Below are 57671 nucleotides of genomic sequence, written 5' to 3' on the forward strand. Positions count from 1 at the left end.
CGCAAAACCAGTGCCCACGGAAGCCACGCGTCCGGACTCCCGCAGGCCCCGGTGGGGGAAGTTATGCATAGTGTCGTTGCCGGTAAGACGGGACGCGAGAAGCCGCCGTTGGTCGCTTAACCGGTTTTTCTATAGAGGAGGCTTCCCGTGGGTTTGTGCCCCTGCGATTATTCCGGTATTCCTACTTTAGCCGGCGTGCGGGGCTCCACCGTGCCGTCTTTCATATTACGGCTGAAGCAAGGCTTATCCGCCGCTGGAGGGGCAGGGGGGGGGCGCGCTCCGGCCGACACGAGGCCGGGTTATTGGTGAACCGGGAAAGTATTGGGTATGATCAAATTCTTGTTGACCACCTTCGGTGCGTGGCTGTTCGGTACGACGGTAGTCGCGGCGCAGAATCCCGCTATTCAGGTACTGTATACGGCGGATCCCGCGCCGGTAGTATACCGGGATACCGTGTTCCTGTACGTGGGCCACGACGAGCCGGACGCGCCGGAGGATAAATTCCTGATGCGGGAGTACCGGTTGTTCACTAGCGTGGACATGGTGAACTGGACGGCCCATCCCGCCCCACTGAAGACGAGCGATTTTGCTTGGTCGGCCGGGGATGCCAGTGCCGCCCAGTGCATCGAGCGCAACGGAAAATGGTACTTCTACGTCTCCACCCTTAACCGGGACCATCCCGGCGTCAGTGTGGGCGTGGCGGTGGCCGATAGTCCCTACGGCCCGTTTCGGGATGCGCTCGGGGAAGCATTGGTCACCAACGATATGACCACCTTCGGCGAGCATGCCTGGGATGATCTCGACCCAACGGTTTTCGTTGAGGAGGGACAGGCTTACCTCTACTGGGGCAACAATGCCTGCTACCGGGCCCGGCTCAACGACGATATGGTTTCCTTGGCTGGTGAGATTACCGCGCTCGACATTCACGATCCCCAAATCTTCGGCCCCGATTTTGAAGAGGCGCCCTGGGTGTACCGGCACGGAAATCGCTTTTACCTCATCTATGCCTCGGACCCGAACGAGTCGCTGCACTACGCCGTGGCCGCCGAACCCGAAGGGCCGTGGCGCTACGGCGGTAAGCTGATGGACCGCACCGGCAGCAGCGGATCGAATCACCCGGCGATCATCGAGTTTCGGGGGCACTCCTACCTCTTCTACCATACCGGTGAACTGCCCGGCGGGGGTGACTTCCACCGGGCGGTATGCATCGAACCCTTTAGCTACCGGGCTGACGGCTCCATTCCCCCCATTCCGAAGACGCGGCGGGGCGTGACCGAAGCGGTAGCCAGGTTGGACCCCTATCGACGCACCGAGGCGGAAACGATAGCCTGGTCGGAGGGCCTCACCGTGGCCGACGGCGATTCCGCAGGGGTTTACGTCGGCGGCATCCACGACGGCGACTACCTGAGCGTGCGCAACGTCGACTTCGGCGGGGGAGGATCCGGGGCGTTCGAGGCCGCCGTGTCCAGCCGCTACCTCGGTGGCAGCATGGAGATCCGGCTGGATGCGGTGGACGGTGATTCCCTGGGGGTGCTGCGGGTACCCTACCTCGGTGACTGGGAGGATTGGCAGACCCTCCGTACGGAAGTAAAGGAGATCCGGGGGGTACACGACCTGTACTTCGTGTTTCGCGGCGGCGCGCCCCAGGAACTATTCCGTTTCAATTCCTGGCGGTTTCGGTGACGCAGGGCGAGCCAGCGGCACCGTAAAATCCTGGATCGCCCCGCCACCGTGGACGGGCGTGCGCGTTAAGGCCGGACCGTAGGACTTAGATCATAGTGTCGCCTGCATTTCCATTGGTATAAGATTTCCGGAATTTAGTCTATTACCGTGCAGCCTTGCTTATTTTGTTACAGTCCTTTAATGCCTAACCAAACTGTTACGATGCGCAACTTTACCTACCTAAGCCTGGTCTGCCTCTGCCTGGGGCTGCCGCTGACGGTGCTGCACGCCCAGGAGGCGAGTGGCGAACCCAAAATGATAACCTCCGTGGAGGGGGTGACCGAATACGAGCTCGATAACGGCCTCACGGTACTTCTCTTCCCGGATCAGTCCGTGCCTACCACCACGGTCAACGTGACCTACAAAGTGGGTTCCCGCCACGAGGCCTACGGCGAGACCGGTATGGCTCACCTGCTGGAGCACCTCGTTTTCAAGGGGACCCCCGACCACCCGAATATTCCCCAGGAGCTTACCGAGCACGGCGCCCGACCGAACGGCACCACCTGGTACGACCGCACCAATTACTTCGAAACCTTCTCCGCCTCGGACGAAAACCTGGAATGGGCACTCGACATGGAAGCCGACCGGATGGTCAATTCCTTCATCGCCGCCGATGACCTCGAAAGCGAAATGACGGTAGTCCGTAATGAATACGAGAGCGGCGAAAACGACCCCACCGGCGTGCTGATGGAGCGGGTGTTGAGCACCGCTTACCTCTGGCACAACTACGGTAAGTCCACCATCGGCTCCAAGGCAGACCTCGAAAACGTACCGATCGAGCGGCTGCAGGGTTTTTACAAAAAGTATTACCAACCGGATAATGCCGTCCTGGTGGTTGCCGGTAAGTTCGACCCCGAACGCACCCTCGAATTGGTCGAGGAGAAGTTCGGTAGTATTCCCCGTCCCGACCGCGAACTGTACGAGACCTACACCCGCGAGCCCGTCCAGGACGGCGAGCGCTTCGTGGAACTCAAGCGGGTGGGCGACGTACAGGTAGTGCAGGCCGCCTACCACCTGCCGGCCGGGCCCCATCCCGATTACCCCGCCCTGGCCGTGCTGGTCAATACGCTGGTCGACGAGCCCGGTGGTATTCTGTACAAGGCGCTCGTTGAGAACGGAGACGCCAGCAGCATGTGGGGCTTTGCTCCCGCGCTTGCCGAACCCGGCTTCGCCCTCTTCAACGCCAACGTGCTGAAGGAAAACGATCTCGCGGCCGTGGAAACCGCCCTGAAGAACACCCTCGACAGCCTGGCGCAGAATCCGCCCACTGAGGAGCAGGTCAAGCGGGCCAAGGACGGTATCCTGAAAAACTTCGAGCTCAACCAGCGCGATGCCAACCGCGTGGGCCTCCTCATGAGTGCTTATATCGCCCAGGGTGACTGGCGGCTAGGCTACATTTACCGTGACCGGGTAGAGCAGGTGACCGTAGCCGACGTCGTCCGGGTGGCGGAGAAGTACTTCAAGCCGGAGAACCGCACCATCGGCCGCTTTTATCCCGTTGAAAAGCCCGAGCGCTCGGAAATCCCCGAAGTCAACGACCTCAATGCCATGACCGAAGGCTACACGGGGCGGGAGGCGATCGCCGAAGGGGAGGAATTCGACCCCTCGTACGACAACATCGATAGCCGTACCGTCACCGGTACCCTGGGCGAGAATGACAACATCGAATACATGCTCCTGCCCAAGGAAACCCGCGGCAACAGCGTAAACGCCCAACTGGTATTCCGTTTTGGCAATCTTGCCGTCCAGGAAGGGCGGTCCGAGGCTGGCGATAAGGTTGGCCAAATGCTGATGATGGGCTCGGAGAAGTACAGCCGGCAGGAAATCCAGGACAAGCTCGACGAACTGAAAGCCCGGGTCAACGCCTACGGAAGCGACGGCGTACTGGTCTTTAGTATCGAAGCCGAAAACGAACGGCTCCCCGAGGTGATCGACCTGATCGGAGAAGTGGCACGCCACCCCGCCTTCCCCCAGGTTGAGTTTGATAAGATGGTGAAGGAAGAACTGGCCTCCATCGACGAGCAGCGCAGCGATCCCCAGTCCATCGTCTTCCAGGAGATGCAGCGCCGCACCAACGATTACCCCGAGGGGCACCCCTACTACGTGCCCACCTTCGACGAGCGCCAGGAGCAACTGAAGCGCCTGACCGTGGAGGAGGTCAAGACGTTCTACGAGGAGGTCTTCGGTGGTGGCAACACCACCTTTGCGGCCAGTGGCGACCTGGATGTCGAGGCCGTCAAGGAAGCCCTCACCCGTAACTTCGGCGACTGGAGCAGCCCCGTGCCCTTCGAGCGCATTCCCCGCAGCTATGCCGCCGTCGATCCGGAAATGGTGAAAATCGAGACGCCCGATAAGGCCAACGCCTGGTTCGTGGCCACCCAGACCCTCCCGATCAACGATGCTCATCCCGACTACCCGGCCCTGGTGCTGGGCAACTACATGCTCGGTGGTGGTTTCCTCAATAGCCGACTGGCCACGCGTATCCGGCAGCAGGACGGACTGAGCTACGGCGTTGGCAGCCAGTTCAGTGCCAGCTCCATCGACGACCGCAGCGTTTTCTTGTCCTACGCCATTTACAATCCGGAGAACCGCGAGGCCCTGGAAAAAGCCTTCCGGGAAGAGATCGACAAAGTGCGGACCGAAGGCTTTACCCAGGAAGAGCTCGCCGCCGCAAAAAGCGGTTGGAAGCAGAACGCCGCCGTCAGCCGCGCTCAGGACGACAGCATGGCCGGGCAGCTGGAAGACAACGCGTACCTCGACCGGACCATGCAGTGGGACAAAGAGTTGGAGGAAAAGATGATGAGCCTCACCCCCGAGCAGGTGAACGCCGCCGTCAGCAAGTACATCGACGTCGATAAAATGGTGCTCCTGCGCGCCGGCGACTTCGCCAAGACCGAGTCGGTAAAGAAACCGTAACCCTTTCTCCGGACATACGTTATTTTGCGCGGGGCCGCGGGTGCAATGACACCCGCGGCCCCGCTTGCTATTTCATATCCCAATTACATGCGCTACCTCTACCTGTTCCTGCTAACCGCTACCCTCGCCGCCTGCGATCCCGGTGCGACAACCCCTGAAGAAACGACCCCCGCCGCTCCGGACCGCGAAGCCGACGGCGAAGAGCCGATGATGCTGACCGCAGCCGGCGTGGAATCGGAAACGGTTTTCGACTTCGAAGACATCATCTGGGGCTTCACCTGGCTACCCGACGGGCGTATATTGGCTACCGTCAAGGACGGCCGGTTTCTACTGATCGACGGCGACGGCCATACGGAGATCGCCGGTGCCCCGGAAGTACGCGACGCGGGCCAGGGTGGGCTGCTGGACGTCCTGCTCGACCAGGATTTCGAGAATAACCGCTACGTCTACCTGACGTATAGCCGCCCCGAACAGGGCGGTGAACTGGGCTTTACCTCCGTGGGCCGCGGCACGCTAAGCCAAGACGCTACCCGGCTGGAAAACTTCACCTCCCTCTACGACGGTGGGCCCGCTACCGATAAGGGGCAGCACTACGGAAGCCGTATGGTCTGGGGTCCAGAGAACGGACACCTTTACTTTACCATCGGTGACCGCGGTAATCGCGACGAAAATCCCCAGGATACGACCCGCGACGGAGGCAAAGTGTACCGCATCACCGCCGACGGGGCAATACCGCAGGATAATCCCTTCGCCGGTGTTCCCGGCGCGAAGGAGGCGATCTATTCCTACGGCCACCGCAATCTCCAGGGTCTGGCCGTTCATCCCGAAACGGGCGCAATCTGGGAGCACGAGCACGGTCCGCGCGGGGGCGACGAAGTAAACGTTATCGAAGCGGGAAAGAATTACGGCTGGCCGGTCATCACCTACGGCATCAACTACGACGGCACCCAAATCACCCAGGAAGTGGGAATGGAAGGCATGGAGCAGCCGGTGCACTACTGGGTACCGAGCATCGCGCCGAGCGGAATGGCCTTCGTAACCGGTGACCGCTATCCGGGCTGGAAAAACGACTTACTGGTGGGCAGCTTACGGTTCAGCTTCCTGAAACTCGTTCACCTGGACGGTACCGAGGTGACCGGCGAACAGGACCTGATCAAGAATATCGGCCGCCTGCGGGACGTCCGCATGGGCCCCGACGACTACATCTACGCCAGTATCGAGGGCACCGGTATCGTAAGGGTAGTACCGCGTAGCGACGAACTCAGTCGGTAAGCTGCTAGCCAGCAGCAATCAAGATTTCTGGCGTCCAGCTGCCAACACCGCCGACGAAGCTACGTCCGCCCGGCGACCACCCACGAAACGATTCGGCGGCTCTTGCCCCCCGGCCCTCGCAGGGGGAGGGAGCCGCCGATGGTGCTATCGAGATTCAGTTCGTCCTTGGTGATGGGGGCCCAGGAACCATGCGATGATTACGCAACCGGTACGCGTACGGCCCGGTCCTAAAGGGGACGGCACGAAGCTAGGGAGGTCTGGAATGCGCAAAGCGAGCGAAGGGCCGCGCGTACTAAGCGATCGCGCTACCGATCAGGAAAAACATCACCAGCAACACGACGCATCCCGCGACGACCATGCGGGTCCGCTCCATGCGGGTCTGACTATCGCGGTGTGATTTCCTGAACTGATTCAGCGGAGTTTCGGCTTCGCGGTTGATGCGGCAGGAGTAATCGTAATGATTGCCGCCCGTGTGGTCGATACTGACTTCGCAGAGTTCCTGATCGAGGAAAACGGTATAGGTTTTGGACTCACGGACGTCGAAGTCGATTTGAACAACCCGGTCGTTGCAGTGCAGTACCACGTGTTGCGTCTTGTCTCCATGAAAGAGACCAAGCGTATAGTGTGCACCTTGGTAGCCGGTTATGTTCCAGGAGAATTGTGGCATAGGGTGGACCGCAAATGCGGCATTAAGTTTCGAAAAGAAGGTACCGCCAAAATTTCACAAAAGCGAAATTTTAACTTCTTAAAGGCAATAACGTCGGCGGGAGCGCGGGGGTTTACTTAAGCTTGCCGGAGTCGAAGTCGGGCCATTTCCCGTCGATGCCTAGCAGCCGGAAGCGGGCGAACATTTCCTCCTTGTACCAACCCCGCTGGCGAGTGAGGCGAACGACCTCCTGGTGGTGCTCGCCGGCATAGGCGTAATCGGTCATGGCCCGCCCGGTCGCCCACACGCTGAAGGTGGCCTGCATGAAGACGGGATACTCCCCGATACCCAGACTCAGCAAGCGTGCCGGGTGATCGTACACCGAAGCACTGGTGCGGGGGACGTAGCGCCAGAAGTCAGGCAGTTTGGTCGGGTGGATGGTCGCCCGGGTGATAACGGCGACCGGTCCTTCGGCATCGTAGCTTCGGGGGTCGGGCAGGAAGGGCATCGTTCCGCCCCATTCCCCGTGCGCCATCGTGGGTTGCATCCGGAAGGTGATCCGGTGATCGGTGTGCTCCCGCACTTCGGCGAACCAGTCGTTTTCGGCGAAGAAGCGGTCAGCCGCCCCTTCATCCGACCACTGCCCCAGCCAGGCGTATACCTTCCAGTTAGGACGCAGGCTAAAACCGTTTCCGCCACCGGAACCCATGAGGCGATAAAATTCCAGGCCCGGTACGTCCGTTAACCGTTGGTGTGCCCGTTGCATCTGAGTGAGCGCCCAAAAGCGGTCTGACAGGGCGGGGTAGTGCAATAGCGATAGGGTAGTGATGCCGGTTCGATTTAATAGACAAACTATACACCTGCCCTTACCGTTCAAAAATAGTACCCGGAAGAGTGCCACCTAAATTGTAATTTTCCCCTCATGGATTTGAAGATGAAAAAAGAGGGCAAGTTCGACTACCTGGAAACGGGGGGCTCGGGCGAACCCATGCTTTTGTTACACGGACTGTTCGGGGGGCTCAGCAACTTCGGTGCCCAGATCGAGGCCTTCCGTGGCCGGTACAACGTCGTCATTCCTACCCTCCCCATCTTCTCCCTCCCGCTGCGCAAGGTTTCCCTGGCGGGGCTGGTTACGCATTTGGCGGACTTCGTAGAACACAAGAACTTCGATCGCGTCCACCTGATGGGCAACAGCCTGGGTGGCCACGTCGGCATCCTTTTCGCCATCGACCACCCGGAATCCATCGCCAGCATCACGCTGACGGGTAGCAGCGGGCTCTTCGAAAGTGCCATGGGCAACAGCTTTCCCCCGCGGAATAACTACGAATTCATCAAGAAAAAGACCGAGAGCACCTTTTACGATCCCGCTACCTCCTCGAAGGAGTTAGTGGACGAGGTCTACAATACGGTCAACGACCGGAACAAGGGGATCCGGATCGTTATGACCGCCAAATCCGCCGTACGCCATAATCTAGCGCACAAACTCGATGCCATCACGGCACCCACCTTGCTCGTCTGGGGGAACCAGGACACTATCACGCCCCCCTTCGTCGGCCAGCAGTTTCACGAGCTCATCGCCGATAGCGAACTCCACTTCATCGACAAATGCGCCCACGCCCCGATGATGGAACGCCCCCTGGAGTTCAACCGGATCATGAATAATTTCCTGCAACGGGTGATGGAGCGGCAGCCCTCGGCGGCTTAGATCGCTAGTCGTCCGCCGACGGGTCCTGCCATTCTATTTCCGGATCGGTTCGGCAGACGAACTTAGCGGGTGGCCAGGTCCGCGTTGACGATACCCCAACCGAAATCACCGGAGCGGCCGGGATACAGGCTGGAAGCCGCTTTCATCCGTTGCAGGACTTGCTCGCGGGTCTGACCGGGATTCGTTGCCCACACCAGAGCGGCAATTCCGGCCGTGGTGGCCGTGGCCGCACTGGAACCGCCTACGTAGCCCGGGGTGGCACCGTTGCGGCTCAGGGTGATGGTGGACCGGCCATTGTCCTCGCGGCGCTGCATGACGGCAACGAAATCCACCTCGCTACCGTCGTGACAGGTGTTGCAGCGAAGGTAGGGCGTACCGGTTTGGATGCCCGTCACTGCGACGGTTTCGTTCATGCTGGCGGGGAAGATGACGCCGTACCAGCTCGTCCAGCTGAGACTGGTGCCGGCGGCGGCCAGGATCATTTTTCCGCGATTGTGGGCATAGTAGACGCCATCCTTAACGGTACCGCTGCTGAATACGTCCCCGATCGACATACTGACGATCTGGGTGCCCGCATCCTGACCGGCAATAACCAGGGCGTCCTTCACCCCGCGTTTTTCCTTGCTGGCGTTGATGATGACGTCGCTGGTAGCCCGGATCGCCAGCAGGTCGCTTTTGTACGCTACGCCGACGGAACTCCCGGTGCCGGTGAGGGGAGCGGCCGCCAGTCCGGCCATCTGAGTGCCGTGGCCGCACTGGTCGTCGGGCCCGTCGGTGCGGCTGCTCCACCAGCTGGGTTGGTATACCCCCAGTCGGGTAAGCTCGCGGCCGTTCCCGAAGTTTCCGTTCAGCCGGTCCTGCTCCGGGTAAGTTCCGGAATCGATGATGCAGATACCGATGTTGTCGCCCTGGCTCCGGGTCCAGGCCTGGGGAATCCCCATGGGCTCGTAGGTCCAGGAGACTTTTGCTCCCGGTGCTACGGTGTAGTAGTCTTCGCCGTCGAGGTTTGCGGCGGGAGCTCCGCTACAGCCGGAGTCCGAGCGGAACTCAATCTCTTCCGGGCTGTAGTTGCTCGGTTCCAGGTAGCGTACCTCCGGCCGGCGGCGGAATTCCGCCAGGACTCCCGGATGGAGGATTCGAACTTCCAGGATCGGTAGGACGCCATCTTCGGGTGCCACGAAGAGCTCCTCGTCCGTCGGGGCTTCCCCGGTCAGGCGTTCGGTGGCGGCGCGGAGGTCGGCGACCAGCCGATCGCGGGTCGTTTTCCACTCCCCGGCGGTCACCTCGATTTCGTGGATGCGGTCCGGCAGGTTTTCGAAGTCGGCGGGCTGGTAGCCCAGCACGGCTTCCCGGTCGCTCAGCGTCAGGGCCGACCACACCACCTGGTCGCTGGCATCATTCCAGTCGAAGACCCGGTCGGTCGTTTGAAGGTGGTCTTCCACCAGGGCGTTCAGCGCACTGCGGGTGAGGGGCTCGGTGGGGGCAGCCGTCGTTTCGATCCGGTCTTTTTCGCAACCGGTGACGGATAGCGCGAGTAGAAGCGCCAGAAGTAGTATTCGCTGCATAGTGGAAGGTTGGTGTCTCTCTTGCGGCGGAGCGCAGGAGGATCGTATTTGTCCGAATTCGGTGGATGTTTGGATATTTGGTTTGAATGTAGGCTTTTGTTTTGGTTTTTTGATTTTGGATCTATTTTTATTCTTTTGGGAGGGATGTGTATCTCCTGACGTTTCACGTCGGTTTATGGGGTTTGACTGCGCGGTAGTCTGGTAAGGAGACCGCAGCGCGGTCTAACGTACATTGCCTGCAGTGCAACTGCGGGCAAAAGGTGCTCACCCCATCCCCGACCGCAGCGCGGTCGAACCCCCTCGGCAAGTACCGCACCACCGTCCGTAGTGGGGCCGGAGGACGGAGGGGAGCCGGGAGATGCCAGGGATTAATGGTTTGCTAAAATCCGTACCACGATTAGACGGTAAGGCCCGGGGGTGCGTTATTTGCGTATGGCTCGATTCCAACTCTGTTTACTGCTCGCAATTTTCGTCTGCACCTGCGCTTCGGCGCAAAACGCCGTATTGCCCCGCCCGAGTCGGGATTATTTCGCTTATCGCACTTTTACCCAGGCCGACAGCCTGCGCGGCACCCTGGGGCCCGCCCGCGCCAACTACGACGTAACCTACTACGAACTCCACCTCGACGTGGACCCCGTGGAGCAAATGATCGACGGCTACGTAGACATGGACTACCGCGTCACCGGGCCGTTGCCGTTGCTGCAACTCGACCTTTACGAAAATCTCGACATCGACCGGATCGAGCAGGGCGGCAATACCCTTCGCTATACCCGTAAGGGGAATGCCGTTTTCATCCAGCTACCGGCGGGTACGGAACCGGACACCATGACCCACCGGATGCGCATCCATTACGGCGGCAAACCCACCGAAGCGAAGAATGCCCCCTGGGACGGCGGATTCGTGTGGGGGCTCGACCAGCGCAACCGCTACTGGGTAGGAGTGGCCTGCGAGGGCGACGGCGCCAGTCTCTGGTGGCCCAACAAGGATCACTTAAGCGACGAGCCCGATAGTATGCTCATCAGCATCACCGTACCCGATCGGCTGTTCGTGGCCAGCAACGGCAACCTGCGGGAAGAAGTGGAGCTGGAAAACGAGCGGAAGAAGCGCTACGACTGGTTCGTCAGCTACCCGATTAACAACTACAACGTCTCGATCGGCATCGGCCACTACACCCACTTCTCCGATACCTACCGGGCGTTCGACGGGGAAGAGCTCGAGCTCGATTATTACGTCATCGACTACAACCTCGCCAAAGCGCGCAAGCAGTTCAAGCAAGTGCACCCCATGCTGGAGGCGTATGAGCACTACTTCGGCAAATACCCATTCTGGGAGGACGGCTTCGCCCTCATCGAAACCCCCTACCTGGGCATGGAACACCAGAGCGGAATCGCCTACGGCAACCAGTACATGCGGGGCTACCTGGGCGGGTTGATTCCGGACGATATGGACTGGGACTACATCATCGTCCACGAAGCCGGCCACGAGTATTTCGGTAATTCCGTCAGCGTGGCCGACCATGCCGAAATGTGGGTGCACGAGAGCTTCACCACCTATATGGAAGCCCTCTACGTGGAATTTCACTACGGCGCCGATGCCGCCCGTAACTACCTGGAAACCCAGCGGCGGTTCGTAGCCAACGAGGAGCCGATGCTCGGTCCGCTAGGGGTCAACTTCACCGATTTCAAAAGCTCGGACCACTATTACAAAGGCGCCTGGATGCTACACACCCTACGGGCGGTCATCAACGACGACCCACTTTTCTTCGGCATGTTGCGCAGCTTCTATCAGGATCATACGCGGAGCATTGTCGGCACGCAGGACGTGATCGATTATTTTAGCAGCTATAGCGGGATGGATCTGCAGTCCTTTTTTACCCAGTACCTGATGCATCCTACCGTTCCCGTGCTGGAGATCCGGCAGACCGGCGAGGAGGTGGAATTCCGGCTGAGCGCCGACGTCCCCGGGCTGGCCATGCCCGTAGGCGTATACATCAAGGACGAGCCGGTGCGGCTGCTGACTACGGAAATCTGGCAGCCGATGGGTAATGGCTTCGGGTTGGACGACGTACGGATCGACGAATCGCGCTACCTAGTTGACCTCTCCCGCCAGCAACCGAAGCGGTAATCAGGGCCGATCCACGGCGGCGGCCAGTTCGTCGTACCATTCCGCCCCGTATTTCCGGATAAGCGCCGGGCGGGCAAATTCGAAGATGCGAATGCGTTCTCGGGCCCCGCGGCTGCAGGCGGCGCTGCAGATGTCCCACACGTCGTAGTTAAGGGCTTCGAAACCCGTCTGGGGATTCTTTTTCACCCGAATGGGGTAGAGGTGGCAACTGATCGGCTTTTTCCAGGCGATGGCCCCATCGTTGTAAGCCTGCTCGATACCGCACTGGGCGGTACCGGTGGCGTCGAGGGTCATATAGGCGCAGGCGGCACCGTCCACGAGGGGGGTATCGGTACTTTGCCCGTTGCGGACGTACTTGCCCTGCTCGTCGATGGCGGCTCGCCCCGCGTCGGTGAGGTAGGGGGAGACGGCGGCGTAGATTTCCTCCAGTATCGGTAGTTCTTCCGCTTCCAACGGAGCGCCGTAGTCACCCTCCCAACAACAGGCGCCCTTACAGGCGGTCAGATTGCAGGCAAAGTGCTCGTCGGTGACGTCGTCGCTGACCAGGATGGAGCCGATGATGTACATACGGGTAGTAATTTCGGAGGACAAAGGTACGCAACCCCGGTACCAAGCCGGGGGCGACCATCGTTGAATTGCGTCCTACCTTGCAGCGTGTCGTTAAAGAAACTTTCCGGTGAAACCCTCGTCTACGGGTTAAGCAGCATCCTCGGTCGGCTGCTCACCTTCGTATTGGTCACCCCGTTCATCACCCGCGTACTGTCGGAGGGAGAGGTCGGTGAGGTCGGCAATCTGATGTTTTGGACCGCCTTTCTCATCGCGCTGCTGGTGTTCCGGATGGACACGGCCGTCTTCCGTTTTGCCAGTCGCGGCGATTACGATCCTCGGGAGGTCTTCCGGCAGAGCCAGCGCGTCGTGATGCTGATGACGGGCCTGATCATCGGGCCGCTGTTGCTCTTTTCCGATGGCGTAGCGGAACTGCTGGATGCGCCCCGGGCCACTGTCTACGTTCGCCTGGTCCTGCTTACCGTGGCCTTCGACGCGCTCAGTGCCGTTCCCCTGGCGCGCCTGCGGTTGCAGCAGCGGTCCTGGTTTTTCGTGGGGGTGAACCTCGGCAACGTAGTCATTAACATTGCGCTGATTTATTACCTGCTGGCTTATTTGCCCGCTTCCGCCCCGGAACGTTTCATCGGTTCCTTCAAAGTCGGCTACTACCTGATCGCGATCGCGGTAGCCGCCGGCTTGCGGTACCTGGTCCTTTTGTTGGACGGACTGTTCGGGTCCGGCAGCCGGGCGGAGCCGGAACCCGACGTCCTGGATCGGATTCCCGAGCCGACGCCCCCCCCGGGCGCTCCGCCGCTCGGGCGGTTGTTTAGCTACAGTCTCCCGCTGACGGTGGTTTCCATTGCCGGCATTGCCAACAGCCTGGTCGGTCCCACCCTCCTCTCGGGCCAGCCGGTCGGGGCCGGCTACTTCACCGCCGCCCTGCGGATGGCGGTGTTTCTCAATCTGTTCATTACGGCTTACCAGTACGCGGCCGAACCCTTTTTCTTCCGGCAGTCGGGCCGCGACCTGGAGACCGCCGACCGAACCATCTACGCCGACGCCATGCGCGCCTACGGGATCGTCGGGACCCTGGCCAGCGTGGGAATTTTGCTTGGCCTGCCCTGGTTGCAGTTCTTCATCGGGGCGGACGTACGCCCCGGACTCGAGGTGCTGCCGATCCTGCTCGCGGCCAATTTCCTGTTTGGTATCTATAGCAACCTGAGCATCGCCTACAAGCTGACCGATCAGACCTTGCTCGGTGGCCTTATCGCGGTGGCCGGGTCGCTGTTTGCCGTCGTCGGCCCGCTGCCCTTCATTGCCCGCTACGGCATTTATGCGCCGGCGGTGGGCATGCTGGCCTGCTTCCTCCTCATGTGCGTCCTGGCGTATTTCGTTTCCCGCAAATACTTCCCCGTCCGCTATCCTTTCGGTCGCATCTTACTGTACGTGGTGCTTGCGATCGCCGTCTGCCTGTTGGGTGCCCTGTCCGAGGCGATGTGGTGGCGCATCCTCCTGATGCTGGTTGCCGTGGGCGGCATCGGTCTCCTGGAGCGGCGCTGGCTCGTTCGTACATTTGGGCGCGGGGCCGCAGGTGCAACGTAAATCAAGAAAACCGATGAACCTATTCCGTTCTTTTACCGGCCTGCTGCTGGTGTTTTTCCTGGCCGGTTGCCAGCCTCCGCTCGCCAAGCGGAATATCCTGGTGATCGGAGACAGCAACGCCGCCGCCGCCGACGGTTGGGTTTTTCAGCTCCAGCGCATGCGCAACCGGGGCCCGCTGGTCAACACTGCCCTGTCCGGCAACACCTTCGGCTTCACCGACAACGGCAACCGCGACCGCAACACCCTGGAAAACCTGACGGTCTACCTCCGCCGCGGCTACGCGGAAATGGGGGGGATCGACGAAATCCTGATAGGCCTCGGCACCAACGACTGTAAAGACCAATTCAGCGACCGGGAAGCCGAGGTCGTCACCAACCTGGAGGAAGTCCTTACCCGCATCCGCCGCTTCTTCGACGAGCGGGGGCAGGATTTTCCCCGCATCGTATTACTCACTCCGCCGCCAGTGGCCGGTAACGAGGTAGTGAGTGCGGAATTTCAGGGCGCGCGGGATTGCACGGCGGCCCTGAGCGGGACACTGCGCACGATCGCCACCCGGGAGGGCTTTTGCCTCGTCGACTGGCAGGAGCGACCGGGCGATGAAATCCTGGTCCACAGCGAAGACGGGATCCACTTCAACCGGGAGGGCTATCAGTTGCTGGCCCGGCAGGTGGTGCGTAGTTGTTACTGATCGCCCGGTCCACCAAATTGCCGGGAGCAGGCATCTGAGGGGTAGTCAATACCCTTACACCATGGTCTTCAAAACTACCCGCCGGGATACCCCCGCCGTGCACGCCGGCTCCATGGCCGACATTGCCTTTTTGCTCTTGATCTTCTTCCTGGTCACTACGACGATCGATCAGGACAGCGGCATCATCATGAAACTCCCCGCCTGGGAGGCCAACCCGCCCACGACGCCGACTTCCGAGGTGCTTTCGGTGATCGTCAACGCCGACAACGCGATCATGGTGGAAGGGGAGCCCGCCGGGGTGGGGGAGTTGCCGCGGCTACTCGAGCAGTACGTCCTGGACCCGCGGCGCACCCCGCGGCAGGCCGTCGTAAGTCTGGTACATGACCGGAACACGGATTACCGCCACTACCTCGAAGTTTACGACGGTCTGCTGAGCGGTTACCGACGGCTATGGGATGCGGCCGGTCACTCGGATTACGGCGATAACTATGAAGCATTAGGGGAAGCGCAAAAGCAGCGGATTCGCCAGCAATTCCCTATGGTGATCAGCGAGGCGGAGCCCAGTGACATCAGGGATTGAGCCGCCCCCCGCAGTATTTGCAGTAAATCGCATCCGCGGCGTGCCCTTCCCGGGCGCAAAAGCGGCATACCTGGGTGCTGACTTCACTTTGTTTATTGGTGTTAATGATCTCGTTCGTGACGATGCCCGTAGGTACCGCGATGATGGCGTAGCCGAGAATCATGACGATGGCGGAAAGGAACTGTCCGATCTGGGTCTGGGGGGTAATATCGCCGTAGCCCACGGTCGTGATCGTCACGATCGCCCAGTATACGGCCCGCGGAATCGACGAGAACCCCTCGTTTCCACCCCCCTCGATCAGGTACATCAATGACCCGATAATGATCACGAGGATGGTCACGGAAAAGAGAAATACGGCGATCTTGTTTCGGCTGGCGACCAGCGCCCGCCGCAGTTGATCGCCTTCGCTGAGGTACTGGCCGAGTTTGAAAATCCGGAAGACCCGCATTAGCCGTAGAATCCGGATGATCAGGAAGTATTGGGCGTTGGGCAGCACTAGGGTGAGGTAGGAGGGGAGGATGGCCAGCACGTCCACGATACCGTAAAAGCTGAGGGCGTACTGCAACGGGCGAATCGTGACCCACAGCCGCAGCACGTATTCGATGGTAAAGATGATCGTCAGGAACCACTCAGTGTACCAAAAGAAAGCACCGTACTGCTCGTTATAGTCTTCGGAGCTCTCCAGCATCACGATGATGATGGAGAAGGTAATCAAGCCCAGCAGCACCACGTCGAAGAGCTTCCCCGCCGGCGTATCCGCCTCGAAAATGATTTCGTGGATACGTTGGCGCAGGCTCTGGTCGGACATGAAGGAAGAGGGGTTTAGGGAGTAAGGTAAGGACCGGGCCCTAAACCTTATCCAAGGTTGTTGCGTCGGGGGATCATTTCGGTAATCGGGATCGTGACCCGCACCTGGGTGCCACAGGCCACTCCGTCGCGGTCGTACAGGTCGATGATCTCTACCCAATTTTGTTCCTCGCTGGAAAGCAGTTGCAGGCGCGACTCGGTAATTTCGGTGCCCCGGCTCTTGTGATCGACCCGAGTGGCATCCTTCGCCTGCCGTTCCCGGACTTTTTCCCGGCCGACGCCGTTGTCCGTGACAATCCCCAAAAGGTGATGGTCGTCTTCGTCGATCACGCGGAATTCCACCTCGATGTGTCCTTCCGACTGCCCCCGGAGGCCGTGCTCGATGGCGTTCTCCACGTAGGGTTGTAGGATCATCGTGGGGACGCCGATCACGTCCTCTTCCAGCTCCCGGTCCATCACGATGTGGAAGGTCAGGTTGCCCTCGTAACGGAGGTGCTGATTGATTTCGAGGTAGTCGGTCAGGAATCGGCGCTCCTCCTCGAGCGTAATGAATTCCCGATTGGCGTTTTCCAGGCTCTGCCGCATCAGCATGGCAAACTTAGCCAGGTGCTTACTGGCCGTGGCCGCGTTGTTGCCCGAGATGAACATTTGGATGCTGTTCAGGGCGTTGTACATAAAGTGCGGATTCATCTGAGCCCGCAGCGCCCGTAGCTTCAGCTGGCTGGCCTTGAGTTTGAGCTGGCGGTTTTCCTGTTCGCGCTCCTCCGCCCGGAACTGGGCGGCGAACTGATGCTGGCGGAGGATGGCTACCTGTTGGTGGAAGCGGTGATTGTAACTGTCGTAGGTACAGTGGTAATTGTAGGCGGCCTCGTAGTACTTCAGTTTGGCGTGGCAAATGGACAGGTGCAGATAGGCATCGGCGACGAGGCTGAGCAGGTCGGGGTCGTTGGTATCCTCGTCGACTTCCGCGAGCGTTAGGATGCGGTTCAACTGATTGATGGACATCTCCCATTCCGCTGAATCCATCAGCAAGGTAGCCCGCATGAACTCCAGCTTGGCCAGTTCCTTTCGGTCGGGCTCGTCGTCACCGCTGTAGAGCGCTTCGGCCCGGTCGACGTATTCGTTGGCTAAGTCCGGACTATCCAGGTAGTGATAACAGAAACCGAGATTGGCGTAGGCGGCCGCCAAGGCGTTCACCGAACCGTTGGCCTTGGTGTCGACTACCGCCCGGAAGTAGGTCACGGCCTCCTCGTACTTGTTTAGGTACATGAGCTCTTTGCCGAGGTTAAGCTGATGCCAGGGTAGCCGGGAGCGCAGGCCGATCAGCTCACAGCGGTCGATGGCCCGCTGAAAGGCGGCCAGGGCTAGTTCGTTCTCGCCGCTATTCTGGTAAACGGAGCCGAGTCCGGACTGGGTAAGGCTGTAGTAGTAGTGGTCCTGGGGCGTTAGTTCGAAGGAGCCCCCTTCGAGCAGCCGTTCGGCTTCGAGGAATTTGAGGGTAGCCTTCGGGTAGCTGAAGATCAGGAGGTAAAGGTAACCGTGGCGGCAGGCCGTGCGGGCGACGTATTGGTCGCTGGGATAGCTCTCCAGAAGGCGCTGGCAACGGTCGAGGTAGTCGATCGCCTGTTCGGTAAGCCCCTGGTTGCCGAGGTAGGCGATATACGTAAGGTATGCCTCTAGTTTGTCGGCCGCATCGCCACGTTCTTCGACGATAGACAGGGCGGTGGCAAAAGGTGCCGCGGCGTGCTCGAGGCGGTATTCCTGGTTCTCTAGAGTAGCGAGCGTGAGAAAATAATGCAGCCGGTAGTCATTTCCGGTAATGTCTTCCAGTTGCAGCAGGTCTTTTGCGTGTTTCTGCAGCAGTTGTGCCTGCTTCGCGAGCAACACCCGGGCCCGATCGGGGCGGGTATAGACGTAGTGATGTAGCAGCGAGTGAATGATCTCGATTACTTCGAGGCCATCCGACGCCTTCTCAAGGGATAATTCCAGTTTGCCCAGCGCCGAGCTGTGTCCGTATCGGTCTACCATGAAAGGGCGGGCTGTAACCGGTTCGCTGGATTATTGGGGCATTATGCCTCCGCAAACCCGACGCGAATAGGGGCCTCGACGCTTTCCTCCGGTAACCTGATCCATGGTGTCGCGATCCAGTTGCTTAAGCTGGTTGTCCTTCAGAAGTTCCTCGATGGTTTTTTTCCCGGTCTGAGCCATGGATGGAATACTTGACGTGAATAGTTGTTGCTGATTTCCGGTGGTATGGTACAGGTCACCAACGTTTCAAATGTAAGAATTATATCGGTGGCTTCCCTTTTTTTTGATTTTCGTGCCGGGTTGCCGTTGATTGCCCCATCAGGGTGGTTCGGACGCACGACCGAAGGCGTCATAATTCTTGCATGAAACGCAGCTGGCTCATGAAGGCCGACCTTCGCCGGCGGCTTACCTCGATCCGCATACCATCGTCCATGATCAGATAACCGCCCTCGCCCTTCACGAATTTCTTCATGTAATTCATGTTGATGACATGCCGCTTGTGTACCCGGTAGAAGTTGTGGGGCGCCAGCATGTCTTCGTACATTTTGATGGTTTTGGAGGCAGTGATGCGCTGCCCGTCCGCCATGTAGATATGGGTATAATTGTCTTCGGCCTCGAAGCGGATGATGTCCGGTATCCGGATAAAGTGGTAGCCATCTACGGCCCCGATTGGCATGCGGTCGTACACATTAGGCTGTTTCTGGTATAGCTGGAAGGCGTCGAGGCGCTCCTGGGTGCGGGCCTGGCCGCGGGGCCGGATCCGAGCTACGGCATCGACGAGCCGGTCGGGGTCAATTGGTTTCAGGATGTAGCCGATGGCCGAATAGTCGAATGCCCGCATGGCAAACTGATCGTAGGCCGTCACGAAAACGATGTCGAAATTGATCGGTTTGATCCGATCGAGCATCTGGAAGACTTTGCCGTCGCCGAGGTTGATATCCAGGAAGGCAATGTCAGGCCGGATGTCGTCGCGGCCGAAGAGCGCACACCCGGATTCGACCCCGTCAGCTTCGCCGATCACTTCCACGTCGGGGCAGTGCAGGTTCAGCATTTGTTTCAGGTTGACGAGGCCCTTGCGTTCGTCTTCTACGATAACGGCATTTAGTAGCATAGCTGAGGATCAGTTGACCAAATTTACGAAATCACGCTTAGGGATAAGGCCATCCGCCCGTGAATTTCCCAATAATTTCGGTCGGTATCCGGGCTACCGTTCCTCCACGGGGCGGTTGACCGGGATTCGCCCGTCTACCTCCAGTACCCGTGCATTGGTGAAGGAGGGGTCGCTTTCCAGTCCGTACCCGGTAATGATGTAGTCGGGCTGGGTAAGCACGACGAACTTATTGGTATAGATCAATTCCCGCGACTCATCCCAGTTGAGCTCTTCCGTTTCCAGCCGCTGTTGGTCCTTGGATTCCCAGACAACACTGTCGCGAACCGTAATAACATTGCTCCTGCGGCGGTACACGCCCTGCTTAGCGGTCAGGGTGCTGGTGGTATCCTGCAGTTCATCGAGAAAAAAAGCAACGATTCCGTCCGGGAACTCCTGCCGGGGATCGCTCGGCGACAGGTAATTGTACATGGCCGGCGCCTCTAGGATCAGCCGGACGCGGGCGGAGTCGCTCCAGAGCACCTGGACGCCCGTCGCCAGTTCCACCTCGTCGTCGAGCGCCGCCTCCAGCCGGGCTACTTCGGCGGGGTCATTGACGCAACCGGTAGTCAGGGCCGCGATGCAAAGCAGGAAAAGTAGGTGCCTCAGCCCCACAGGCCCCGCATGCCGTTGATCAGGGTGCCGTACAGCTCCGGGTCCTCGGGTACGAAAGCCTGGTTGGCTTTGTAGAGATAAATAACGAGGACTACGAAGAGCAGAAAGGCGACAACGCCACCCATGATCACGTATCCCTTTATTCCCGCGTGTTTGATTTCGTCAGACATCAATAATTTATTTAGATACTAAACGGGCGTTTAGCGTAAAGTACTACACTCGGTGCTGATCCGCTGATCTTCGATCTCTATTTCGGTGCGTAAGCCCGTGATCAACTGCTGCGCGACGCGGCTGCGATTGGTCGCGTTCATCGCTTGCCGAGCGGCGGGTACGCTGCCGCTGCTTCCGGACGGAGCGTCCGACAACGGTTTGACGAGGTATACCCCCCGCTCGCCCACGATAGGTTCGCTTACCGTTCCGGTAGACAGGGTCGAGGCCACGGCAATGACCTTGGGCTCGGCACCGATGCCCTGGGCGAGAGACTGCTGGGTAAAGGTGACTCCGTTGAGGGTGTCCACGACTACATCATATTGGGATGCAGCGGCCGCCAGGTCCAGTCCACTCATAGCCTCCGCCAACTGACGCCCCTTAAGTTGGTTGCGGACGTCAGGCAGAATGCTCTCCCGCACCGCTTCTACCGGTGCTACGCCTTCCGGGATGATGTTCTCCACCCCGGCGATCAGGTAGCGGTTCTCGTAAAAGAAGTTGGGGTCGGTGAAGGTATAGACGAAACCACTTACGTCGCCTTCGTCGGCCCCGAAGGCCCAGCAGATCAGGTCGCGGACGTCCTGTCCGCCGCCGATACCGGGTAGCTGGAAGGTGCCAATGTCCAGGGGACGGGTAGTTTCCACCGTGAGTCCCTCGGCTTCGGCGGCTGCTTTCACTTCTTCTAGACTGCCTTTACCGGTCAGGAATTCCTCCGCCCGTTGGCGGATAGCGTCTTCGGTGTCTTTACTGGGCACCATGGGTTCGGATACGTAGGCTACTTTGGCGCGGGTCTCCGTCGCATCGCTACGGCTGGTGATCTGCAGCAGTTGTACACCGTCCTGGGTGCGTATTTTGTACCAGGTTCCCGGTTCTCCCGTCACAAAGGCGACGCGTTCCGCGGCTGGTTCTATCTGGCCCGGCGTGACGTTTTCCAGTACCCCGGCGGTAGCGATTGTGCGGCTGTCGCGATTGAATTCCTCGGCCAGTTCGCTGAAGGTGGCATCGTCTTCCCGCACTACGGTCAGCAGGCTGTCGATGAGGCGGTTGGCTTCCGAAAACTGGGCGGGGATCGTCGCATTCCGCTTAATCCGACGGATTGCCACGTTCTCCGGGTATTCCCGCCGGTCGATCAATTTTACCAGCGCCATCAGGGATCCTTCCACGAAGGGACCGTATACCTCGCCGATTTCCAGATCGTTCATGATCGTACCGGCTACCGAGGCGGGCAGCTGATCTTCGGTCACGTAGGCACCCGTAAAGGAGCCGTTGGCCGTGAGGGCGAACAAGCTGTCTCCGCGGGCGGGCGTGTTCCGCCATTCGGTTGCCAGGCCTTCCAGGGTGGAACGCACCGCGGCGGAATCTTCCGGTGTAGCGTCTACGGAGAAGCTGAGGTAAGTAAGTTGCCGGGTTTCCTCCAGGTTGTCAAAGGTGCTGCGGCGGTCGTCGATGTACTGCTGCAAGTCGGTGTCGCTGACGGTAACGGCGTCGTTGTCCAATTCGTCGAAGGGAACGCGAACGATCGCGACCCGGCGGCTGGCGGTCATCGCGTCGGCGTATTCCTGGGCCATCCACTCGGGGGCGTACATGGCCTTCGATACCAGGGCGGTAAGTTTTTCCTGCAGGCGTTGGCTGCTTACCCGACGATTCTGGTAGCGCCAGATGTCAACGAAGTTGGGGGGCAGCTCTCCAGCCTCGATGCCTTCGGTGATGCTGTTCTCCTGAATCCGGCTGCGCACGCTGTTCAACAGCTGCGCGTTCACCTGTCCGGTCTGGGGATCGCCGTAGTTCTGTTGAATAACCGGGCTGTAGCGGGGACCGTAGGTGAGCTCTTCCAGCTCCGGTTGGGTCACTTCCAGTCCAAGCCGTTCGGTCTCGTTACGAATGAGGCCCTCGGTGAGGTAATAATTCCACAGGTTGCTGCGGCTCTCGTAAGCGTCGGCCGAAGTGTTGGTCACGGCCAGGGTACGCTCGAAGTCGTTGCGCTCGATCTCAATTTCGCCGACGCGGGCCATCATGGCCTCCACCGGACCGATCGGGCCGCTGCTGCCGCTGTTCATGATGTCGGAAAGGACGAAAAGGGCGATACCGCCGCCGATAAAGAGCAGTACGACGAGCGGGTTGTTTCTAATTTTGCCAATGAGTGCCATAGGGAACTTCTAAGTTTTACCGTCTGCATGTGGAACGGGGCGCGAAGATACTAATTATTGTTCGGTCAAAAAGGTCCGCTCTCCGGCGAAGGCGGTAGGAAGGATATCGGTCAGAAGTCGAGTAATCGCTCGTATACCATATCCACCGGCAGGCCCATGATCGTCGGATAGGTGCCTTCGATCCGCCGGATCTTCGCCAGTCCGATCCATTCCTGAATGGCGTAGGCCCCCGCTTTGTCGTAGGGCCGGTACCGGTCTACGTAAGCCACGATTTCTTCCGGGCGAACGGTATTCATGTAGACGTAGGCCGTACTACTGAAGACGAGCTGTTTCCGGGTGGATTGCAGGCAACACCCCGTAACGACGGTGTGCCGGTTGCCGGACAAACGGCTTAGGATTTCGATGGCATGCGCGCGGTCACGCGGTTTGCCTAAAATTTCGTCACCCAGAATGACCACGCTGTCGGCCGTGAGCAGCACTTCGTTGTCCGCCCGGAGCAGGTGCCGGGCTCCTTCCGCTTTGAGGCGAGCGAGATAGGGGGCGACTTCCAGCACCGGCGTCTCCGGCGGATACACTTCTTCAACCTCAGCGGTTCGGATGGTGAACGGGATGCCTGCCTGCTCGAGCAGGTAGCTGCGGCGGGGTGATTTGCTGGCCAGGACCAGCGATACGTCAGGGGGCAAAAGCATCAGGACGGGGTTTGGCCAAAAAGGATGCGCTCCACGTCTTCACAAAGAATGTGACCCAAGAGCAGGTGCCCTTCCTGGATCCGTGGCGTATCCGTGCTGGGAATATTGATGAGGATATCGACCAGGTGGCCCAGTTCGCCTCCTCCGGCGCCGGTCATTCCCACCAGCGTACATCCGGCCCGTTTGCCGGCCACTGCGGCTGCCAGTACATTCCGGCTGTTTCCACTGGTGCTGATGAGGAAAAGGACGTCTCCGGAGCGGCCCATGGCCGTAGTGAGCCGGGAAAAAGCGTGATCGTAGCCGTAGTCGTTGGCTACAGCGGTGAGGAAGCTGGTATTGACGTGCATGGCCTCCGCAAAGAGGGGCGGGCGGTCCAGGTAGAAGCGGCCACTCAGTTCGGCGGCCAGGTGTTGGGCGTCGGCCGCCGAGCCACCGTTCCCACAGAAAAGCACTTTCCCCCCCCGTTGGAAGGTGGCCACGCAGGCTTCCGTAGCGGTTTGTAAGCGGCGTAGTAGCGCTTCGTCCGCAAGGATCCGTTGCTTGACGACAATGGCGGCCCGAATTCTTTCGTATGGCATGCGATGAGGTAAAATGATCAGGGCCACGCCGGGGAGGCGTGGCCCTGAAGGTCACAAAGCTACGAATTGCCTGAGCGATTACATCTTCACGAAGGCCCGCACGGATTCGCGATCGCCTTCGATCACTTGTACCCGGTACATGCCCCGCGGCAGATCGATAACGTCAACGCGGGCGTGCAGGAGATTGGCATCCTTGTTGAACTGGAGTTCGCGGATCTGCCGTCCGTTCATATCCAATAGCCGCAAGTTCACCTCTCCCACGAAGGCACTAGTTACATCGAGGCTGAAGGCGTCGACCGTCGGGTTGGGGTAAACCTCCACGATGGATTCCGCGTCCATCTCCAGGGTGGCTTCCGGGCTGGAATCGCCGGTACTGCTCTTCGGTAATTTCATCATCATCGTCATGTCGGTGCTGCTGCTACAGTTCTCGGACACCGGACCGTTGCCGGAAGGAAGGCGGTCGTTAAGCGACAGCAGGAGCTTATCGAAGCCGGTTCGGGTTTCCCGATTCGCGATGGTAATGGTGTGCTTACCGGTAGACAGGTTGAAATCGATGTCCTTGCCGTCGTGGTTCACCTTACGCCATTCGAATCCGCGGGTGAGGAGGGGGGCGCCGCCGATTTCCTCCCACATTTTTACCCAGTTGCCATTATCGATGCGTACCCAGACGGAATTACTTCCTACGTCCGGTGCATTCAAGCGCAAAAAGAGATGGTACGTTCCGGGGGTGGAAACGGAGACTTCGTACCGGAGCATTTGGGAAGCGTCATTGGCCGGAGCAGAGCCGATGTAGGCATTGCTCGTATTAATCAGGTAGCTACCGTTGGATGCATCGGAATCCGTGGCTCTTTCCCACTTGTCGCCGATCGATCCGCATTCCGCTTCCTGTACCAGGTCGGTATAGGTCGGCGTCGTACGCTCACCGCAATTAATCGCCGACTCACCCTTCCCGGAGGGTAGCTTGCCGTCCATGTTCAGGTGAATGCGATCCAGGCGCGCGCCGTCTTCGCGGAAGGTAAAGTCGATGGTATTGGTCCCTTTATTCAAGGTGAGGTTCAGCCCCTTGGCTTCGTTCCACTTGAAGCCAACTTTGGCCTGGATATTTTCGTACCAGCGGAACCAATTTCCGCCGTTCACCCGTACCCAGAATGAATCGTCTCCGTAGGTATCGGCCGAGATCCGCCCGAAAAGGTGGTACTTGCCGGCTTCGGTGATGTCGAAGGTAAAGCGCAGGTGATTGTCAGGGTTTTCGTGGGGTGGGCCGTTCAGGGCTTCCCGTCCGTAGAGTACCGCGTACTTTCCGTTGACCGCATCCGAAGAATTTTCGATCGTCCAGCGACCGCCTACCGTGGCACATTCGGCCTCCATCCAGAAACTAGCCGGATCGGAAGAGTTCGTCGGTGGTGGGCTGGATTCTTCATTGTCATCCTCTGCCACGGGCTCGTCGGTCGTACCGCTACCACAGTTACTGGCCGTTTCCCCCATACCGGACGGAGAGGTGCCGATGCCGGAAAGGAAGATTTTATCCAGTTTTGCGTCCGCTTCCCGGAAAGCGAAGTCGATGGTGTTCACCCCGTCTTTCAGAATCAGCTGATCCGGGTATTGGTTCCAGGCGAATTTGCCGTAGTCCGTGAGTACGCCGGCCCACCGCAACCATTTTCCGTCGTTCAGGCGGATCCAGTAGGAGTCGCTCGTCCAGTCAAGCCCGGAAATGCGTGCATAGAGCGTAAAGAGTTTGCTGCCGTCGCTGTTCAGCTTGAACCGGACCCGGTTCGCTGCTACGTCGTTCGGAGCGCTCTTCATCGAGTTGTTGGCGGATACGACGTAGGAGCCGTTCGAGGCGCTTTTGTTGGTGTATGTTTTCCAGCGGTCGCCTACAACGGCGCATTCGGCTTCCAGCCACACTTCGTTCGCTTCTTTCGAAACGGAGGTGTTGTTGTCGCAGTTGATGCCCGCCAGGCCTTTGTTGCTGGGCCGGTCGGTAGTGGAAGTCAGAAAGATTTTGTCCAAGCGTGCATCCGCTTCGCGGTAGGCGAAGTCGAGGATGTTCTCTCCTTCCTTCAGTCGAATCTTATTGTCGAACTTGTTCCATTCGAACTTTCCGTTTGACTTGATACCGGTAAACCACTCCATCCAGGTTCCGCCGTTGACCCGCACCCAGTACGAATCGCTGGCCAGGCTGGCGGAGGAAATACGGGCGAAGACATTCACGAGCTGGGAGTTCGGGCTATCGAACTTGAACCGGATGCGGTTGGCGGCATTATCCGCCGGCGTCCGCTCGGAAGAATTCTCCGTGGGAACCACGTAGTACCCTCCGGCCGCGTCGTCGTCGCTCACCAGGCTCCACTTCGTGCCGATCTCGGCACATTCCGGTTCGAACCAGAAGGCGTCGATACCGTGGCCGGTGGGGGGCTCCACTACCATGGTGTAGCGGTCGGTGGACTTCGCACCGAAATCATCGGTAACCGTAAGCAACACGTTGTAAGTGCCTTCTTTTTCAAAGGTTATGGCCGGGGTTGGCCCGGAAGCCGCACCGCCTTCCCAGCTCCAGTTGTAATCGACGATCTCGCCGTCGACGTCGTAGGATTTCAGGGCGTCGAACTCCACCGTCAGGGGAGCGTGACCGCTTTCCACGCTGTTGGTGAAATTGCCTACCGGGATTTCATTGTTGTAGGCATAGGTGGCGCAGTCGAACAGGTTCGGGCGTACCTCGACGATGCTCTGCCGCGAGCACTTGCTGCCACCCGACAGCACGTAAATACCGGGGGTGCTTACCACCGGGTTCTGCTCGTTGGACGTGAAGCCTTTGGGCCCCTTCCACCGGTAGACACCGGTCGAGGTCTCTCCCCGTAGCATCACCTTTCCGCTGGCACAACCCAGGATACGGGCTAGGTAATCCGCGGAAGCCTGTGCAGAACAGATCAGCGAGGTATCGTCGATGTGCAGGGTGAAGTCGACCGTCGATTCCTTGCCGTTTTCGTCCGTGCCGGTTACCCGGATCTCGTAGGTCTTGGACGCCTCCTCGGAGGGAGCATTGATCCGAAAGGTCCCGGAGTTGTTATCCAGGGTTATCCAGGAGGGTAAGGCACTCCCATTGGAAAGCCGCGCCTCGTAATCCAGTGCCGGGCCCTTCGCGAAGGATCCGTTGATTACGAAGGTGGTAGCAATGTTGGCCGGGGCCGTAAGCGGATGAACCGGCGATACATCGGCGGGAGCTGCGGTGAGAGCGGTAGCTGAAAGCGTGAGGCATACCAGAAGCCAAGCGGTAAGTAGCCGCGTTAAGCGTAGAGCCATAATGTTGGTTTATTTAAAAGCAAATTCCAGGAAAAGCGCTGCGAATATAGAAGCATTAACGGCGGGACCGGGGCCCGGAGTACCGCCGGCAACGTTAAACTTTGCCAGCTACGTACTATCGAGGCCGCCCCAGCGGGGATCACCCTCCGCGGGGAAGGTGATTTGCGGGCCTCGGTAGCGGTTAGATGTTTCAGAGCGCTTATAATTTAACTTGGTGATTCAAGGTTGATATACAGGGGGTGGGCGGCGAGCGCGGGTGCCATGCCGCCGGAAAAAGGATTGCGGTTATCGTTTAATAAAGGGCAGTACGGTCGGCAGTCCGCTACCCACGACCCGTACGTGATACATTCCGGGGGCCAGATGCCCGACGTCGATCGGGACATTCAGCTGCTGGCCGGGTTTTTCCCTTTGGAGCTTCGCTACCGTTCGGCCGTTCACGTCGAAAATGGTCAGGTCGACCCACCCGACATAGGGGGCCGCGTAACGGAGATTCAGCTCATCTCCGACCGGGTTAGGAAACACTTCCAACGACCCGGGCGTCTCCTGCAGCTTTTGGGCTACCGGCTCCCGATCGGGGGTAAATCGCATGAGTTGGGCGGAAGCACAATTCGTAGCGGCGGTACCCTCTCCCACCGGAAGGGTCGGAGAAAGGGATAATTTAAGCTTATCAAGCATGGTTCCCGATTCGCGGTTGGCCACTTCGATGGTATGCTGGCCAACCCCTAAGGAAAAGGTCAGGTCTACGCCATCGTCGTTGACTTTGCGCCATTCGAATCCGTTGGTGATCAGCTTCTCGTCCCCCACCTCTTTCCACATCTCGATCCAGCTGTAGTCGTCCACCTTGATCCACAGGGAATTCTTGCCAAAATCAGGAGCGCTTAACCGGAGGAACAGGTGGTAGTCTCCTGCGGTGGCAATGTCGAAGGAGTAGGCCGCCCGCTCGTCCGCCGGAGCGGTGCGGGGGTCCTCAATATTGCGCGTTCCGTTGTAAACGATGTAGGTACCATTGGATGCCCCGCCGCCAGAAACGGTGGACCATCCCGCGCCAACGTCGCCACACTCGATTTCCAGCCACTGGTCGGAACCGTCGTCCGCCACGTCTTCGCAGCTGTCGTCTACCCCACCTAAGCCCTGGGGTACCGTGGTGGCGGTGGTGAGGAAAAGCTTGTCGAGTTGGGTGCCGTCTTCCCGGTAAGCAATGTCGATGGTGTTCGTGCCCTCCCGCAGGTTTACGGTGCCCCGGGGGTATTCGCGCCAGACGAAACCGTCGTCGCCGGATAAACCGCGGCTCCAGGAATACCAGCTACCTCCGTTGACGCGGAGGTAGAAGGAGTCGTCGAGCCCGGAGGCGGCCAGCACGCGGGCAAAGAGGCGGTAGGAACCCGCCGCAGACGTATTGACCGAGAAGCGGATACGATTGGATGCGACGTCCGTAGGAGGGGAGTTGTAGGAATTTCCGGATTTCACGACGACGTAGCTACCATTGGACGCTGCACCTGCTGCCCCGACGCTCCACTTGGAACCCACGATCGCGCATTCGGCTTCCAACCAGAACTCGTTTTCGCCGGCCGCCGGCTCCGCGGTCACGGCTACGTTCACGACTTTCGAGGCCGTTGCGCCGTCGTCGTCCTTTACCGTGAGCGTGATGGCATAGTTGCCTGCCCCGAGCGTCACTACTTGCTGTTTGCCGCTACCGCTTCCACCCGACCACTTCCAGTTATAGGAAACGATGGATCCGTCCGGGTCGGTGGAGGTGCCGCCGTCGAGGGTCAGCGTCAGTGGCGCCACGCCGGAGGTGGCCGATGCGGTGGCGCGGGCTACCGGGGGCTGATTGGCAACCGTACCGCAGTTGCCGGCCGCTTCGCCCTGGCCGGTGGGCAGGGTATTTAGCCGCGAAATGAGGAGTTTGTCTAATTGGGTACCCGCCTCCCGAAAAGCGAAATCGATGGTGTTCGTTCCCTCCTTCAGCGAGGGAAAACTGTTGCCGGAGTAGAGATTCCACTGGAAACCGGTTCCCGGGTCGATATCCCTTTTCCATTCAAACCACGACTGTCCGTTTACCCGTACCCAGTAGGAATCGGAATTCACGTCCGGTGACAGCACGCGGGCGAGCAGGTAGTAAGGCCCCTGCTCTACGTCGTTGATGGTGAACCGGACGCGGTTGGCGGGCACGTCTTCCGGCCGGCTGCCGGTGGAGCTCTTCTCGGAAACGACATATTTTCCGCCGGAAGCGGCGCCACTGTTGGCGGTTATCCAGTTGCTGCCCACGCTGGCGCATTCGGCTTCCAGCCAGAAGTTTGTCGCGCGTGGAACGGGCTCCGGATTCACCGTAATGGTCACTACGTCCGTGGCGGATTTTCCCCGGTTGTCGCGTACGGTGAGGGTGATTTTGTAAGTGCCTTCGTCGAGAACCAGTTCCGGCGTCGGACCGGCGGCGGTGTTACCCGGCCAAGTCCAGGCATATTCGACGATGCTGCCGTCCGGGTCCCGGGATGCGGTAGCGTCCAGGGTTACCGTCAGGGGCGCATCGCCCGTTAACGTGCTGGCGGAGGCATCCGCTACGGGAGCGGTATTACTAGCAGTACCGCTTTCGCAGTTTGGATCGGCGAATACCTCCACGACGCTGATGCGGTCGCAGTTGCTGCCGGCGGCGAGCTTATAAATACCCGGCTTACTGACCGTCGGTTGTTGTGCCGTGCTGGTAAAGCCGTTGGGGCCGGACCAGCGGTAGGTGCCCGTGGAGGTAAATCCGCTGAGGCGAACCCGGCCATCGGTGCAATCCAGGACCTTGCCGGTGCCGGAGGTATTGGCATTGACCGAACAGGAAAGCGCGGCGTTGTCCACCACCAGGGCGAAGGTCGCACGGGCGGTCAGTCCATTGTAGTCTTTAGCCGTCACCTCGATCTCGTAGAGATTGCCTACGGCTCCGGAGGGGGCTACCATAGCGAAGGTGCCGGTCGTTTTATCAAATTTTACCCAGGTGGGTAGGGTGCCACCTCCGGCCAGGGACGCCGAGTAGGTGAAGGCGTTGCCGGGGTAGCCCCGGTCGAAAGCACCGTTGACGGTCATTTCCGCCGGCTTTCCTGCCTGTACGGTAAGGTTCGGAATTTCAAGACCGGTAGGTACGCCCTCGGGCCGCGCATTGATGATGTAGATGGCGTTATCGTTCCAGTCGCAGTTGGAAGAGCCCTCGCCACAGCCCGTCCCGATGTAATCCATCAGGGCAATGTATTCGTTCGGTACCGTACGGCCGTTGTGGTCGATGACGCGGTAGACGCGGATGGCGAGAATCTCGTCCCGGAGGGTTCCGCTCGGCGTGCCTCCGAGAGTGGTAAATCCGGCGATGTTGATCTTGAAGCGGCCATCGAGCCGGGAGGTGTACTTGCCGGCAATTTCACTGGATGCGTCCGTGGTCCGCGACAAAAGGCTTTGGTGGTAGGCGCTGCCGTGCACGAAGACCATATCGTTCAGCAGGACGTTCCTGTCACCACGGAGTTCGGTTTTCACCTGCCCCGGCCCGTGGAAGGCGGCCAACTGAAATGCTCGCATCGGTTTCTTCGGGTCGGCCTGTTCGAACCACCGCGACAGGATCAGGTCACCGTGCTTACCGGCATTGACGTCCGCTTCGGTGGGAAAGTCAGAGCTCGGGCGTACGATGTAGTTGCCGTACTGGTCTTTGCCCATCTCGGTCTGGAAGCCAAAGGAGGCGAATACTTTCTGGGCGTCTATTTCAAATCCCCCTTCCGGCTTATTCATGTAGGCGCCGCGGAAGGTCACGTTCACCTTGGCGGCATTGTCGGCGTTGCTGTCCATAACCAGCTTATCGGTGACCAGGCGCTTGGCTTGTCCGTAATCGGTCACGAAATTGACGGTTACCGTGATGTAGTTACCCGGCTCGATCAACAGCCCGCCGCTGGGGATCCTGGCGCCGGTGATGGTAAAGTTGGCGGTGTTGGTAGACGTAAGCTTCGTAATCTTAAGCGTGCCGGTACCATCGTTGTGAATGCGCATTTTGTTGCGATCCGCGGTGAGGAGTTGGGCCCCTTTGGTGTTGATCGGGTTCAGGATGCGGTGAAACGTGAAGAAGTCTTCGGCGGGGAAACCCCGATTGGTGCCGGGCACTTTCGTCATGTTCTCAACCCGAACGATGGCACCGCTGGCCGAAGCGGTTGCTCCTAGGTTGCCGGGACTAAACGGTCCGAAACACACCAGGAGCAGGAACAATGCATGGGGTAGACAGCTACCACTAAGCGTAAAGGTTGAGTGCATGTACGGTTGGTTAAGTGGTTATCCAAAAAGCAAGACACTAAAGAAAAATGGGCCGAAGCGGTCCGCAGGACTGCATGGCTTATAATTCCCGTCGATTTACTTTATGGAAGACCACCAACCTCAGCTATACTGCTCGGCCGGCATGGGTTTGATGCGCACAAATATCGTACTTATATTTTAAAACGGGTCCTTCTTACCGGGTTTTTTCCCGGCCTTCCGGGATTCGCCCGTCTAACACGAACGAAAAGGGCCGTATCTCCAGAGAGATACGGCCCTTTGATCCGGCGGGTCAGCCTAGGTTAATACACCTTTACGAAGGTGCTTACCGTGCTGCGATCCGCTTCGACGACTACACTGCGGTAGGTTCCGGCGGGTAAGTCGGTAGTATCCAGGGTCAGCTGCAGGCGCTCGTCCGTTTTGTCGAACTCCTGGTGGCTGACCGCCCGGCCGCTGCCATCGTACACCCGCAGCTCGACCCTTCCCCGGTACTCCGAACGTATGCTGACGTTCAGCAGGTTTCGGACCGGATTGGGATATAGGCTGACGAGCGACGCATCCGTAAGCGTATTCAAGCCGGTATCCTGATTCGCCGCCGGACGGAACATCGTCATCTCCGTGGACGATTCCCGGCAACTTGGTGCCTCGGGGCCGGTTCCGGACGGGAACACGTTGCTTCTAGATACAACGACTTTATCAAGTTGCGTCCCGGATTCCCGGTTAGCCACCGTTAGTACGTGCGACCCGGGGGCGAGGGATAAACGGACGGGATTTGCGTCGTCGGTAAGGGCAAACCATTCGAAGCCGTTGGTTAGGAACTGGTTGCCGGAACTGGTTTTCCAAAACTTCATCCAGGGGCCGTCGTCCACCCGTACCCAGAATGAATTTCTTCCGGGGTCGGGTGCATTCAGCCGAACGAATACGGAGTAATCCGCCGTCTCACTTACCGAGAAGGGAAATACTACCTGCTGGTCCGGATCATCGGTAGTAGGAGCATCGAAGGAAGACGGGCCGGAAAGCACGACGTAGGTCTGTCCGGAAGCTCCACTGTCCGGAATCCTCTGCCAACCCGCACCCACATCGGCGCATTCGGCCTCCAGGGCCAGGGGAGTGGAGGTCACCTGGGTAGTAGTCTGGTCCACCAGGCCGGCATCGTCGGTAACCGTAAGGGTAACCGTGTAAACCCCGGCCGGGAAGGTAACGGAGGTTACCGCTCCCTGGCTAGTGCCTCCATTCCAGGTCCATTCGTAGGTGGAAAGGCTACCGTCGGGATCGTAGGATGAACTTCCGTCCAGGGTTACGGTGAACGGGGCATCCCCAGCGAAGGGCCCACCGACGATTACCGCCACGGGCGCCTGCGGAGCGGAAGCCCCACAGTTGTCGGATGCTTCGCCGAAACCGGTTGGTAAGCGATCTACCTTATTCAGGTGCAGCTTATCCAGCTGGGTCCGACCTTCCCGGTAGGCGATTTCGATGACGTTCGAGCCGGCGGACAGGTTAATGGTTCCGGGCAGTTTATTCCAGAGGAACTCTTGACCCCGGCTGATACCCCGGCTCCATTGCACCCAGCTGCCGCCATTCACGCGTACCCAGAAACTGTCGCTGTCCGCGTCGGCGGCCAGCATTCTTCCGAAGACGTAGAAGGTTCCCGCTTCAGCGTTTGCTACCTCGAAACGGAGGTGGTTAGCTGCTTCATCCGGTGGCGCGGACGTCATGGATCGACGGTCGGGGATGTGTACGTAGGAACCCTGGGAGGCAAGCGCGTTGATCTCGACGGACCACCGGCTTCCCACCACCGCACATTCTGCTTCCAACCAATAAGCCGTACGGCCTGCCACGGTGCCCTCGCAGGCGTCACCAACGTTGTTGTTATTGGCATCTTCCTGGAGGGGGTTAAAAACGGTCGGGCAGTTGTCGGTGGCGTTGCGGACGAAGCCGGCCGGCTGGGTGCAGGCCAACTGACTGTCGGCGGGGTCCCCGAATCCGTCGCCATCGACATCGCGGTAATAGAGTTCGGCCGACTGCACGGCGGCGTCCAGCGGATTGCAATCGCTTCCGTCGGGTACCCCGTCGTTATCATCGTCCGGGTCACAAGCATCCCCCAGGCCGTCGCCGTCGAAATCCAGCTGGTCGGGGTTAGCCACGCTAATGCAGTTGTCTCCCGCTACGCGGACGAAATTCGCCGGTGCTTCACAGGCATCGATGCGGTTGTCCGGATCACCGAGCCCGTCACCGTCGAAATCGGCGTAGAAGGTACCCAGCCGCTGGTCCGGATTGTAAACGGTCGGACAGTTATCCTCCGCATCCACTATACCGTCCTCATCCAGGTCGGGCTCACCCGGCGTGCCCGAGCAGTTGTTGGCCGTCTCCCCGAATCCGGTGGGGAAGGAGGCGTCCTTATCCAGGTGGAGCTTATCCAGTTTGGTTCCGTCTTCGCGGTAGGCAAAGTCTATCGTGTGGCTACCCGCACCGAGCGCAATGGTGCCGTTCGGCTTCAGGTTCCAGGCAAAGCCGGTGGCCCGCTGGATGTTGCGCGTCCAGGCATACCAGCTACCGCCGTTTACCCGAAACCAGTAAGAGTCGTCTGCGTTGGTAGCGGCATCGATGCGCGCGAACACGTTGTAGTTGCCCGCTTCCATTTCCGGGGTAATGAACCGGATGTAATTCGCGGCAACGTCTCCGGGCGAAGTAGCGGTTGAGTTGGAACCCAGTACAACTACGTAGCGACCACCGCTGGCGGCAACATCCTCTACCGTCCTCCAGCTACTTCCGACGGTAGCACATTCGGCCTCCAGGGTGGTTGCGGTGACGTTTTCGGGGGGTGTGGAGGGACCAACAGTGATGGTCACCACGTCAGTCGCTTCCAACCCTTGGTCGTCGGTGACGGTCAGGGTAACGGCGTAGGTGCCCGCGGCGAAGGTGAAGGCGGGGCTAGCTCCGGTAAGCCGTTGGCCCGCCCAGTTCCATGCGTAGGAGGCGACGGTGCCGTCGGGATCGAAGGAATTGCTGCCATCGAAGCGTACCGCGAGGGGCGCCGTACCAGTCGTCGGGGTGGCGGCTGCCACGGCTACCGGCGGCTGATTGGTCGGCGTACCGTCGCAGTTGGTGGCGGGATCCCCAAATCCGCTCGGCGGAGTAGTGAGCTGGCTAAGCTGAATCTTATCCAGCTGGGTCCCATCTTCCCGGTAGGCAAAGTCAACGGTATTGACTCCTTCCGCGAGGGGAATACGGCCGCCGGGTTTCTGGTTCCAGTTAAATCCGCTTCCTCGTTGTACATCGCTGTTCCACGCAAACCAGTCCCCGTTGTTGACGCGTAACCAGTAGGAGTCGTCCGTATTGGAGGCCGCGCGTATTCTCGCGAAAACGGTATAGTCGCCCGCCTCCATGGTGGGGGTGATGAATCGAATCCGGTTTTCCGGGACGTCCGCGGGGGGGAGACTAGTGGCATTGCCCTGTTCCACTACCGCGTACCGACCCTCACTGGCCAACGCGTCGGTGACGATCGTCCAGCGGGATCCTACGGTGGCACATTCCGCTTCGAGGATGGCGGTCCTCTTCAAATCGCCGCTCGTAGGCTGGGTAGCCGTAATGCTGATCACGTCGGTGGCCTCGGCGCCGTCGGTGTCCGTCACCGTGAGCGTCACGTTGTAGCTGCCTTCCGTGAAGCTAAACCGGGGCGCTACGCCGGTGAGGCTTCCGGAGCCCCAGTTCCACGCATAGCTCGCAATCGTGCCGTCGCTGTCAAAAGAGCCGCTTCCGTCGAATTGTACCGCCAGCGGCGCTACCCCGGTGGTGGGGGTGGCCGTAGCCAGGGCCGAAGGCGCAACGTTCGGATCCAAGGACTCCGACAGGATTTCCAGCGCCGAGAGCTTGGGTTGGTTGGTGCCCCCTACTTCCGGGCGTGCGTCCAATTCCAGATCGATCGTTCCGTCCGTAACGGTTACCTGGAAAGGCTTGACGGTCGCGGTTTCGGATCCTACATCGGCGATGATGTCGTAATTATCCAGGACGAGGTCTCCTTCCAGGGTAACGTCAAAGATGCGGCTTCCGGTTCCTCCCGTTCCCCCGCCGCTGGCTCCGAAATAAACCTCGGCGAAGTGCAGATTGATGGTGTAGGTGCCGTTGGGCACGGGTATCGAGTAGCCGAACACCGCCGGGGGGGCGGCACTGCGTTCGCTTTGGTAGAGCGCGTCTACGGCCGCGGAAGCATTGATGTATTCCTTACCACCAATGAAGTTTACGTCGGTCACGAATTCCTTTCCTCCGTAGGTAAGGGTCGGTCCACCCGCGTTGATGCGAATGGCTACCGCTGGGGCTTCACCGCAGTCGACGGCCGGAAATACCTCCACGCTGCTGGTGCGGGGGCAGGAAGCCCGGTCACCCGTACCCGTGGATAGTTGGTAAATGCCGGCCACGGAGACGATGGGGTTGCGTTCGGTAGACGTGAAGTTTGCGGGGCCCGTCCATAAATAGGTATCCGTCGAGCTACGGCCGCTGAGTTGGACGCTTCCGGAATCGCAGTCGAGTACTTTTACCAGGCCGTCGTCGTTCGCTTCGACCTCACAAACAATCGCGTCATCTTCCACCGTAATGGTGAACGTGGAGGTTGCGGTAAGCAGGTTGTAGTCGGTCGCCGTGACCTGGATGCTGAACTGCTGCGCGAAGGCTTCGGCGGGTGCGGTCAGGCTGAAGGTGCCGGTTGCCCCGTCGAGGGTGATCCAGGCGGGGAGGGACGCACCGCCGACAAGGGTAGCCGAGTAGCGAAGGCGATTCCCGGGATATCCCTTATCGAAGGCCTGCGCCACGGCGTAGTTCTGCGGTTCGTCTACCTGGACCGTCAGATCGGCAATCGGCGCGGCGGTCGGGACACCTACCGGTCGGGCATTGATCAGATAAGCGGTATTGTCGTTCCAGTCGCAGTTGGCGGAGCCTTGACCGCAGCCCGAACCGATGTAATCCTGATTGACGATGTACTCGTTCGGGATTACGTTTCCGGATGCGTCGATGGCGCGGTAGATTCTGATCCCGAGAATCTTGTCGGGGTCGGTGCCACTACCCAGGGTGCTGTATCCGGCAATAGTGATCTGGAAGGGTTCGCTTACGACGTTTGCCCGGTCGCCGGCGATCTCGGTCGACGTATTGCTCCGTTTGGGCAACAGCGTCTGGTGGTAGAGGTCGCCGTGCTCGTAGCGCAGGGCGCTTACGATCTCGTAGTTCGCGTTTCGCAGGGAGATACCGACGCTGCTGGGTCCGTGCAGGGCCGATAACTGCATCATCTGCATCGGCTTCGACGGATCGGCCTGAACGAAGAATCCCGAAAGGATCATATCCCCTTCCGCCCCGGAATCGACTTGTTCGGCGGTCGGGAAATCCGAGCTCGGACGCACGATGATGTTGTTGTTCGCATCGCGCCCCAGTTCGGTGGAGAAGCCGAATGCGTCGAAGACCTGCTGCGCTGTGATTTCGTTCCCCCCCTCCGGACGGATCATGTAGGCACCCCGGAAGGTGGCCCGGGTGTCGGAGGCGTTGTCGGCATTGCTGACCAGAACCAGCGATTCGGTAACCAACCGCTTTCCGGAACCTCCAGTCGTCACGAAGGTGACGGTGGCATCGACGAAGCCACCCGGAGCAACCGATAGCCCTCCCGCGGGGATCGTTAATCCAGTGACCGTAAAGTTGGCGGGATTCGTACTCGTGATGTCGGAGATGACCAAGGGATTCGTCCCGTCGTTATGGATACGGACCACGTTCTGATCGTGCATCAAGGTGACTTGTCCGATGCTGTTGATCGGATCGTTGTTGCGGTGGAAGGTGAAGAAATCCTCCGCCGGGAAGCCGCGCTGCGTGCCCGGTACTTTGGTCATGTTCTCGATCCGTGCCAGGGCCCCGCTGGGTGCCAGCAGGGAGAAGCTTACGGAGTCGGTTGCCTGGTTGCCATTGTTATCCGAGGCGACAAAGCGGACGTGGTAATCGAATTGAGCGGCTCCATTGGGGAGGTCGAGCGATAGGGGTCCGGTGTAGTCGGTGAAGGTCACGCCGTCAAGACTGTACTTCAGGGTGTTGATCCCGCTGCCGGAGCGATCGGTGGCGGAGATGGTGACTACCACATTGCCCCGGTAGTTCCCTTGACCGTCTTCCTGTCCGTCCACGATTGCCGCCACGAGCGGCGGTGCGTTCGCCACGTCGATCTCGGCAATGTTCAGATAAAGAATTTTGGTATTCCCATCCGCTGTTGCGCCGACGTCGTCCAGGGTAAGCTTGCCGTCCAGTACCTCGACCAGGGCAATGCCGGAACGGTAGTATTCGGCGGCCGTAGGAACGAAATCGTCGATCACGACTACGCCTTCCGCGCGAATGGTGTGTCGGCTGTCGAGGTAATCCGGGTCACCCGCGGCCAGTTCCACCTGGTAGGTGCCATTCGGGAGGGCGATTTCCCAATCCCGGGGAACGTTGTTGTTGATGCGGTCGAACATATTCAGCGACCGGAGGAGCTTATTCGCATCCGAACTGGCTTCGGTCACACCGCGCTCGGCGCCCCGCGCCTGGGCCGTGTTATCGGTGGGGAGGCGGGTGGACGGATCGATCCACCCGTATTCCAGCCCGTTGCCCCGGCTACCGTAGGCAAGGCCAACGTCAGCTACATAGCTCGCGGGAGGGGTGAAGGTTCCATCCTGGAAATTGATCCGCGTACTGTAGATGGCCTCCCGGGTAACGGAAGCCGTAACGAACAGGGTAGCCGGCGCAAAGCCCGGTGCGGTCGCGGTTACGGTTCCTTCGTAGACGCCTTCGCTCAGCAGCGTAGCGTCGACGGCGAAATCCATGGGGGTACCTAAATCGGTGGAGCCGGGCAATACGATCCAGCTTTCGCTTGCGATCAGCGTTACCTGGTTGCTACCCAGCGCGGAGCTGGCGGTCAGGGTGCTGCTCCGGCTTGCGGAGACGTCGCCGGTCTGTACGGGAAGGTTTATCGTTTCCGGATTAAAGGCCAGCACCTGCGCGCCGGCGGCATACGGCTTCACGTTGGTCAGTAGGTAGACGTAGTCCTGATAGTCCCCGTTGCTGGCATCTTCAAAGGTCACCAGGTAGCTATTGGCGACCAACTGCCCGGTGCGGTCCCGAACCGGATAGATGCGGCTGCGGTGGGCGATTCCGGTATTCAGTACGTCCTCGGTGTAGTTGACCCGGTTGAAGGTGTTGGACTTCACGTAGATGCCGAAAAAGGCACCGAGGGGGTCAAAACTGGCGGCGGTACCTTCCTCTACCGCGGGGAAGAGGGTCTGGGCGTTCGGTAGGTCACCCTGTCCGAGTTGCGCGCCGACTTCGTTGAGCGTTACGGTTCCGCCCAGATTGGTGTACCAGCCGAAGGGAAGCCGCTCGGCGGGAGAGTAGCGGGCGACCGGGATAATACCGACCATTCCCGGTCCGGCTGCTTCGAACAGGGGCACCAGCACTTCCTCACCCATCGGAGCGGGGGACGTATTGCTGGCCAGGGTAGTCCAGCCGACGTCGATGCCGATGCCGAGCGCGTCCACGACATCCTGCAAGGGAGGCTCTTCACCCCCTTCGAATCCGGCCTTCTTCAATCCGTGCAGACCGACGGAGAAAGCTTCTCCTTTGTTCCCGTTACCGGCAATGGATAAGCTGGCCTCCTGGTAGCCAAGGTCGGACGAATTCAGGTTCGGGGCATACGTGACGGTATACGTCGTGGTTTCACCGGGAGCCAGGGTAGCCGTTGCGGGGCCGGTGAAGGTGAACTGGCTGGCAAAGGGGCCCTCCAGCGTGACACCGGTGATGGTGAGGTCGGTATTGCCTTCGTTGGTAATGATGACATCTTTCGTGTCCGTGGTTTGCCCCTCGGCATTGGTGGTAATCTCGAAGATGCGTTCGGCGGGAGCGGCTGCGATAATCGCTTCGGGCAGGGCCGGGACGTCGGCGCGCAGCAACACGAGTTGCTGATTCAAATTGCCGTCCCGGTCGTACTGGGCGGCGTAAAGGTTACCGGTCCGAAGGTCCTCTACCACTTCGAGCGGATCGTCCATTCCCTGAAGTCCGGGAACATCGGGGTACTCGGCGATTACGTCGCCGGAGCTATTGCCCGGTTGGAGCACGAGAATGTCGTCCTGGCCGCTGAAACGCGTCACCAGGAGCATGCCCTTCAACTTGCCGTCAAAAGCGTTGGATCGATACTCCAGCGCACCGTTTGGCGACTTGTTTTTACCGAAGTCAAAGGCGACCTCCAGGTAATTCGGGTCGGGGCCCAGGTCGCTGGGGTACTTGTTCACGTCGACGTAGGATGCCTCTACCTGGCCGGGCAGCCCGGAATAGGCCCGGCCGCCGTGGTTGAGCACGAATTCTCCGCGGTAGGGGTTGGGGTGGCCATGGTAGCTCCCGCCCCTGGATTTGAAGAGCCAGTCTTTCTGTGTTTCGCCGCCCGTGACACCCGGGATAGTAGGATCGGTAAAGTAGGTGCCGTTGGGACGACGAACGCCACTCCGGTCCGGATCCGCTGTCGTGTAAAGCAACGAAGCCGGAGTATTGGGAGAGTTGGAATTGTTGCCGGCCGTACCGTTCGTCGGGATGTACATCCAGCCGTTGGAATGGAAAACCATATCGTAGGCGTTCCGAATGCCGGTGGCGAAGAGGGTAACCGGGGAGTCGGCCGAGTACGGGTTGTAGGTGCCGTCGGACATCGTAGTCCCGGTAGCCGGGGCGGCGTTGATCACGGCGATATTGTCCGTGGTGAACAGGCTCAGGGGAAGTTGGGTCGGCAACTTGTCGAGCTCGACGCGCAGCACCGCGGCGGCTAATAGCCGCTCCTTGCGGAAGTTCCAGGCCAGGTCGGGCTCGCCGCCGGCCGAGTTGCTGCCCTGGACGATGAAGAGATCGTTGTCGGGGCCTACGATTACACTGTTCGTCAGGTGGTCCTTAGCGGAGCGCGGGAGGTGGATGAGCACGTCCTCCACCGTTTCGAAATTCGGTCCGCTAATCCGGGTAAGCTTCCCGTCCCACTCCGGCCCGTTCGTGAACGTGAGCGCACTATGGGTGATGTAGGCCACGGGGTTTTCCGGCGTGGAAGTCGGCGCGAAGGTCAGGCCGATGATCAGCCGGTCGTCGGGTGCCGGCGTACCGGTTACCGGGTGGGTGCTTCCGCGCAGATCGATGGTGAGTTCTTCCAGGTCGGTGAGGGTTCCGTCATCGGCGATGGTCCAGCGCTTGATGACCTCTCCGGTGGTCGAACCGTAGAGTTTGCCATCCGGGCCGATCACCAGGCTGGTGAAGCGATCAATGACCCCTTCGCCCAGCGCGCTTCCCCTGACGGGGGTAAAGCTGACGCCGGTCAGGTCGACGGGCGTATTCGTGTCGTCTTCCGAAGTCGTAGTGAAGCTGGTGACCAAGGGTTCAAACGGGATGCGGGTGGTGAGGTCGTTCACTTTATTCGCTTCCACGCCGATGATCTCGAAGACGTAGACCGTCGACTTTTTCAGGTTGGTGGAAGGCGTGAGGGTGATGGCGTCGCCGCCCCCGGTATCGTTGGCGTTGGAGGGCACCTCTTCCAGCCCCGCAGCGGTTTGTTCGTATAGCTTCACGTTGCCGACCAACGAGTTTTTGTCCAATTCGTATCCCGCCGGCGTGTTGACCACCGCCGTGATCTGGAAGTTGGTCACCGCGACCTTGTTTTCCCCGTTGGCGGGGGTGACATCGGAGAAATAAGCGATCGGTGCTCCATTGATGCCACTGATCTCCACCGCCATGATCTTGACGTTGAAACCGCCGGTGGCTTCCAGGGTGAGCCGACCGTCGGTCAGCGTGACGTTCCCACTGCCGGTGAAGATGTTCTGATTCGTGTTCTGGGTAACGGGGTTGTCGACGAGTACAACGCCTTCCGAACTGATGCGGTGCCGGACGTTCGGTTCGTTTTCGGTGTCCGTATCGCCGACCGTAACTCGCACCTGATAGCTTCCGTTGGGCAAGGCAATCTCCCACGATCCGGGAGTGGGGGTTCCGTTGGTGCCGCCGGTGTCGCCATACTGCATGTGGATCAGCGTTTCGGCTAGGGTATTGACATCGGGGTCCGGGGCGCGGTTCCGACCGTTTCCTTCCAGGCTGACGGGCGTGGTCGTGCCCGGGCTCACCCATCCGAAGGTGTAGGCGCCTTTGTTGGCGTAGGGCTGGCCATAGTCGCGCAAATATCCCTGCGGGGCTGGCGTAGCGGCGTCTGAAAAGTTGATCCGTAGGGTAGAAGCGACCGGATCTTCCTCGGCCGGCTTTACGTTGCGCGCGATGACCACGATATCCTGATAGTCAAATCCGCTGATATGCTCCTCCGTGGCAATTACGTAGGCATTGGCTTCGCCGGGAAGGGCGTAGACGCGCACGTGGTGAGGAATGGCTCCGGAAAAGGTATTCAGGGCATCTTCACTGTACAGGTGGCGGTTGGCGAAGGCGGGCCAACGGCTATAAAAGCCGAAGGGCTCACTACCGGGGTCGAAGGAAAGCGATCCGGTCGGGACCGGATTTAGCGTCTGGCCGCTTCCGGCTCCGTTGAGGGCCACGGTGAATAATTCATTCCGGCTTGCCGGGTCGCCGCTGGTATACCATCCGAACCCGACGATGGGGTTGTTGCTCTCGGGGCCGTAGACGGACAGCACTTCCAGGGTCACGTTGCCGGTGCCGGTTTGCTCGAACCGCTCTATTTTTAATTCATCCCCGAGCAGGTCGTTGTACGTTTTGCCAGCCGGCAGATCGATGAGGTTAGTGGCTACCTGCTGATCGCCAACCGAGATACCCAGTCCGTAAGTATGGAAGATATACTGAAGCGAAGGCTCGTTGGTGCCACCGGTGCCGTCTTTACCCAGTCCACTAAGCCTCACCGTAGCGGGAGAAGCATTCCCGGCGGAAACCGTAAGGGTCGCCGCGTGATTGCCCTCCGTGCCGGGGGAGAAGCGAACGGTGAGGGTCGCGGATTCGGTTGGTGCGAGCTGGGCGGGAAGCGTAGCCGAGGGCAGGCTGAAGGCCGTCGATCCCGTCAGCGTGGCGACGGGATTCAGCAGCGTAGCCGTTCCCGTATTGGTTACGGAAATAGTAGTTTCCTTTCCGGTCGTTCCGACCACTTCGTCCACTACCACGCGGGAGGGGTTAAGGCTGATCACCGGCTCGTCGGCCATCACCCTGACGAGGAGGTCCAGCGCCGCGGTTTCGTAGCCGGTAGCCGTGGCAAGTATGGTCGTAGCATACGTTCCTACCGGGAGGTTGGGCTGTACCCTGAAGCTGAGGGCCCCCGGAGCGGGATCGATCGGTAGGATCAACCAGCCGGACGCATCGGCATCTTCGGAGAACGAGATCTCCGGTGTACCGCTATCGCTTACCGACAGCGTGGATACCAGGGCCGGGATGGTAGCTCCTTCCGCATAGGAGACCTGGATGCTTTCCGGAGAGAAGCTGAGGAAAGCCGGGGGGGCTTCTGCCTCGATCGTGAAGTTGTTAAAGACGAACTTCATTGGCTCCGTTACCGCAGCGCGTCGATGGGTGCCGTGGATGCCCGCGAAAGACAGCGAGGGGGTGGCGGGATCGTTGTCGTGATCCCGGCCGGTTAGGAACCCCGTGGGCAATACCACCGAGTTGACGCCCAACTCGGTAACCAGCACTTCCGGGTTCTGATTGATCTGGTAATACCCTTGCAGGATGCCGGTAGCGGGGTCGATCTCCATCCGCAGGCGAAGGGTGGAAGCAGTCGCCGGCACGATTGCCGCGTCTATCTCCGTGATTACTACGACAGCGGGGTTGGCCGGGTCCAGATGTTCCAGCGAGAGCTGCACCTGCTGTTCGGTATCGCTTCGCTTGATCACGACCAGTTTGGCGAAGTTGTCACCATCGAGGCCGTACCACAGCCCCGCCTGTTGGAAGTTGTTGCCGGCGCTCTGGGTGTAATCCGGTTGATCCAGTACGGTGGTGATCGTGAACGGCGTCGTCTGTGGCGTCAAGCCCACCCCAAGGGCGTTTACCTGGCTATTGTTGTCGCTACTGGCCGGAGGTAGCTCGTAGTTAATACCCTTGGTGGTCGTTACGATTAGTTTTCCACCGGAAATGGCGAGCAGGTCTTCCTCCAGGCCCGGTACGGAGGGAGTGGAAGGGGTGGCCGGAAACTGGTTGATGGCGGGCGGATCGACCATCGTGAAACCCGAGCCGATGATGCCACCGGCATCCCCTTCGAACGATAGGTCGAGCGGAAGGGATACGGCGATCGCGCTACAGGGCAGCGGACTAAGCGGGCTGCAAGCAACTTCCTCCACGACGATGGAAAAGGTCTGCTCGTCCATTTCTTTTCCGTCGGAAACGGTAATGGTGATTCCGGTGTAAGTGCCGGCGTCATTCGCCGTCGGACGCAGGGTCAACGTGGCCGTTCGGTTCCCATTGTCGGTCAGCACCGCAAATGCCGGCAACTGGTCGTTGGATGAGAAGGTAAGCACGTCCAGTCCGTCCGCATCCGTTGCCGTAAGCGTGACCGTACGCGCTTGTCCTGCCGTCGCGCTCAAATCCCCGATCAGGGCCAGGGAGGGTGCCGTGTTCGTGGTGGTCAGGGAGAGGGAAGCGGTAGCCGGGACACTCGCCTGACCGGCATCGTCCGTTACGGTGAGCCGGACCGTATAGTCGCCCGCAACGGTGTACGCATGGCTGGGTTGGACGCCGCCGCCCGTGCTGCCGTCTCCGAAATCCCAGTCGTAGGTAAGCGGACCGCCTTCGGGGTCGCTGGAGGCGGAAGCGTCAAAACTGACGGTAACGGGTACGGCGTTTCCTGCGGCCATGGTCGTGAAGCTGGCTACGGGTAACTCGTCCACGTCAGTAACCGTGACCGTGACGGTAGCCGTGGTGGTGGCCGTGGCGTCGCTGGCGGCTACCGTCAGGGCATAAGACTCCCGGTTTTCAAAGTCGAGGCTGCCCGCAAGGCGGAGCGCGCCGGAGACCGGGTCGAGGGAGAAGAGCTGGTCCTCGTTACCCCCAACCAGCGCGAAGCGAATGGGGTCGCTTTCCGCGTCGCTCGCTTGCAGGATGCCGATCAGTGCATTCGAGGTGGTGCTTTCGTCGATAGAAAAGGATTGATTCACGAAGGCCGGGGGGTGGTTCTGGGCCAGGCTGAAGTAATCAAACGTAGCGTCGAAGGGGTCACCGTTGCGGTAAGTAGCGTACACGCCGGCGAAACTCATCGCTTGGGAAGGAGTACCCAGGCTCCTGCCGCCAAAGTAATTAGCGGGAAGATTCATGGAGGACGCGCCACCTACGCTCAGGAGTCGGGGCGCACCGCCGTTGACCGCATAGAAAGCTCTTGCCGTGCGGCCGACGGGGTCGATATACAACTGCAGCACGACCAGCTGACCGCTCACCCCGGCGGCTTCCTGTTGGATGCCGTCGTTGCTGTCGTTGTTGGACACGCTTCCGACCTCGCGCCGTAGCTCTACCCGGTCGCCGTTGATGTTGAGCTTGATGAAGTTGTCTTCGTCAATGCCGAACCACAGGCCCGCCTGGGCCGATCCGAGGCCGGTCTGCAGTCCGAGCAACCGCGTTTCGATGAGGAAGGGTGCGGTGAAGTCCGTGATTCCCACGCCCAGGTTGTTGATGTGCGTATTCGTCCGAATATCTCCCGTACGCGCCAGGTAATTAATTCCCTTGCCGGCGCTGATGGTGAGGTTACCGGCGGCTACGTTCAGTCGCGAGGGTTCGTAGCCGTTGACGGCAGGGTAGGTCGGGGTACCGTCTTCGGTGAGGCGGGGCTGACTGTGGTTGTCCACCATCGTAAACCCGGTTTGCGCTCCGCCGCCATCCGCTAGGCCACCCTCCAGGCCGTCAAAGCCAAGTAGGAAGGGAAGGGCGACCGGGATGGCGTCGCAGGAAAGCAAACTCACCGGACTGCACGGGGCCTCCTCCACGGTCAGCATAAAGGTCTCCTCGTCGGTCAGCAATCCGTCGGATACGGAAATGGTAATGCCGGGATAACTACCCGCGTCACCGGTGAGGGGCGTCAGCGTAAGGGTAGCCGTTCGGTCGCCGTTATCCGTAAGCTGGGCGAAGGGGGGAAGTTGGTCGTTGGCAGAGAAGGTGAGACCATCCAGCGCATTCGCATCATCGGCCGTCAGGACGATCTGACGGGGCACGTTTTCGGCAACCGTAATCGGACCGATTGCGGCGAGCGCAGGTGCGGCGTTTTCCGCGGAAAGCGATAAAATTTCCGTAGCGGCGACACTTGTATTTCCGTTTTCGTCGATCACGTAGAGGATTACCGTATAATCTCCAGCCTGATCGTACGTGTTGGTCGGCGACTGTCCGGAACCTGTTCTCCCATTCCCGAAAAACCAATCGTACGTAAGCGCGCCCCCCTCCGGGTCCGAGGATTCGGAGGCATCGAAGCTTACGGTGACGGGGACGGTGCTACCCGGAGCGGATACGGTAAAGGCCGCCGTCGGTATCTCGTCGTTATCGGTCACCGTTACCGTGACGGTAGCGGGCACGGTGGAGGTGCCGTCACTGACTTCTACCTGCAGCGTGTAGCTGGTGACCTGTTCGTAATCCAGCGGGCTGGCTAGCCGCAGGTCGCCACTTTCGGCGTCGAGCGCAAAAACGCCGCTTTCGTTACCGGAGAATATGGAGTAGCTCAGGTCTTCCGTATCCGGGTCGATTGCCACGATCCTGCTGATCACGCTGCCGACGATCACACTTTCACTCACGGGAAAGCTTTGGTCGGCGATGACCGGTGGCGCGTATCCGGGCAGCGGGGCGACTTCAAAGTAGTCGTAAGTCGCATTGAAGGTGGCACCGTTTCGATAGGAAGTGTACACCCCGGCGAAACTCATCTGCGTAGCCGGCTCGCCGATCGTGCGTCCGGTGAAAAAGGCCTCCTGCAGGGCAATGGTAGCGCCACCTACGTTCAGCAGTTGTTCGCTTCCGCCGTCGATGGAGTAGTAAGCGGTCGCCGTCCGGTTGGTCGGGTTTATTTCCATGCGCAGCATGACGTTCCTACCGGATACGCCGGCCGCCAGCTGCTGAATCTGCGTGCCGGCGGCGGAGAAGTCTCCTCCCTCCTCGCTACGGAGTTCCACGTTGTCGCCGTTGACGTTCAGTTTGATGTAATTATCCTCGTCGGTGCCGAACCAGATACCGGCCTGGGCGAATCCGGCGCCCGTGTTGATACCGAGCAGTTGGGTCGAAATACTGAACGGCAGGTCCAGATCGGTGAGGCCGACACCCAGGGTGTTGATCTGGTTGTTGTTATTGGTCGAGGTTGTGGGGGTTCCGAAGGCAATGCCCCGTCCGGCCGTCACGATCAGATTTCCGGCCGTTACGTCCAGTCGCGACGGTTCGTAGCCATTCACCTCCGGAAAGGTTACCGCACCGTCTTCGGGCATGCGGGGTGCGGAGTAATTGTCGACCATGGTGAAGCCGGTGAGCTCCCCGTCCTTGTCGCCGAGGCCGGCCTCCGTACCCGTGAAGGAGAGGCGGTAGGGCAGGGATACGGGGATCGTGCTGCAATCGAGCAGACTGATCGGACTGCATTCCGCTACCGATACGGGTTCCTCGGTCGGCGTGATGACGGCGTAATTTATTTTCGTGTTGTTGGCCAACGGGTGATTGGCGTTGATGGTCAGTTTACCATCCGTGACTTCGACTACACCGACCCCGTAAGCGTAGCGTCCCGGATCACCGTCGGGCAATGCGGGGTTCACGTCGAACACGTCGATGATGGTCACGTCCTCCGCCTGAATGAAATGGTCCGGCGTTTCAGAAAGGGCGCTGTCCTGGTTCGGATCGCCAACGCTCACCGCTACCTGGTACCATCCGTTCGGGACCGCTATTTCCCAGGATCCTTCGTTGCTGCGGTTCCCGCTTGTCCAGCTACCGACATCGTTGCCCTGCATGTGCGCGAGGGTTTGCTGGAGTAGGTCTAACTGCGGGTACGCCCCCCGGTTCCGCCCGATCCCGTTGCTCGGGGTGGTCATATCGATCGGGCTTCCGTTAGAAAGTAAGGTCCATCCGTAGGTAAGGCCGGAAGGCTTGGGCCCGTAGGCCTGGCCGAAATCGGCGTAGTATCCGGCGGGTGGAGTAGTGGCCTGATCCTGGAAATTGATCTCGTAGGGGAAGGCAACCTCGGGCGGCTCCGGGGTGAGTACGTCGGTCACTACGTCCGAATAGCTCGTACTGACGCGGATCGGGCCGACGAAGGCCTGGTTACCGGCCGCGCCGGTGGTGCTGATGAAGAGTCGCCCCATGCTCGGAGTTCCGCTGACGGTATGCGTACCGGCTGCCGTCCACGTCGTCTCTGTATCGGTAAGTTCTGGAGCGGTGGTCCAGTGGTACGTGATCGTATTCAGACCGTCCCATACTCCGCGCACCACGAACTGCAGCGTATTACCCGGAATGATCGGGACGTTCCCGTTGTCCGAGGCCGCTCCGCCTAGTCCGATACGGGCGATGAGTCCGCTTGTCCCCTTCGCGATTTGCTGGCGGATCCATTGCTGGCCGTTCGGAGCGTCTATCCGTATAGCCACCCGGATCCGGGCGGTAGCGGTGCCGGCCAGGGAAGTAACGTTGAAATAGGTGCCAAAGTAATAGGGTTCGTTGGCGACAAGATCCACCGGGTTGTCCGTCAGCGGTTGATAATCGTGGGCGTGATTGCCCTCGCTAAACGAAAGGCTGTGGGTCACCTCGGGTATACCGGAGGTAATTACCGGGATTACCGCATCGGTACTGTTTTCCTTTATCCAATCCGGTGCGGCAATAACGTGCAGGTCGCCCTCCCCGTAGGTATCGAAGTTCTCCAGTAATGGGAGAATATTAGCCTGGGAAATGAGGAATAAGGGCAATAATAGGGCCGTCAGCGACAGGCCGGCTGTCGCGTAGTTGCGGTTGTTCATTCGTGTTGTTCTTAGTGTTGTAAAGGACTTAAACTAGTATAACTGGGTATTAACGTGAGATATCAATGAGTAAAAAGGTAGTAAAGACGGCTGACGCCGTTTTTAAATGATTTCCAAGGGTATGCGCGACCGGCGTGTCATCATATAATGATTGTGCTAATTCGTGCACTGTTTACCGTACCGAATTAATCGAAATCCGGCCCTGGATGATCAAATCCGAAAACATACAATTATCGCTTACTAACCTCGTGCTTCAGGGTTGAACTAAACAATAGCTTCCCTCCGACAGGCGGGACGAACAACCCACTGAAAGCCGCGCAAGCTGGACCTTACAGGGCCTCACCCGCAAGGTCACCAGACTAGGTGGGGTTTTCGTTCGGGCACTGTAGCGTCGCGCAGGCAAGTGAAGGTGCAGCTTAGTTCGGCCTTCCGGCACAATTAGTTCAAATACAAGGAATTTCCCTCCGGATAGTATCCGTTGGGATGTAATAATGCCGGTCAATTCCGGCCTGTCAGGTTTGGGTAGAGGTGTGGGTGTCAACGTCAGCCTGGTAAAATATCCATTCTCAAGCATTCTATTCGAGACGGACCGACACCCAGCGTGGTAAATGCAGTCCGTTGATTAAATCTCAGACTAATGTAGCCAGATTAGTACATCTGCCAAAATATTTACTGGCTGTTGGCGGTATTTAACAAGAATAAGTCCACATCCTCTTTACGGCACCTTCCGAATCCGGGTCATTTCAGTCCCGATTGTAGCAGGGACGATTCCGAAAATCGCCACGAAGGCCTGCTTAATATCCATGCGGTCAAATTTTAACGCATACTATTTTTATGTATATGGTTTTAGGATCCTACAGCCGGAAACGATGATCGGTGGCCAATCACCAGAAATAGGGATTTTCGGGCATTCGCGTCCGGCATCGATGCTTAACGGGTACGTCGCTCGCCAAACACTGGCTAAATGGTTCCGCCTGCAAAGGGTAGCCGTCGCCCCAACGAAACGTATCCTGCCGCCACCGCGGACAGGATACGTTTCGTTGGGCGCACGGACGGCCTATCCTCAACGGGCCTTGACGAAGGCCTGAACCGTCCACCGGTCGCCGTAAATTAGCGCGCAGCGATAAGTTCCGGCGGGGAGTGCCGCCACGTCCACCGTCACGGTCCATTCCGCTCCCAGTTTCTCGTAGGTGGTGCGGCGCAGTTGTTTCCCCGTAGCGTCGAAGATGCGTAGCTCGACCGGACCGCGGTGAGGGCTCTCCATAGCCAGCGTCAAGGCGTCGGCCACAGGATTGGGATACAGCACCAGGCCCGAACCAGCGGGTTCCGCATACTTCTTGCTCACCGTTTGGCTTACCGCCTTTTGGATCGCCATCCCTTTGCCACAGTCAGCCGCTAGCCCGCTACCGGAAGGAAGCTGGTTGACGGTTGAAATCTGAAGCTTATCCAGGCCCGTACCCGCCTCCCGGTTGGCAACGGTTACCGTGTGGTTGCCGGCCGCGAAATGGAAGCTAACGGGGGCGGTATCGTCGGTTAGCGCGTACCAGGCAAAACCGTCCGTCAGGAGTTGCTCGCCGTTTGCGGTTTTCCAGAACTTCATCCAGGAACCGCCGTCGACGCGCACCCAGAAGGAGTTGCTGCCGCTGTCCGGCGCGTCCAGCCGGAAGAAAGGGTAATATTTCCCGGTTTCCGGCACCGAAAGGTGGAACGTAAGTTGCTGAGTGGCATCATCCACCGTCGGCTCCAGGATCTGGTTACCGCTGCCGGATACGGTGTAGTTTCCCCCGGCGGCGGTCGGATCCGCCACGATTTTCCAGCCGGCACCCACCGTAGCGCACTCCGCCTCCACGGCAACCTCCTTCGAGGCCCCGAAGTAAGTGTCACAGGCGTCACCGATCCCGTCGTTGTCCGCGTCGGAGGTATCAAGGCTGTAGATCGTGGGGCAATTATCCTCCTGGTTGGTGACGTAGTCCGCCGGCTGCTCACAGGCTTCAATGGCATCATCCGGATCGCCCAGGCCATCGCCGTCCAGGTCGGCGTAGAAGGTGGGGAGTCGTTGATCGGGGTTGGCGATACGGGGGCAGGTATCGTCCACGTCCGCTATGCCGTCGTTGTCGCTGTCCAGCGCGGCATCGATGGACCGGATCACTACGGTCGTTTCATCCGCCAGTCCGTCGTTGTCCACCACCGTCAGGGTGACCGTATAGGTTCCGGCCGGGAAGGTGTTCTGACCGGCCGGGCCGGTGAATCCACCGGTCTCCCAGGTCCATAAATAGCGATCGATGGTTCCGTCGGTATCGTAGGAGGACGCGGCGTCGAGCGTTACCGTCAGGGGGGCCGCTCCTTCGAATTCGGCCGGGGCGATCGCCGCGGTGGGGGCGATCCGTAGCGCTCTCCCGCAGTTATCCGCCGCATCGCCCGTACCCTCGGGTATCGTCTCCGTCATGCTCAGGTGCAGCTTGTCCAATTGGGCGTTTCCTTCGCGGAAGGCTACTTCGATTACGTTGAGCCCCTTTACTAACGGAAGGGAGCCCGGCATGCGATTCCAGTGGAAGGCCGGCCCCTTGGTGACGCCACGCGACCAGGCTGTCCAGTTACCTCCGTTGACCCGAACCCAGAAACTGTCGCTATCGTTATCCGTGGCGCGTATCCTTCCGAACAGCTGATAGGTGCCCGCGGCCGCGTCCTCGATGAAAAAGCGCAGGTGGTCGGTATCGGTATTATCGGGTGCAAGATTGATGGACCTGCGCTCCGGCGCAAATACGTAGCTTCCCCGAGAGGCCTCCGCGTCCTCGACCGCCGTCCAGTACGCGCCCGGGATCGCACATTCCGCTTCGAGCCAGTAGCTGTCGCGGACGTTGACGGTCCCTTCGCAGGCGTCGCCGACACCGTTGGCATCGCCGTCAGCCTGGTCGGGATTGAAGGTCTGCGGACAGTTGTCCGTGTTGTCGGCCACGTAGCCGGCGGGCGCGCTACACGCCAGGATAAGCTGGTGGGGGTCGCCAAATCCATCGCCATCCGGGTCGGCAAAGTACCGGGTTTGGGCGCCGAGCGCGGGTGCGAAGGGGTCGCAATCGAGGGCATCCGTCACCCCGTCGTTGTCATCGTCGGGGTCACAGCTATCCCCCAGGCCGTCGCCATCGTAATCCGACTGGGTGGTATCATAGACATCCGGGCAACGATCGCCGGCACGGTCGGTGTATCCCGGGGGAGGGGTGCAAGCCGTCACGGAAGTCGCGGCATCCCCCCAGCCGTCGCCGTCGGTATCGGCGTAGAATACCCATAGTTCCTGATCGGGGTTATAGCGGGTAGGGCAGGAATCTTCCAGGTCGGTAATGCCGTCGCCGTCGGTGTCCGCCGTGGCGTCGAAGGCGGTTATCCGGACTTCGTCGGAATCCGCGGCACCGAATTCGTCGATGACCGTCAGGGTGATGGGGTAGGCTCCTACGGCCAGCGTTAGCGAAGGGGTCGCCCCGTTGGCGTACCCGCCGCCCGGCCAGGTCCATACGTAGGCGGCGATGTTGTCATCCGCATCCGAGGAATTCGTAGCGTCAAGTTGGACCAGTAGGGGTGCCGCGCCGGTGGTCGTACTGGCTACGGCCACGGCCTTCGGCCGCTGATTGGCCGACGCGCCGCAATTACCAGCCAGCTCGCCGACTCCTTCCGGGAGATCCGCCTCCGTGGTGAGGTACAGTTTATCGAGGCGGGCGTTTCCTTCGCGCCAGGCAATGTCGATGGTATTGTCACCGCCGCGGAGTTCGATCTGGTTCCGGTGGCGGTTCCAGTGAAACGTGCCGTCGGACAGGATGTCCCGGTACCAGGCCGTCCAGGCGCCACCATTGATGCGGTAGTAGTAGGAGTCGCTGTTCTGATTTGCGGCGCTGATTCGGCCGAACAGGAAATAGCTTCCGGCCCGCGCTTCCGGAATGTCGAAGCGAAGATGATTGGCCGGCACGTCGGCGGGAACCTCTTGCAGGTTGTTGTTACCCCGGGCATCCACGAAGGCCGATCCGGAGGCCGCGTCGTCGTAGTACACGTTCCACACGGTGCCTACCCGGGCGCATTCGGCTTCGAGCCAGTAGGCCGTTGCCGGCAGGGTATAGGCGCATACGTCACCGACGCCGTCACCGTCCTGATCCAGTTGATCGGGGTTGGCGGTCGTCGGGCAGTTGTCGCTATTGTCGGTTACGTAACCGGCGGGCTGTCGGCAGGCAAGGATGGCTTGTCCGGGGTCACCGAATCCGTCACCGTCTTGATCGGCGAAGTAGAGCTTAGGGGTAGTGATCAGCGGATCGAGCGGATCGCAGTCGTCCGCATCCACCACGCCGTCGTTGTCGTCGTCCTCGTCACAGCTATCTCCCAGGCCGTCATTATCCCGGTCGCTAAGATCGGTACTGTAGCGGTCCGGGCAATTATCCAGCTTGTTGCTCACGTAGTTCGGGAGCGGGAAGCAGGACGTCAGGGGCGCCGCGGGGTCGCCGTAACCGTCCCCGTCGGCATCAAGGTACAGGGTTTGCAGCTGCTGGTCGGGGTTGTACTGGGTGGGGCAGTTGTCGGCGCTATCGGCAATGCCGTCGCCATCCGCGTCGGCCACGGCTTCGCCTACGGTGACGTTCAGCGTAGTGGTACTTTGTGCCCCGTCGTCGTCGGTAACGGTGAGCGTAAGGAGGTAGGTGCCCGTTTCGAATACGACTACGCCACTGGGTCCGGATAGGCTACCGCCCGCCCAGCTCCACCGGTACTCCCGGATGCTTCCGTCCGCATCCGTGGATAAGGACCCATCCAAGGTAACCGCGAGGGGAGCGGTACCCACCGTCGGGGTGGCCGTGGCCGTGGCGACCGGTCCTACGTTTGGTCCGCTATCGGTGAGGCTGATGACCTCGAAGGCGGAGATTTTAGGCTGATCGGCGCCCCCCTGTGCGCGACGGCCATCGAAGTAGAGGTAAAAATAGCCGTCGGTATTCCGTACGTTGAATTCCTTGACGACCGCCCTGCCCGGACCGACATCCCGGAGGATATCGTAATTGTCCATGAGGCGTTGATTTTCGGCGACTACGTCGAAGACCCGCGTGCCCACGTCGCCGTTCCCGCCCCCGGGGGCATCCCAGTAAATTTCAGCAAAGTGAAGGCGTAGGCGGTATTCCCCGGGGGCGAGCGGGAAATAGTAGCGGACGTAGTAGGGGTCGCCGGAAGTGCGCTCGCTGCGGTAAATTTCGGGAAGGTTGACCCGGTCGTTCCGGTACGCATTGCCGTCGTAGTAGTAGCCGTCCGGCTCGAAGTAGACGCCATCGTGGTAAGTGCCGGGTCCGCCGGCGTTGATCCGCCGGGCGGGTCCGGTGGCGAGGCAGGCCGCGCCTTCATCGATCGTGCCGTTGCAGTTGTTGTCACGGCCGTCGCATTTTTCCGCGGCGCCGGGGTGGATGTCCGCGTCCGCGTCGTTACAGTCGGATCCGTTGCTGACGTAGCCGTCGGGGGCCTCACAGGCTTCCAGGGCCTGTTGGCTATCGCCGAAACCGTCGCTATCCGCGTCGCGATAGAAGCGGGAGGCCTCCCGTACGCCGACCGTCATTTCAGCGGAGACGAGCGCGCAGCCGGCCCGACCGCCCACCGTGTAGGTATACACCCCGCGCAATCCGGTAGCCGGGTCGAATTGATCGCCGACCGGCCGGTCGAGGAAGGCCCAGCTTCCGCCGGGCTGCGGATTCCCGCCGAGCGCCGCCAATCGCTCGAATAAGCTAAGCGGCCCCTCGCCGGCGCAAACAGTAATGGACCCACCCTCACCGGCACTCGGGGGCGTAAAGTCTTCCGTCACCGTAATGGACCGCTCCGTGGCGCAGCCGTCGCCGTAAACGGCGCGTACCGTATAGGTGCCGGGCTCCGTAACCCGTAGCCTGGCCCCTTTACCCAGCGCCCGTTGGCCGGCAAACCAAGTAAAGGTCGGATCGACCCCGGAACTCGCCGCGGTCAGTTCCACGGTGCTTACCGTACAGCTGAGGTAGGGGCGGTTAGCCGCGATGGTAAGGGGAGGCGCGCCCGTATAGTCCTCCGTGACCCGCACGGTCGACACCAATCCGCAGGCCCCCGTCGCGAGGGTAGCGGAGGTTAAGGAATACGTTCCGGGAACGGATACGATGGGGTTCGGAGCGGATGAGGTGAATCCCTGGGGCCCGGACCATTGGTATACGCCGCTCGCGGCAAAGCCGTTCAGGCGAACGCCGGCCCCCTGGCAGTAGATAACTTTGGGGCTGCCGTCGACGTTGGCGTTGACCTCGCAGCCCTGCCGGGTATTGGTGACCGTAAGCCGGAAAGCGGCACTGGCCGTCAGGGCGTTGTAGTCGGTGGCCGTAATGCGTAGTGCATACGACTGCCCGGCTGCGGTGAAGGGCGGCAGACTACGCAAGGCTCCGGTATTGGGGTCCACCGACATCCAATCCGGCAAGGGCCGGCCGTCGGCCAGCCGGCCGGTGAAGCGAAGCCGGTTGCCGGGGTAGCCCCGGTCGAAGACCTGCCCGATGGCGTAGACGTCTACCTCCCCGGGGTCCACCTGGCGGTCGGCCAGCGTTCCGGCCGTCGGTTTGCCCACCGGACGGATGTTCGTGATGTAGGCTACGTTGTCCTGCCAGTCGCAGTTGCCGCCGCCTTGCGCACAGCCGCTGCCAACGTAATCCTGCAGTACGATGTAGGCATTGGGCAGGATTCGTCCGGCGGAATCCCTTGCCTTATAGACCCGGACGCCCATGATTTCATTTTGGGAACCGTGGCCCGTCGACCGATACCCTTCGATGTAGATGAGGAAGGGCTCGCTGATCGTCCGGGCCCGGTCTCCGGCAATCTCCGTGCTCGTATTCGTGGCCCGGGGGAGCAGGGTGTTGTAGAAATAGGTGCCGTGGTTGTAGGACATATCCGCCACGATCCGGTCAAAGCGGTTGCGGAGTTGCATACGCGAACCGCTGGGTCCGTGGAAGGCACCGAGGTGGATCATGCGCACTTCCTGTGCCGGATCGGCCTGCTCGAAGTATCCCGAAAGAATGAGATCCCCCTCAAAACCGGCGTTCACCCGGTCAGCGGCGGGGCGATCCGAACTCGGACGGACGATCGGATTGCGGTTGATGTCGCGGCCCATTTCCGTTCCGAAGCCGAGGTTTTCAAAAATCTGCTGGTTGGAAAGCTCGTTGGCTCCTTCGGTGTAGGCCATGTAGCCACCCCGGAATTCGGTCAGGATCGCTCCGGCATTATCCGCGTTGGAAGTGATCCGGAGGGTGTCGTAATAGATTACTTTCGCCACGCCTTTCGGCTCGGAAGCCTTGAATACCCCGACGACGTCCCGGTAACTTCCCGGAGGCACCGCTAGCGGGCCGGCCAGACGGTCGAAACCGCTGACGCCGAAGCGGGCCGTGTCGCCTACAGTGATATCGGAAATCAGGAGGGGGGCGGTGCCATCGTTGTGAATGCGTACGGTAATGCGGTCGTTGGAGGCGGCGGGAATTCCGTTGATGATTTCGGGTTCTTTCGTGCGCTGAAAGGCGAAGAGGTCGTCGGAGGGGACGGACAAATTGGTCGTTTGCAGTTTACTCCTGTTTTCGATTCGAATGCGGGCGCCGGACGCGGGAGCTAGCGAAAACACCGTATCGGCTAGGGCGACGTTTCCGCGGCCATCCACCGCCCGGACCTTGAGTACATACCTATCTACTTCCGTGCCGGCTGCCTGGGTGAAAACCAGCGGCTCCTCATAGGCCTCGAAGGCCGCCCCGTTCAGGCTGTAGCGCAGGGAAATGATACCCGATCCCAGGGATCGGTCGCTAGCGGTAAGGCGCACCGTTGCCTGGCCGCGGTAATTGCCCGCGGCATCCCGGTTGCCATCGATTGTCGTGGTAATGGCCGGAGCTACGGTCGGGCCACTGAGTTGTTCCACCCGAAGATAGCTGATCTTGGTATTCCCCCAGGGACCTACGCCCACGTCGTCGAGGGTCAACTTACCGTCCACGACGGTCACCACGCCGGTGGCGGAAGTGATCATCTGCTCCGGCGTCGGGATGAAGTCGTCGATGAGGGTTTCTCCTTCCGCGCGGAGGGTGTGGCGGCTGTTGCGGAGCTTAGGGTCTCCGACGCCGACCTCTACGCGGTACCGTCCGTTGGGCAGGTCGAGCTCCCAGTGCCGGGGCATCGGCGGGTCAAGTTTTACGTTGTCCAGGACATTGAAGGACTGCAGGCGTTTGATTTCGTCGGAGCTGTCGTTCCGTACGCCCCGGGACTTTCCTTCCGCGTTGTCGAGGTTTTCCGCGGGTTGGCGGCTGGCGGGGTCGATCCAACCGAAGACGTGACCGCCCGGGCGGTAGCCATACGCATGGCCGTAGTCGGCGGTAAAGCTGGTGGGCGGATCGAAGGTCGCGTCCTGGAAGTTAATGTTTAGCCGGTAGACCCGATCCGCGCTGACCTCCGCGGTAAGCAACATACGAGCCGGCAGGTAGCCGGGGGCGCTTGCGGTAACGGTAGCGGCATACTTACCCGGGGAGAGGCCTAAACCGTTTACTCCGAAGCGGAGTACGTCTCCCGCCCGGGCTGATTGCGGCAGTACAACCCAGGGCTGGTCCGCCGAGAATACGAGCGCCGGGTTGGTGCGGGAGCCGGTAGCGGTTACGGGGTTGGCATAGGGGGGCGAGAGTTCACCCGGAGTAGCCGACACGAGGATTTCGGGTTCCGAAAAACGCAGCACCTGCGCCTCGTCGCCCGCTGGCTTCGCATTTTGCAGCAGGAAAACGTTGTCCTGGTAGTCCCCGTTGGTCGCCTCCTCGAAACAGATTAGGAAGGTATTCGGGAGTAGTACCCCCGCCCGGTCCCGGGCCGGATACACCCGGGTTCGGTGGAAATTATCGGCATTCAGGGGGTCGAGGGTATAGTCGAAGCGGTTGCGTTCCGGCAATCCGATGAACAGGCCGAATACGGAATCCCGGGGAGAAAAGGTCGTTCCACCGGATTCCAGTTTCGGAAAGAGCCGCTGGGCGTTGGGCAGGTCCGGGGCCAACGCACCGACGGTATGGCGGTTGACCGATGCCTCGTTCGTGTACCAACCGTAGGTCACGGCCCCGGCGGGGGAGTAGCGGGCGATAGGCGTGAGCGTCACGGCACCGGGGCCGGCGGCCTGGAAGCGCGGTGCCACGATCTCTTCACCCTGGGGCGTCGCTTCCACGTGGTTGGCAAGGCTGGTCCAGCCGACGTTCACTCCGTACCCTAACGTACGGAGTACGTCCTGCAAGGGGGGCTCCGCATCCCCTTCGAAGCCGGCCTTCTTCAGTGCGTGGAGGTTGACCGTGGTGGTAGATGCGGAAGGGCCGGTAAAGGAGAGAGACAGGGCGACCTCCTGGTAGCCGAGGTCGGCGAAATCAACGACCGGCGAGTAGGTGATCTCCAGGGGAATTGTTTCCCCCGGCGGCAGTTGTAAGCCGGTGGGATCCGCTAGCGTAAACTGATCGGCAAAGCGGCCGTCCAGGCGGAAGGAAGCCACCTCCACGGAGGTGCGGCCTTCGTTGCGCAGGCTAAGGGTAGTCGTGCTACTGCGGGGGCCGTCGCCGTTCACCGTTGCCTCGAAGATGACGTCCCGCGGGCGGGCCACGACGACCGCCGCGTTC

General features: G+C 60.1%; 24 protein-coding genes (1 of these 24 only partly in view). 8 read left to right on the forward strand and 16 right to left on the reverse strand.

Going from position 1 to position 57671, the window contains the following annotated elements; genetic code table 11:
- Positions 1-327 precede the first annotated feature (327 nt).
- The 3 genes from CLV84_RS07285 (at position 328) to CLV84_RS07295 (ending at position 5910) form a co-directional block, all read left to right on the forward strand.
- Positions 328-1683, forward strand: a complete 1356-nt coding sequence (locus CLV84_RS07285; protein WP_104419055.1) for a glycoside hydrolase family 43 protein — start codon at positions 328-330, stop codon at positions 1681-1683.
- Positions 1684-1863: 180 nt separating this feature from the next.
- Entirely contained in the window at positions 1864-4638 is a 2775-nt protein-coding gene (locus tag CLV84_RS07290; RefSeq protein WP_245911405.1) for a M16 family metallopeptidase, read from the forward strand.
- Positions 4639-4725: 87 nt separating this feature from the next.
- Positions 4726-5910 carry a PQQ-dependent sugar dehydrogenase gene (locus tag CLV84_RS07295; RefSeq protein WP_104419534.1) on the forward strand — a complete coding sequence of 395 codons (1185 nt, stop codon included), beginning with the start codon at positions 4726-4728 and terminating at the stop codon, positions 5908-5910.
- 292 nt (positions 5911-6202) lie between these two features.
- On the opposite strand, the gene CLV84_RS07300 is transcribed toward CLV84_RS07295, so the two are convergent.
- Together CLV84_RS07300 and CLV84_RS07305 are read right to left on the reverse strand one after the other, a co-directional pair.
- The gene (locus CLV84_RS07300) at positions 6203-6577 is read right to left on the reverse strand and encodes a hypothetical protein (RefSeq protein WP_104419057.1); all 375 of its coding nucleotides are present in this window, start codon (positions 6575-6577) and stop codon (positions 6203-6205) included.
- A gap of 112 nt (positions 6578-6689) precedes the next feature.
- Positions 6690-7367 (reverse strand): hypothetical protein, encoded by a 678-nt coding sequence (locus CLV84_RS07305; RefSeq protein ID WP_245911407.1) that lies wholly within the window; start codon positions 7365-7367, stop codon positions 6690-6692.
- 111 nt (positions 7368-7478) lie between these two features.
- On the opposite strand from CLV84_RS07305, the gene CLV84_RS07310 reads away from it, so the two are divergent.
- Positions 7479-8261, forward strand: a complete 783-nt coding sequence (locus CLV84_RS07310) for an alpha/beta fold hydrolase (RefSeq protein WP_104419058.1) — start codon at positions 7479-7481, stop codon at positions 8259-8261.
- Between the two features lie 62 nt (positions 8262-8323).
- On the opposite strand, the gene CLV84_RS07315 is transcribed toward CLV84_RS07310, so the two are convergent.
- Positions 8324-9826, reverse strand: a complete 1503-nt coding sequence (locus CLV84_RS07315; protein ID WP_104419059.1) for a S8 family peptidase — start codon at positions 9824-9826, stop codon at positions 8324-8326.
- Positions 9827-10258: 432 nt separating this feature from the next.
- Here CLV84_RS07315 and CLV84_RS07320 point away from each other — a divergent pair, with 432 nt between their 5' ends.
- A complete protein-coding gene (locus CLV84_RS07320; protein WP_104419060.1) occupies positions 10259-11950 on the forward strand; it encodes a M1 family metallopeptidase in 1692 nt (563 codons plus the stop codon).
- On the opposite strand, the gene CLV84_RS07325 is transcribed toward CLV84_RS07320, so the two are convergent.
- The gene (locus CLV84_RS07325; RefSeq protein ID WP_104419061.1) at positions 11951-12517 is read right to left on the reverse strand and encodes a DUF3109 family protein; all 567 of its coding nucleotides are present in this window, start codon (positions 12515-12517) and stop codon (positions 11951-11953) included.
- 87 nt (positions 12518-12604) lie between these two features.
- Here CLV84_RS07325 and CLV84_RS07330 point away from each other — a divergent pair, with 87 nt between their 5' ends.
- The 3 genes from CLV84_RS07330 to CLV84_RS07340 all read left to right on the forward strand — a co-directional run bounded on the left by CLV84_RS07330 (position 12605) and on the right by CLV84_RS07340 (position 15366).
- Positions 12605-14098, forward strand: a complete 1494-nt coding sequence (locus tag CLV84_RS07330) for a lipopolysaccharide biosynthesis protein (protein WP_104419062.1) — start codon at positions 12605-12607, stop codon at positions 14096-14098.
- A 13-nt stretch (positions 14099-14111) separates the two neighbouring features.
- Positions 14112-14786, forward strand: a complete 675-nt coding sequence (locus CLV84_RS07335; protein ID WP_104419063.1) for an SGNH/GDSL hydrolase family protein — start codon at positions 14112-14114, stop codon at positions 14784-14786.
- 61 nt (positions 14787-14847) lie between these two features.
- Positions 14848-15366 (forward strand): ExbD/TolR family protein, encoded by a 519-nt coding sequence (locus CLV84_RS07340; protein ID WP_170067605.1) that lies wholly within the window; start codon positions 14848-14850, stop codon positions 15364-15366.
- On the opposite strand, the gene CLV84_RS07345 is transcribed toward CLV84_RS07340, so the two are convergent.
- From CLV84_RS07345 to CLV84_RS07400, 12 genes are all read right to left on the reverse strand, one after another.
- Entirely contained in the window at positions 15356-16174 is an 819-nt protein-coding gene (locus CLV84_RS07345; protein WP_104419065.1) for an ion transporter, read from the reverse strand. The two genes, CLV84_RS07340 and CLV84_RS07345, sit on opposite strands and share 11 nt — an antisense overlap.
- Positions 16175-16221: 47 nt before the next feature.
- Positions 16222-18201 carry a histidine kinase gene (locus CLV84_RS07350; RefSeq protein WP_104419066.1) on the reverse strand — a complete coding sequence of 660 codons (1980 nt, stop codon included), beginning with the start codon at positions 18199-18201 and terminating at the stop codon, positions 16222-16224.
- Positions 18202-18550: 349 nt separating this feature from the next.
- A complete protein-coding gene (locus tag CLV84_RS07355) occupies positions 18551-19312 on the reverse strand; it encodes a LytR/AlgR family response regulator transcription factor (protein ID WP_104419067.1) in 762 nt (253 codons plus the stop codon).
- A gap of 93 nt (positions 19313-19405) precedes the next feature.
- A complete protein-coding gene (gene lptC / locus CLV84_RS07360) occupies positions 19406-19963 on the reverse strand; it encodes an LPS export ABC transporter periplasmic protein LptC (protein WP_104419068.1) in 558 nt (185 codons plus the stop codon).
- A complete protein-coding gene (locus tag CLV84_RS07365; RefSeq protein ID WP_104419069.1) occupies positions 19954-20133 on the reverse strand; it encodes a hypothetical protein in 180 nt (59 codons plus the stop codon). Before CLV84_RS07365 ends, lptC begins: the two co-directional genes overlap by 10 nt.
- Positions 20134-20163: 30 nt before the next feature.
- On the reverse strand, positions 20164-22317 hold the full coding sequence (locus CLV84_RS07370; RefSeq protein ID WP_104419070.1) for a SurA N-terminal domain-containing protein: 2154 nt from the start codon (positions 22315-22317) through the stop codon (positions 20164-20166).
- Between the two features lie 110 nt (positions 22318-22427).
- The gene (locus tag CLV84_RS07375; protein ID WP_104419071.1) at positions 22428-23006 is read right to left on the reverse strand and encodes a Maf family nucleotide pyrophosphatase; all 579 of its coding nucleotides are present in this window, start codon (positions 23004-23006) and stop codon (positions 22428-22430) included.
- A complete protein-coding gene (locus CLV84_RS07380) occupies positions 23006-23584 on the reverse strand; it encodes a D-sedoheptulose-7-phosphate isomerase (RefSeq protein ID WP_104419072.1) in 579 nt (192 codons plus the stop codon). Before CLV84_RS07380 ends, CLV84_RS07375 begins: the two co-directional genes overlap by 1 nt.
- Before the next feature lie 78 nt (positions 23585-23662).
- Positions 23663-26878: a PKD domain-containing protein gene (locus tag CLV84_RS07385; protein WP_104419073.1), complete on the reverse strand. Its 3216-nt coding sequence runs from the start codon at positions 26876-26878 to the stop codon at positions 23663-23665.
- 285 nt (positions 26879-27163) lie between these two features.
- Positions 27164-31147, reverse strand: a complete 3984-nt coding sequence (locus tag CLV84_RS07390) for a PKD domain-containing protein (RefSeq protein ID WP_104419074.1) — start codon at positions 31145-31147, stop codon at positions 27164-27166.
- Positions 31148-31446: 299 nt separating this feature from the next.
- Positions 31447-48045: a PKD domain-containing protein gene (locus CLV84_RS07395; RefSeq protein WP_104419075.1), complete on the reverse strand. Its 16599-nt coding sequence runs from the start codon at positions 48043-48045 to the stop codon at positions 31447-31449.
- A gap of 1063 nt (positions 48046-49108) precedes the next feature.
- Positions 49109-57671, reverse strand: partial view of a PKD domain-containing protein gene (locus tag CLV84_RS07400; protein ID WP_104419076.1) — the 3' portion only. The gene runs 3017 nt beyond the window's last position; only the last 8563 of its 11580 coding nucleotides appear in the window; its start codon lies beyond the right edge, outside the window; it ends in the stop codon at positions 49109-49111.

Origin of the sequence: Neolewinella xylanilytica (assembly GCF_002934605.1) — a bacterium.
Taxonomy (GTDB): Bacteria; Bacteroidota; Bacteroidia; order Chitinophagales; family Saprospiraceae; genus Neolewinella; species Neolewinella xylanilytica.

Excerpts from the sequence above, each read along its gene's own strand:
- CLV84_RS07350 (WP_104419066.1), bottom strand. The coding sequence starts at position 18,201 with ATGGTAGACCGATACGGACACAGCTCGGCGCTGGGCAAACTGGAATTA.
- CLV84_RS07370 (WP_104419070.1), bottom strand. The coding sequence starts at position 22,317 with ATGGCACTCATTGGCAAAATTAGAAACAACCCGCTCGTCGTACTGCTC.
- CLV84_RS07365 (WP_104419069.1), bottom strand. The coding sequence starts at position 20,133 with ATGTCTGACGAAATCAAACACGCGGGAATAAAGGGATACGTGATCATG.
- CLV84_RS07285 (WP_104419055.1), top strand. The coding sequence starts at position 328 with ATGATCAAATTCTTGTTGACCACCTTCGGTGCGTGGCTGTTCGGTACG.
- CLV84_RS07375 (WP_104419071.1), bottom strand. The coding sequence starts at position 23,006 with ATGCTTTTGCCCCCTGACGTATCGCTGGTCCTGGCCAGCAAATCACCC.
- CLV84_RS07395 (WP_104419075.1), bottom strand. The coding sequence starts at position 48,045 with ATGAACAACCGCAACTACGCGACAGCCGGCCTGTCGCTGACGGCCCTA.
- CLV84_RS07310 (WP_104419058.1), top strand. The coding sequence starts at position 7,479 with ATGGATTTGAAGATGAAAAAAGAGGGCAAGTTCGACTACCTGGAAACG.
- CLV84_RS07320 (WP_104419060.1), top strand. The coding sequence starts at position 10,259 with ATGGCTCGATTCCAACTCTGTTTACTGCTCGCAATTTTCGTCTGCACC.
- CLV84_RS07315 (WP_104419059.1), bottom strand. The coding sequence starts at position 9,826 with ATGCAGCGAATACTACTTCTGGCGCTTCTACTCGCGCTATCCGTCACC.
- CLV84_RS07295 (WP_104419534.1), top strand. The coding sequence starts at position 4,726 with ATGCGCTACCTCTACCTGTTCCTGCTAACCGCTACCCTCGCCGCCTGC.
- CLV84_RS07325 (WP_104419061.1), bottom strand. The coding sequence starts at position 12,517 with ATGTACATCATCGGCTCCATCCTGGTCAGCGACGACGTCACCGACGAG.
- CLV84_RS07355 (WP_104419067.1), bottom strand. The coding sequence starts at position 19,312 with ATGCTACTAAATGCCGTTATCGTAGAAGACGAACGCAAGGGCCTCGTC.
- CLV84_RS07340 (WP_170067605.1), top strand. The coding sequence starts at position 14,848 with ATGGTCTTCAAAACTACCCGCCGGGATACCCCCGCCGTGCACGCCGGC.
- CLV84_RS07385 (WP_104419073.1), bottom strand. The coding sequence starts at position 26,878 with ATGGCTCTACGCTTAACGCGGCTACTTACCGCTTGGCTTCTGGTATGC.
- CLV84_RS07290 (WP_245911405.1), top strand. The coding sequence starts at position 1,864 with ATGCCTAACCAAACTGTTACGATGCGCAACTTTACCTACCTAAGCCTG.
- CLV84_RS07345 (WP_104419065.1), bottom strand. The coding sequence starts at position 16,174 with ATGTCCGACCAGAGCCTGCGCCAACGTATCCACGAAATCATTTTCGAG.
- CLV84_RS07300 (WP_104419057.1), bottom strand. The coding sequence starts at position 6,577 with ATGCCACAATTCTCCTGGAACATAACCGGCTACCAAGGTGCACACTAT.
- CLV84_RS07380 (WP_104419072.1), bottom strand. The coding sequence starts at position 23,584 with ATGCCATACGAAAGAATTCGGGCCGCCATTGTCGTCAAGCAACGGATC.
- CLV84_RS07335 (WP_104419063.1), top strand. The coding sequence starts at position 14,112 with ATGAACCTATTCCGTTCTTTTACCGGCCTGCTGCTGGTGTTTTTCCTG.
- CLV84_RS07390 (WP_104419074.1), bottom strand. The coding sequence starts at position 31,147 with ATGCACTCAACCTTTACGCTTAGTGGTAGCTGTCTACCCCATGCATTG.